A 57671-nucleotide genomic window follows, 5' to 3' on the forward strand; every position below is an offset into this window, starting at 1 on the left:
CATCAGGCTCGGATCCATACCATCAGGCTCGGATCCATACCATCAGGCTCGGATCCATACCATCAGGCTCGGATCAGGCCTTCACGCCCGCGCCTTCGAACTCCTCGCGCTCGGAGGCCTCGATCTGCTCCTCGGTCTCTCCCGCGTCGCGGCGGCGGGTGAAGTTGAGGACCTTGGCCAGTTCCTTCTTCACGATCGGAGCCAGGAAGTAGAGGCCGATGATGTTGAACAGGGCCGCCAGGAACAGGACCGCGTCGGACAGGTCGACCAGGGTGCCGAGCGAGAGCAGGGCGCCGAGGACGATGATCGCCGAGAAGGAGATCCGGTACGTGATCGCCGAGGCCTGGCTCTTGCCGAAGAGGTGGGTCCAGCAGCGCTCGCCGTAGTAGCCCCACGTGATGATCGTGGAGAAGGCGAACAGGATCACCGCGAAGGTGAGGATGTACGGGAACCAGGGCAGTGCGGTCTCGAAGGCGTCCGAGGTGATGGAGATACCCATCGTGGTCCCGCCGACCTCGTCACCCTTGCCGCTGGCAACCAGGTCACGGGCCTCCAGGTACTTCGGGCCGCCGGCAATGATGATCGTCAGGGCGGTCATGGTGCAGATGACCACGGTGTCGATGAACGGCTCGATCATCGCGACCAGGCCTTCGGTGGCGGGGCGCTTGGTCTTCACCGCGGAGTGCGCGATCGGGGCGGAGCCGATACCGGCCTCGTTGGAGAACGCGGCGCGCTGGAAGCCGACGATCAGGGCACCGATGAGACCACCGGCGACACCCGTGGGGGCGAAGGCGCCCTCGAAGATCGCGCCGATCGCCGCCGGGACCGCGGTGACGTTGAAGCCGATGACCAGGAGGCAGGCGATGATGTAGAGGATCGCCATGGAGGGGACCAGGCGGCTGGTGACCCGGCCGACCGAGCGCATACCGCCGATGAGGACCAGGGCGACGGCCGCGGCGATCAGCAGGCCGTAGAAGATGGCGCCGCCGGAGGTGGCGAAGAAGCTGTCCTCCTTGCCGGTGACGGTGGTCAGCTGCTCCAGGGACTGGTTGACCTGGAAGAGGTTGCCGCCGAAGAAGGTGAAGAAGAGGATCATCGCCGCGGAGAGCGTGGCGAGGACCTTGCCCAGGCCGGGGCGGCCGAGTTCGGTCAGACCCTTGCGCAGGTAGAGCATGGGCCCGCCGGTGACCTTCCCGTCCGGGCCGACCTCGCGGTACTTCACGCCGAGGGTGCACTCGACGAACTTGGTGGCCATGCCGAGCAGGCCGCAGAGGATCATCCAGAAGGTGGCGCCGGGGCCGCCGATGGCGATGGCGATGGCCACACCGGCGATGTTGCCGAGGCCGACGGTGCCGGAGACCGCGGAGGTCAGGGCCTGGAAGTGGCTGACCTCACCGGGGGCGTCCTTCTGTTCGTACTTTCCGCGGACGAGCCGCACCGCGGTTTTGATGTGCCGCACCTGGGCCAGGCCGAAGTACGCCGAGAAGAAGGCGCCCGCGACGACCAGCCAGCCGACGATCAGGGGGAAATCGGCGCCGAAGACCGGGACGGAGAAGAAGACCACGTCACCGAGGACGTCGGCGACCGGCTTGAACCAGCCGTTGACGGTTTCGTCGACTGTTTGCGTGATGGATTCGAGAGACATCGAACTACCTCATGTACGTGCGCGGCACAGCAGATGGGTGCGACGGGCACGCGGTGCGGCGGCATCCGGAGCGGATGCGGACGGGCAAGTGGGGGCACGGTTGAGCGAACGCCGTTGTCCGGTCGGCGACTTGCCTGGCGTCCGGTCCGCGGACTCGGACCATTCGGCAGGGTCGTACTGGTTCGTGCTGGGTCGTGCGGGCGATATCTCTGGCGGTGCGCCAGGTCCCCGGGAGCGGCGGGGGGTGGTGCCGCAGCGGAGTTGGGAAGTTCTACCACGGCTTTATGACCCCCCTACGTGATGCACGTCACGGCCGAATCGGCCTAAACCCCCTCACCAGGCCTAAAGTCCCTGGCCTGTGACGCGATCGTTATTCGGACATCATGATCCGAATAACGGATGTCAGCACCGTGACCAAGCAGGGCACCTTACGGCGGCCACCTTTGACGGCGAGGCGGTCGGCACACCCGCCCGCCTCACGGCAGCAGCGTCTCGACCAGGGTCTCCTGCAGCCCGCCCAGCCACAGATAGGCCATCACCATCGGCTTGCGCTCGTCGGTGTCCGGGAGCCGGTAGAGGAGTTCGGTGTCCTCGTCGCTGATGACGTCGAGGCGGGAGGCGATCGCCAGACGCAGGTCGTTGAGCGCGCCGAGCCACTGCTTGGAGTCCTCGGCGGTCAGCTTGAGGACCGCGCCGCCCTTGCCCTCACCCTTACTCTCGCTCTCGCTCTCGCCCCCGCTCCCGCTCCCGCTCCCGCTCTCCAGGGTGAGCTCGTCGAGGCTGCGGATCACGGCGAGGGCGTTCTCGCGCTTGCCGGCGCGCAGATCGTTCTCGGTGAAGCGGCGGAATTCGGCGGAGTACGCCTTGAGCTGGTCGTCCGGCACGGATTCCGGGTCGCCGTACGCATCGGGGAAAAGCCGCTGCAGCACCGGGTCCGTCGGGGGTTCGCTCGGACCCTCGGCGAAGAGTTCGGCCAGCGGGTCGGCGCCGTCCTCGCCGGCGGGGCCCGGGCCGATCAGCTCCAGGAGCTGCACGGCGAGGGAGCGCAGAATGGAGACCTCGACCTCGTCGAGCGGCACGGCCGCGCCGCCTCCGGGTACGGGCTCGAACATGCCGGCCATCAGTTCCTGTCCTGACTCAGCGTGGCCCACAGGCCGTATCCGTGCATCGCCTGTACGTCGCGTTCCATCTCCTCGCGGGTGCCGCTGGAGACGACGGCTCGGCCCTTGTGGTGGACGTCCATCATCAGCTTGTGGGCCTTGTCCTTGGAGTAGCCGAAATAGGCCTGGAAGACATAGGTCACGTAGCTCATCAGGTTGACCGGGTCGTTGTGCACGATCGTGACCCAGGGGACGTCGGGCTCGACGACCGCACGCACGTCCTGTGCGGGTTGGATCTGCCCGGTCTCTGCGGGGGTTACGTCTGGAGCGACACTCACTCACCCCATGCTGCCACGTCTGCGTTTGTCGCGCGGGACGCCCCGGGGGGCGTTGCGGGTGCCCCGGGCGCGGGGAGCGCGGCTGGACGTATCCGGCGGGGCGTGTCGGGAAATCGTCAAGGTGACGAGATGGGGGTACGATCCTTCATATGAACACAGCGGACCTTGGGCTGCCGGTGGATGTTCCCTCTACGGCGCTCTTCACCGACCAGTACGAGCTGACGATGCTGCAGGCCGCCCTGAAGGCCGGTACGGCCGGGCGGCGCTCGGTCTTCGAGACCTTCACGCGGCGGCTGCCCGAGGGGCGGCGCTATGGCGTCGTCGCCGGGACCGGGCGGGTGCTCGACGCCGTGGAGAACTTCCGCTTCGACGAGGGCGTGCTGGGCTTCCTGCGTGAACACGCCGTCGTCGACGAGCCCACGCTTCAGTGGCTCGCGGAGTATCGGTTCAGCGGCGACATCTGGGGCTACCCCGAGGGCGAGGTGTACTTCCCGGGCTCCCCCGTCCTGCGCGTCGAGGGCTCCTTCGCCGAGTGCGTGCTCCTCGAGACCGTGATCCTGTCGATCCTCAACCACGACTCGGCGATCGCGGCGGCCGCCTCCAGGATGTCCGCGGCCGCAGGCGACCGCGGGCTGATCGAGATGGGTGCGCGCCGCACCCACGAGCTCGCGGCCGTCGCCGCCTCGCGCGCCGCTTACGTCGGCGGCTTCGGCACGACCTCCGATCTGGCCGCAGGTTTCCGCTACCAGATCCCCACCGTCGGCACCTCCGCGCACGCCTTCACGCTGCTGCACGACAGCGAGCGCGACGCGTTCACCGCCCAGGTGGACTCGTTGGGCCGCGGCACGACGCTGCTCGTCGACACCTACGACGTGAGCGAGGCCGTACGCCTCGCGGTCGAGATCGCCGGGCCCGAGCTGGGCGCGGTGCGCATCGACTCCGGTGACCTGCTGCTCGTCGCCCACCGGGTGCGCAAGGAACTCGACGAGCTGGGCGCGAGGCACACGAAGATCGTCGTGACCAGTGATCTCGACGAGTACGCCATCGCCTCGCTCGCGGCCGCCCCCGTGGACGCGTACGGCGTGGGGACCCAGCTGGTCTCCGGCTCGGGGCACCCCACCTGCTCGATGGTCTACAAGCTGGTCGCCCGCGCCGGGTCCGGCGACCCGGGCGCTCCGCTGGTACCCGTGGCCAAGAAGTCGCTCGGCGGGAAGACCTCGGTCGGCGGCCGCAAGTGGGCCGCGCGCCGCGTCGACCGGGACGGGGTCGCCGAGGCCGAGGTGATCGGCACCGGCCCCCTGCCCGAGGAGCTCGCCGACCTGCAGCTTCAGGTCGAGCTGGTCCGGGGCGGCAAGATCCTGGGCCGCGAGCCGCTCGATGTCGTACGGGACCGGCATACCGCCGCCCGCGCCTCGCTGCCCCTGTCGGCGACCCAGCTCTCACGCGGCGAGGCCGTCATTCCCACCGAGTACGTGTGAGCCGACTGAGAAGCGCGGGGGGAGAGGGGAGGAAGCGCGGAGGAACATGGATGAAGGCCCCTCTGCGGGGGAAACGTGTGGACGGGCGCGACCACCCGGTACCGCGGCCCCGCCGACCCCTCCCGCAACGGACGTGAAGTCTCTAGGCTCGGACGGTACGGCCGAGCTCCGACCACCCACCGCTCCAAAGGACCGAAGGACTAGCCTCATGCGCCGCGCCCTGATCGTCGTGGATGTGCAGAACGACTTCTGCGAGGGCGGCAGCCTCGCCGTGGCAGGAGGCGCGGACGTGGCCGCCGCGATCACCGAACTGATCGGCCAGACCGGCGGCCCCTGCTACCAGCACATCGTCGCCACCCGCGATCACCACATCGACCCGGGGGACCACTTCTCCGAGCACCCCGACTTCCGTGAGTCCTGGCCCGCACACTGCGTGGCCGGCACCGAGGGCGTCGGCTTCCACCCGAACTTCGCCCCCGCCATCGCCTCCGGCGCGGTCGACACCGTCTTCGACAAGGGCGCGCACGACGCCGCGTACAGCGGTTTCGAGGGCACCGACGAGAACGGGCTGCCGCTCGCCGACTGGCTGCGCGCCCGCGAGGTCACCGAGGTGGACGTCGTCGGTATCGCCACCGACCACTGCGTCCGGGCCACCGCCCTGGACGCGGCCCGTGAGGGCTTCCGTACGCAGGTGCTGCTCGATCTGACCGCCGGGGTCGCCGAGGACAGCACGGAGCGGGCCCTGGAGGAGCTGCGGGCGGCGGGCGTGGAGCTCACGGGCAAACCGGTCGTGTAGGCCGCAGCAGCGCCCTGATCGGCTGCCACAGCTCCTGGGCAGCGCCTGGTGCGTCCGGTATGTCCGGTCTCCCGCGCCATATCAGGCCGTCCGGATGGTGCAGGACGGCCGTGATCTCGTCCGGGGTCGGCGGCGCCGAGTTCCCCCGCAGGTAGACGGCGCGCAGCCCGAGGTTCCGCAGCCTGGTCAGGGCCCGGGCGCGGTTCGCCGCGTGGACGACGACGCGCACCCTCTCGCAACCGTCGGGCCAGGGGTTCTGCAGGTTCAGGGCCACGACCACATCGCCGCCCGGCAGCCTGCTGAAACCTCCACATGCCATTGCGTTCCACTCCCCCGTGAGACGTCGCGTCAATAAGAGAACCACAGCACGCACATAAGCACGTTCGGCCGCCGCCCCGCTAGGGGGCGACGGCCGAACACGTTCTGACCTGCGGCTTAACCCATTACTTCCAGGAGGGGCCAACCATCAGGGTCATCGTCTTGCCGCTCCACGGCTGGCTGACGATGGTGATCCGGGTGTTGGTGTCAGTGATCTTGACACCGCCGGTCGGGTTGTCCTCGTCGTAGTAGTCGCTCAGACCGTCGTCGAAGACCGGGTTGCCGAGCTTCCAGTTCACCCGAGCCTCGACACCGTCACGGTGCAGGTTGAAGCCCTGGGTCGGGTACCAGCTGAACGTGGAGTCGTAGGACTGGATGCGGTTGCGCATGATGTCCTTGCCGCCCTTGCCGTCCAGGTCCTGGCTCCAGCGCTCCGCCTTCGGGTGCGCGTCGACCGGAAGGACCAGGCCCTTGCCCGGGTGCGTCGAGGTGCTGTTGTCCGGCTGCGAGGTGTCCCACTTCCAGATCAGCAGACCCTTCTGGTACGGGAAGTGCTCGACCCAGTCAGGACGGGTGCTCGCCCAGCCGAAGTTGTACGGACCCGTCTTGAGGGTCGTGTCGTACGAGACGTACTGGCGGTTCTCGGCGATGTAGAACTGCTCGTAGTCCTTGGTGATGGCCCCGCCGATGCGCGAGAAGCCGTTCTTGGTCCAGCCCGCGTCATCGGCCTCGGCGCCGTCCGTGAACAGGGCGGTGCCGTCGGCCACGACGGAGATGTCGTCGGCGGTGAAGCCGGTCATGTTGACGCCGCCGTCCGTCTGGTAACGGAAGCGCAGCTCGACCTGCTGGCCCGCGTAGGCGTCCAGCGAGTACACCAGCTTCTTGTAGCCGTCCGAGTTGCCGTGCAGCGCGGGGGCGTCGGAGCCGTCACGCGGGATCGCGGCGCCGTCGGCGGTGCCGTCGAGCGGCGTGAAGTTGGCGCCGCCGTCCGTGGAGACCTCGGCGTACAGGTAGTCGTACCCGGCCTCGATCTCCCACCAGCCCGTGAGCTCCAGGGAGGCCGCGGACTTGCCGGTCAGGTCGACAGAACGGGTCAGGGTGTTCTTGAGGTCGTCACCACGACCCGACCACCACTGCTTCTCACCCGCAGCCGGCTCCACGACCGGGGTCGTGACCGTCTTCTTCGGCAGCTCGACGACGAGCGCCTGGGCGTTCTTGGTGTTGTACTCCGCGACACCCAGCTTGTGCAGGGAGCGCTCGCCCGCCTTGGCCGTCTCGTAGTTGAGCCAGCCGAGCTGCAGCTTGTCCCAGGCGGTCATGTCGCCGGGCATGCCGCCGATCGAGTCCTTGCCGTCACCCAGCCAGGAACCCGAGGACATCAGCGTCCAGTAACCGGTGGAGTTGTCGCCGCCGGCCGTGTCGTAGAGGTCCGGCAGGCCCAGGTCGTGGCCGTACTCGTGGGCGAAGACACCGAGGCCGCCGTTCTCCGGCTGGATGGTGTAGTCGCCGACCCACATGCCGGTGTCACCGATCTCGGTGCCGCCGGCCTTGTTCTCGACCGGGCCGGTGCGGCCGTAGTCCGAGCCGTAGGCGTACCAGCGGTGCGCCCAGATCGCGTCGCCGCCCTGGGCGCCGCCGCCCGCGGACTCGTCCTCGCCCGCGTGGACGATCTGGAAGTGGTCGATGTAGCCGTCGGACTCGTTGAAGTCGCCGTCGCCGTCGAAGTCGTAGCGGTCCCACTGGTCGTACTCGGCCAGCATCGCCTTGATCTCGGCGTCGGTCTTGCCGGCGGCCTTCTGGTCCTCGGCCCACTGCTGCGTGCCGTCCCGGACCAGGTCCCAGACGCTCGCGCAGGTGCTGTCGCCGCAGTAGTTCGAGCCGTAGCGGGCCTCGTTGTACTCGACCTTGACCCAGTCGGAGACGTCACCGTCGACCGAGTAGCGGCCCGAGGACTGCTTCTCGTAGTACTTCTTGACGGAGTTGCCGCCCTCGCCGAAGTACAGGTCCTGGAAGTGCTCCCGGTTGAAGTCGGGCTGCCAGGCCGTCGAGTTGTCCTTGCTGCGGTCGGGCTCCGCGATCTGGTTGTGCTGCGGGCCCGGCGTGCCGCCGAACTTCTTCTCCGGCGGCTTCGGTCCGTCGCCGTCCGGGTCGTACATCGTGGTGTCGTCGACCTTGTCGCCGAACTCCACGAGGATCGTGAAGATCTTGTCGGTCTTCTCGCGGCCCAGCTCGACGTACTTGCCCTTGTCGAGCTGAACGACCTGCGAGGCGCCGCGCTTCTCGGCCTTGGCCTTGCCGGAGACGACCTCCTTGAGCGCGGTCTCGCGCGCGGCGGCCTGCTGCTCGCTCAGCGGGCCCTCGAGGTCGTGGTCGACTTCGCCCTTGTTGCCGGGCGCCGGGTCCTGGCGCTCGATCGTGGACGGGTCGACCGGCGCGGAGCCGTCGGCGGCCTGAGCGACGCCGTACGACATCGCTCCGGTCACGGCCATGACGACGCCAACCGACAGCGCACGTATGGAACGGCGCCTGCCTGTCTGATTGTTCACGTGAATGTAGTCCTCCCCCGCGACAGCGCAAACGGATGGGGGATCCCAGGAGATGGTGCGATCCGCGCGTCTGTCGCGTCACAAGTGACGACATTCGATCGGAGTTTCGGCAGAAAAGACAGACCTTGACTTCGGGCGGCCAAGTACGTTAGTTGCAGCGCGAGTTGCACTATCCGGACACTCACGGAGAGCCCGAGGCGCGTCCTGCCCGGGGGATGAGAGCCGATATGACCCTGTGCGCCCCCTGTGCTCCGGCACCGTGGGTTAGGTCACGCTTACTAGGCGTTCCGCTTGGGAATTCAGCGAAATAGAGTCAGTTGACGGTGATTTTGCCCAAGCAGCCCGACCGATCGAGCAGCTCGACCGACCTGCACCCCCGCACCCTCTCCAGAGGACGGTTCGCCATGCCGCGCCCGACAGTCGCACAGCTCGCCTACGGAAGCCTCACGGTCGTGACCGCCACGGTCGCCATGCTGCTGCTCTCCCGGACCAGCACGGGACCGGGGATCGGCGTGATCACCGTCGCGGCGCTCGGGCTCGGACTCCTCGTCGCGGTGACGGTGCCGTCGCCGGCCGCGCGGAAGTCCTCCGCAGCCGCGCCCGCACGGAAGTCCGCCGCGCCCGCCCCGATGCCCGCCCCTGCCGGAGCACGTGAAGTCCCGGGTTCAGGCGCGGAGTTGGCGCGTACGGGGCGGGCGGACGGGGCGCGGGTCGGGTCCGGGAGGGCCTGAACCGGGCTTCCGCACACGACAGTGGGGCCGTGTCCGCGCACGGCCCCACCGGTCTGTTCCCACCGCCCCGTCCTCACCTCGGGGCGTGCTGACCACCTCGCCTCAGGGCGTGCTGACCACCTCGCCTCAGGGCGTGCTGACCACCACCGTCTTGGCGGCCTTGTCGTGCAGGGCCTGGCGGTAGGGCTTGTCGGCCGCGGCCGACAGCACGAGGATGAACCACCAGACGCAGTAGCAGCAGAGCAGCGCGGGCAGCCAGAGCACCGAGGCGCGCAGGAGTGCCGTACTGGAGTCCGGGGTGGATCCGTCCTTCAGCATCGCGACCCGCAGCTTCATCAGCTTCTTGCCGACGGTCTGGCCGTTCGCCCTGACCATCAGCCACTCGTAGGCGACATAGGCCGCGCAGGAGACGAGCGTCCAGAAGAGGCCGGAGCCGCCGTACGACTGGGAGATCACGTCACCGAAGTCGTCGGTCTCCGTCTCCACCCTGCGGAACGGCAGCTGGATCAGGGTCAGCGGGATGCCGATGAGCAGGAGGTCGATGAAGAAGGCGCCGATGCGGCGGCCCATGTCGGCAAGCGGCGGCATGCCCTGGAGGGGGTCGGGACCGCCGTAGCCGCCGCCTCCGCCGCCGTAGGGGTCGCCTCCGCCACCGCCCGGAGGCGGGGTGTTGTACGGGTTGCCGCCCCCTCCGTACGGCGAGCCGCTGCCCGGAGGCGGCGATGCGCCGAAGCCGCCGCCGTCCGGGGGCGGCGGGGGCGGCGTGCCGCCGTACGGATCGCTCGGCGGCCCTGCAGCGCCCTGCGGACTGTCGTACGGCGAGCCGCCGCCGGTCGGCGGCGGCTTGTGGAACGGGTCGTCATCCGGCTGGCCTGAGCCCGGGGGCGGCGGGTTGGTGGTCATGGCCCGAGTCGATCGCGCGGGCCCGCGGGGCGCATCCGGGTGTGGGCCGTACGGGTGCGCCCACACCGGCCGGGTGGGCCGACACGCCCTCAGCCCGCCACGAAGGTGCGAGCGGCCTTGTCGTGCCAGCACTGGCGCCAGGGGCGGTCGAAGAGGCACCAGAGGACGCCGACCACTCCGATCAGCAGCAGGCCCGGGAACGTGTAGACGAACCAGCGTTTCAGGGCGGCACCGAAGGACGGGGCATCGTGTTCCTCGATGTCGCGGACCTCGATGCCGAGCAGCTTCTTGCCGAGGGTGCGGCCCCACTTCGCGGTCGGCAGCGCCTCGTAGAGCAGTCCGGCGATCAGGAGGACGCCGAGGACGATCCCCGCGTACAGCGCCGTCGTGCCGTCAAGCAGCCAGACCGTGGTCTTCAGGCCCGACATCTTCGCCTCGTCGATCTTGCCCTCGACGTGGTCGAGCGCCTTCGGCACGAGCGGCACCGCTGCGGCCGCGGTGAGACCGCCGACGACCAGCGTGTCGAGGAGCCGGGCCGCGAGCCGTTTGCCGAGCCCGGCGGGCCGCGCCGCGGCCTGCGCCTGGGCGGCGGCGAGGAACGGGTCCTCGGCCACCGGTTTGAACGGCATCACCGGCTGCCCGTCGCCCCCGGGCGACTGGGCGAGCTGATGCACCTGCTGGGCCCACGAGGCGCTGCCGCCGCCGGGCCCGGGGGTCACCGGGGAGCCCGCCGCGTTCGGCGCCGCGGAGGGTGCGGCGCCCTGGGGGTAGCCGTAGCCCGTGGTGGGCGTGGTGGGCGCCTGGGGTGCGGAGGCGGCCGGTGGTGCGGGCTGCGAGGGCGTGGCGGCCGGAGCGGGGGCGGCCGGAGCGGCGGATGTCCGGGGTGGCGCGGGGGCCGGCTTGGTGGCCTCGGGGGCGGCGGCCGTCGGGTCGACGCGGCGGATCGCCATCGTGCCGTCGGTGCGGTGCGAGGGGCCCTGCGGCCCCGTGCCCGCGGATTCGCCCGTACGGGGGCGTACGGCGCGCATCGCCATGGTGCCGTCGGCCGGGGCGTCGCCCGGTGCGGGGGCGGCGGAGGCCGCGGAGGCCGCCGCGGTGGGCTCCGCGGGGGCGGAGGGCGCGGGGCTCGGCTGTGCGGGGCTCGGCTGTGCGGGGCCTTGCTGTGCGGGAGAGGCCTGTGGCGCGACACGCGGGTCCGGGGTGGAACCCGTGGGGGCACCCCAGGAGACGCGCCGGTCGTGTTCGCCGCCGAAGCCTGCCTGCCGGCCTGCGTCCGCCTGCCAGGCGGAGGCGGGTTCGGGGCGCGCGTCCTGTGCGCCCTGTGCGCCCTGCGGGGCGGAGGTCCCAAAGGAGGCCGAAGGGGCTGAAGGGACCGAAGGGGCCGAAGGGGCCGAGGTGGAGCGGCCGGAGCTGCCCCCCGGTTCCTCGTCGAAGAACATCGGCCCCGTCTCGTCCGCGGGCGCCATGTTCTGGGCCGGGACCGAGGTCAGGGAAGATCCGCCGGGCGGTGCGGTGCCTCCGGGTGGGGCGGTGCCCCCGGGCGGTGCGGGCATGGATTCGCCCTCGGACGGAGCGGGGCGGCTGGTGCCCGGGACCCAGGCGACGCCGTTCCAGTACCGGACATATCCGGGAATGGACGGATCGGGGTAGTAGCCCGCGCGCGGGCTGGTGTCGCCTGGTGCCGGGGTGGGCGCGCTCATGGTCCGCAGTCCCGTATCTGCTCGGGGGTCTAGGTGTGGGCTCCACATCTATCAGACCCCGGCCCGCAGCTGGGCCCGTCCGGGGCCAACGGCCCCTTTCGTGGGCCCCGGGACCGCCTCCCCGGGACTGCGGCCGCGGCCCACGGGAAGCACCCGAAAAAAATCTGCGAAAGTCGCGTAAGCAACCCGCCCCACCCCGCTCTCTCCCTGCGTGGGCCGCTCAGGAGCCCGCACAGGAGAAGGAAAGGGCAAGCAGATGCGTATCCAGAGCATGGTGGAGCGGGAGCTGGAGCTGAGGCTGGTTCTGTCGCCGGAGCGGAGCATTCCCGTGCCGGCCCGGCTGACCTACCGCACGGATGACCCGTATGCCGTGCACGTCACCTTCCACGTCAACACCGACCAGCCCGTCAACTGGACCTTCGCGCGCGAGCTCCTCGTCGAGGGCGTCTTCCGGCCGTGCGGGCACGGCGATGTGCGGATCTGGCCGACGAAGGTCGAGGGCCGGAGCGTGGTGCTCATGGCGCTCAGCTCGCCGGACGGGGACGCGCTCCTTGAGGCGCCCTCCACCGCCGTCTCCGCCTGGCTCGAACGCACGCTGCGGGTGGTGCCGCCGGGCGCGGAGACGGATCAGCTCGGTATCGACGAGGGCCTGGCCGAGCTGCTCGCCCCCGCCCCGCGCGGCCATGACGACCTGTGGCTGAGCGACCCGTGGCCCTCGGACGAGTCCAAGGACGGTGAATGAGGACGAGGACGACGGGTGCCCTCCATAGATCCCGTACACCGCACAGAGCGCGCAGAGGAGTTGGTCCGGAAGGATCGGGACAGCCGACGGAGCCGGAAAGGCCGGAACATTCAGAAGAGTTTGCCCGGGTTGAGGAGTCCCAGCGGGTCGAAGGTCTGCTTGATGCCCCGCTGCAGTTCGACTCCCACCGGGCCGATCTCGCGTGCCAGCCACTCCTTCTTGAGGACGCCCACGCCGTGCTCGCCGGTGATCGTGCCGCCGAGTGCGAGGCCGAGGGCCATGATCTCGTCGAAGGATTCGCGGGCGCGCCGGGATTCGTCGGGGTCCTGTGCGTCGAAGCAGACCGTGGGGTGCGTATTGCCGTCCCCCGCGTGCGCGCAGACCCCGATGGTCAGGTCGTGTTTCTCCGCGATGCGGGCGGTGCCTTCGAGCAGGGCGGCGAGCCGGGAGCGCGGTACGCAGACGTCGTCGATCATGGTGGTGCCCTTGATCGCTTCGAGTGCGGTGAGGGACAGGCGCCGGGCGGCGAGGAGGAGTTCGGATTCCGCGTGGTCCTCGGCGGGGACCACCCCGGTCGCGCCCGCGGCCGTGCACAGTTCCGCTACGGCGGCGAGGTCGGCGGCCGGGTCCGGGGTGTCGAAGGCGGCGAGGAGCAGGGCCTCGGTGGTCTCGGGGAGGCCCATCCGGGCCATGGCGTTGACGGCGCGTACCGTCGTGCGGTCCATGAGTTCGAGGAGCGAGGGCACATGGCCGCCCTCCATGATCCGGCAGACGGCTTCGCAGGCGGCGCCGGTCGAGGCGAACTCGGCGGCGAGGGCGAGCTGCCGGGGCGGCTCCGGTCTGAGGGCGAGTACGGCGCGTACGACGACGCCGAGGCTGCCCTCGGAGCCGACGAAGAGGCGGGTCAGGTCATAGCCCGCGACGCCCTTGGCCGTACGGCGTCCGGTGCGGAGCAGCCGGCCGTCGGCGAGGACGACGTCGAGGCCGAGCACGTACTCGGCGGTGACCCCGTACTTCACACAGCACAGGCCTCCGGAGCCCGTGCCGATGTTGCCGCCGATGGTGCACGTCTCCCAGCTGGAGGGGTCCGGCGGGTAGGCGAGGCCGTGTTCGGCCACCGCGTGGGACAGGTTGGCGTTGATGACGCCGGGTTCGACGACGGCGATCCGGTCCACCGGGTCGATCTCCAGGATGCGGTCCATCCTGAACAGCGAGAGCACGATGCAGCCCTCGGCGGCGTTCGCCGCACCCGAGAGGCCGGTGCGTGCGCCCTGGGGGACGACCGGCACCCGTAGTTCGGTCGCGGTGCGCATGATGTGCTGCACCTCCTCGACGGTGCGTGGGAGCGCCACCACCGCGGGTACGCCCGCCTCGCAGAAGCTCGCCATGTCATGGGCGTACGAGGCGGTGACGTCCGGATCGGTGAGGAGCGCCTCGGCGGGCAGGCCCGTGCGCAGGCGCCCGATGAGGTCCGGTGCGTCGGCGGCCGACGCGGCGGGGTCCGGTACGGCCGGGTCCGGTACGGCCGGGTCCGGTACGGCGGTCATGATCCCCAGACTGGCACCCGGGGCCATCGGTGTGAACCCGTCGGCGCGCGGCTCGCCACACGCCGGTGCGATCTTCACACTGACGCACAGTGGCGCCATGGAGAACGAGAAGTTCGAGGACAGCGCCCGGTCCCTGCGGCGGACCATGGTCACCGCGGTCGTGGGCTCGTTCGCCCTCTCCTGCACGGTCTTCGCACTCCCTTCGCTCGTCGGCGAGGAGCCGCCGCCCGCGCCCGGGCCGGTCGGCCGGGCGATGGAGGCGGTGGGTGCGGGTGCACCCGCCTCGCTCGCGGACCTCGGCGCGCTGATCGCCGACCGTGAGGCGCATCTGGCCGCGCACCCCGGGGACGAGGAGTCCTGGGCCGTGCTCGGCGGCGCGTACGTGGAGCACGGGCGGCGGACCGCGGACCACATGCTCTACACCCGGGCGGAACGGGCGCTGAAGCGTTCCGTCGAGCTGCGGCCCGCCGAGGAGGGCAATGTCGAGGCGCTGACCGGGATGGCCGCGCTGGCCCACGCCCGGCACGACTACCGGGCCGCGAAGCGGTGGGGCGAGCAGGCGGCCGAGCAGGCCCCGAAGCGGTGGACGGTCTATCCGGTGCTCATCGACGCGTACGACCGGATCGGCCACTACAAGGCGGCCGACAAGGCACTCGACACCCTCCAGGAGCTGCGCTCCGACGCGGCGGTCAGGGCGCGCGCCGCGCGGCTGTACGCGGCGCGCGGCTGGCTGGAGATGGCGGACGCGGCGGTCGCGGATGCCGCCGCGCTGGCCGAAGGGCCCGCCGAACGGGCCGCGCACCAGCACGCCGTCGGCGAGCTCGCCTGGGAGCGCGGCGAGACGAGGAAGTCGCTGCGCTGGTTCGAGGCGGCGCTGCGCACCGATCCGGAGCACCATCCGGCGCTCGCCGGGCGGGCGCGCGCGCTGGCGGCGCTCGGGCGGACCGAAAACGCGCTGGCCGCGTACCGGGACGTGCTGCGCAGGCTGCCGCTGCCGCGTTACGCGGTGGAGCTCGGCGAGCTGTACGACTCGCTCGAGATGCAGCCGGAGGCGGAGCAGCAGTACGAGTCGGTGCGGCGGCGGCTGAGGGAGGCGGGCCACGACCAGGTGGTGCTCGGCTTGTTCGAGGCCGACCACGGGGAGCCGGAGGAGGCGGTGCGGCGGCTGGCGGCCGAGTACAGGAGGCATCCGGGCCGGCGGGTCACGGACGCGCTGGGCTGGGCGTACTTCCGGGCCGGGGACGGCGCGAAGGCACTGCGGTTCGCGAAGAAGGCGATGGCCAAGGAGGCTCCGCGCAGTGCGCTGTTCGCGTATCACCGCGGGCAGATCGAACGCGGCCTGGACAACCCGGGGGCAGCCCGGCGCTTCCTGACCGAGGCGCTGAAGCTCAACCCGCACTTCTCGCCGCTGCACGCCCCGGCCGCCGAGCAGGCCCTGGAGGCGCTGGGCGAGCCGCCGCCGGGCGGCCCGGTGAACGTCACCGGCGAGAAGCCGCGGCCGCCGTCCCCGGGGAAGCCGGGCGGGGCGCAGGCCGAGCCCGCAAAGCCGGGCAAGCCCCGAAAGACGTCCGAACCCCGCAAGCAGGGCGGGCCTTCGGGCCGGGACAAGCCGCGGAAGCAGGCCGAGCCATCCGCCCGGGCCGAGCCCTCGACTCGGGGCGAGGATGCGGCGCAGGGCGAGGGCGAGACGCAGGGCGAAGGCGAGGACACGGCGCGCGGCGGCGGCAGTTCCGCCTCGGCCGAGACGAAGCAGACCAGCCCGGCACCCACCCGCTAGACAGGCGCCCACGCACAGGCAGACACACACCAGGCATACGGCCGGGGGCCGGAGCAGTCCGCCCCGGCCCCCGCCCCCCGTAGGAACCTCCAGGAACCTCCAGGAACCTCAGAGATTCCCGCGCTTCTCCTGCTCGCGCTCGATCGCCTCGAAGAGGGCCTTGAAGTTGCCCTTGCCGAAGCCCATCGAGCCGTGCCGCTCGATCATCTCGAAGAAGACGGTCGGACGGTCCTGGACCGGCTTGGTGAAGATCTGCAGCAGGTAGCCGTCCTCGTCGCGGTCGGCGAGGATCTTCAGCTCCCGCAGGGTGTCGATCGGGACGCGGGTGTCGCCGACCCACTCGCCGAGCGTGTCGTAGTAGGAGTCGGGCACGTCGAGGAACTGGACACCGGCGGCGCGCATCGTCCGTACCGTCTCGACGATGTCGTTCGTCGCGAGGGCCATGTGCTGGACGCCCGGGCCGTTGTAGAACTCCAGGTACTCGTCGATCTGCGACTTCTTCTTCGCGATCGCCGGCTCGTTGATCGGGAACTTGACCTTCTTGGTGCCGTCCGCGACGACCTTCGACATCAGCGCCGAGTACTCGGTGGCGATGTCGTCACCCACGAACTCCTTCATGTTCGTGAAGCCCATGACCTTGTTGTAGAAGGCCACCCACTCGTTCATCTTGCCGAGCTCGACGTTGCCGACGCAGTGGTCGATGGCCTGGAAGGTGCGCTTGGCCGGCGGCTCGACGATCGGGGCGGCGGCGACGAAGCCCGGCAGGTAGGGGCCGTCGTAGCCGCTGCGCTCGACGAGGGTGTGCCGGACCTGCCCGTACGTGGCGATGCTGGCGCGTACGACCGTGCCGTGCTCGTCCTTCGTCTCGTACGGCTCCTCGAGGCCGGTGGCGCCGTGCTCGACGGCGTGCGCGTACGCGGCGCGGGCGTCGGGGACCTCGATGGCGAGGTCGACCACGCCGTCGCCGTGCTCGGCGACATGGGCCTGGAGGAAGCGGCCCCAGTCGGTGGAGGCCTTGATGACGGAGGTGAGGACGAAACGGGCGGAGCCGTTGGTGAGCACGTAACTGGCGGTCTCGCGGCTGCCGTTCTCCGGTCCGGAGTAGGCGACCAGCTTCATGCCGAAGGCCGTCGAGTAGTAGTGCGCGGCCTGCTTGGCGTTGCCCACGGCGAAGACGACCGCGTCCATTCCCTTCACCGGGAAGGGGTCGGCCTGCCGGGCGGTTTCGGGGGTGGAGTGAGCGTGCTCAGTCGATGCAGTCATGGCCGTAGCGTCTCTCCGGCTTGCAAGCTGCGCAATAGTTGGCTGATTCACTGGGCAATCTGCACAGTGATACGCGAGGATGGCCGGACGATCTGTACATGATGACCAGTCGGAGTGTGACCCACGCCATGCCCGCCTCCTCCTCCGCTCCCTCCCCCGCTTCCCCCTCCCCGTCCGGTGCGACCGCGGGCGTGCCCGGGATCGACGAGCTGGACGGACGGCTCATCGTGCTGCTGGCCCGCGAACCGCGGATCGGCGTCCTGGAGGCCTCGCGCCGCCTCGGGGTGGCGCGCGGGACGGTGCAGGCGCGGATGGACCGGCTCCAGTCGAACGGGGTCATCCGAGGTTTCGGCCCGCAGGTCGATCCGGCGGCGCTCGGCTACCCGGTGACGGCCTTCGCGACGCTGGAGATCAAACAGGGCCAGGGCGCCGAGGTACGGGGGCATCTGAGCGGTGTGCCGGAGGTCCTGGAACTGCACACCACGACCGGACACGGCGACATGCTGTGCCGTCTGGTGGCCCGCTCCAACGCGGATCTTCAACGTGTGATCGACCGGGTCGTGGGCTTCGAGGGCATCGTCCGGGCCTCCACGGCGATCGTCATGGAGAACCCGGTTCCGCTGCGGATCATCCCGCTGGTGGAGCAGGCGGCGATCCGGGACCGGCGCAGGACGTAGGCGCGGGACGTGGGCACAGGGCGTGGGCAGGGGGCGCGGGCAGGGGCGCGGGCGCGGGACGTGGGACGTGGGCACAGGACGTCATCACCTCGATTCCGCCTCGACGCCCGCAGAGGTCGGATGACAACAGCCGCTCAGGCTCAGCAGCTCGGGACGTTCCCGCCCTTGTTCAGGGACCGCAGGGACTCGATGGTCTGGTCGAGGCTCGTGACCGGGATGAGGCGGAGGCCGGAGGGGAGTTCGGCCTTGGCGTCCGCGCACTCCGCCTTCGGGACGAGGAAGACGGTCGCGCCGTCCCGGTGCGCGGCCTGGGTCTTGAGGGAGACGCCGCCGACCGGGCCCACCTTGCCGTCCGCGTCGATCGTCCCCGTACCCGCGATGCTGCGGCCGCCGGTCAGATCGCCGCCCGCGCCGTCGCCGTCGAGCTTGTCGACGATGCCGAGCGAGAAGAGCAGGCCCGCGCTCGGGCCGCCGACCCCGGCCAGCTCCAGATCGACCTTCACCTGGTCCGGGTCCGCGTCCAGGTAGTTCAGGGCCGCCGCGACCGCGTCGTCCTGCGACTGGATCATCTGGGCCTCGTTGTGCGCCTCGATCTCCTCGACGCTGCCGCCCGAGGGGTACACGGCCTCACGCGGCAGCACCGCGCGGTCGGTACGGAACCAGCCGTCGACCACATCACCGAGGTCGACGTCCGCATCGGGGCCCGTCGCCAGGATCGTGGTCATCCGCAGCTCGCCGCTGGTGTCCAGGGTGCGCGCTCCCTCGATGGTGATCACCGGCTTCCCGTCGTGCTCCCCGAGCACGTCCGCGGTCCCGCCGGGCTGCGCCACGGTGAAGGGCAGCGGCGCGAGCGCGGCGACGGCGAGGAGCGCGATCACGGGGATCGCGCTCAGGAGGACGGCGGTGCGGCGGGTAAGACGGGTGAGAGGGGTGAGCACGGGGTCAATCTAGCGCGGTGAGTGGAGCGGGCTCCGTCGCGGGGCACGGCGGGCGCCTCGGGAGCGCGGCGAAGGGGCACCTCCAGGGGCGCGGCGGAGCCGGCGCCTTCGGGGGTGGGGAACTTCGCGAGAAGCGGCCACCGGGCCGAGGCCGCGAACGAATCCGCAGCCGTCCACGGCGCGTAGGCCCCCACCCCCTACCTCAGCGCGTCGGCGACCTCTCGCGCCGCGTCAAGCACACGCGGTCCGACCCGATCCGGGATCGAATCGGACAGCATCACGACCCCCACGCTCCCCTCGATCCCCGTCACGCCGTGCAGCGGCGCCGCCGCCCCGCTCGCGCCGGCCTCCAGCTCGCCGTGGGTGAGCGTGAAGCCGGGGTCGTCGACGAGGCCCTGGCGGGCGATGAGGATCGCCTTGCCCGCGGCACCGCGGTCGAGCGGGTGACGGAAGCCGGTGCGGTAGGCGACGTGGTAGTCGGTCCAGGTCGGCTCGACGACGGCGACCGCGAGGGCCTCCGAGCCGTCGGCGAGCGTCAGGTGCGCGGTGGCTCCTATGTCCTCGGCCAGCGAACGCAGCGCCGGCAGCGCGGCCTCGCGCACCAGCGGATGCACCTGGCGGCCCAGGCTGAGCACGCCGAGGCCGACGCGGGCACGGCCGCCCAAGTCGCGGCGTACGAGGGCGTGCTGTTCGAGCGTGGCGAGCAGGCGGTACACGACGGTGCGGTTGACCCCGAGCTTCGTGGAGAGCTCGGTGACCGTCAGTCCGTGGTCCGTATCGGCGAGCAGCTTGAGGACACGTAGTCCTCTGTCGAGGGTCTGGGAGGTCTCCGCGGTCACGACGCCCTCTCCTTGAGGTGAGTTGCGACGGCTCCGCGCACGGCAGAGGCCGCCGGTCATCAGTCAGGCGGAGGCTGGAGACCCCCGCTGGGCTCAGAGGCGGACGGGCCTCTCGCACCGGCTGCGCTCCGCGGCGGCGCTGCCACGGGGCGTGTGTTTTGCCGGGACATTAGCGAGCGGGTCCGCTGAGCGGAAGACTCCGTCCAGAATCCGGGCACTGGGAGATCGTTTACGCGGCGGTACGCGCCGTATGTCCCCGCGCACGGCGCGCGCCGCGCCCTCACTTCGGCGGGTGCGCGCCCCACACGTCACTGGCCCGCGCCTCTCGCCTCGGCCGGAGGCGCTCACCGCATCCGGGTCGCCCACTCCTGCACCTTGGCGATCCGCTGCTTCAGCTGCCCGGCGGTGGCCTCCGCGCTCGGCGGGCCGCCGCAGACCCGGCGCAGCTCGGTGTGGATCACGCCGTGCGGTTTGCCGGACTGGTGGACGTACGCCCCGACCATCGTGTTGAGCTGCTTGCGCAGTTCGAGCATCTCCTTGTGGGAGACGACCGGCCGCCGCTCGGCGGGCACCTCGAGCAGATCGGCCTCTTCGGCGGGCTTCTTGCGGCTGTGCGCGATCTGCCGCTGCTGGCGCTTGTGCAGCAGCATCTGCACCTGGTCGGGTTCGAGGAGCCCGGGGATGCCGAGGTAGTCCTGCTCCTCCTCGCTGCCGGGGTGGGCCTGCATGCCGAACTCGGCGCCGTTGTACATCACCCGGTCGAAGACGGCATCGGATTCGAGGGCCTCGAACGGGAGCATGTCCTGCTCCCCCGTGTCCTCGTCCTGCTCCTTGTTCGCCTCGTCCATCTCCTTCTCGGACTCGGCGTACGGGTCCTCCTCGCCGTCCTTCTTCGGCTTGTCGAGGACGTGGTCGCGCTCGACCTCCATCTCGTTCGCGAAGCCGAGCAGGTCGGGGATGGTGGGCAGGAAGACGGAGGCGGTCTCGCCGCGCCGCCGGGAACGTACGAAACGGCCGACGGCCTGCGCGAAGAACAGCGGTGTGGAGATCGTCGTCGCATACACACCGACCGCGAGACGCGGCACGTCGACGCCTTCGGACACCATGCGGACGGCGACCATCCAGCGGTCGGTGCCCGCGCTGAAGTCGTCGATCCGCTTCGAGGCGCCCGTGTCGTCGGAGAGGACGACGGTCGCCTTGGTGCCGGTGATCTCGCGGATCAGCTTTGCATACGCACGCGCCGAATCCTGATCGGAGGCGATCACCAGGCCGCCCGCGTCCGGGATGGACTTGCGGACCTCGCTGAGGCGCTGGTCGGCGGCGCGCAGCACGTTCGGCATCCATTCGCCGCGCGGGTCGAGTGCGGTGCGCCAGGCCTGGCTGACCGCGTCCTTCGTCATCGGCTCGCCGAGCCGGGCGGCGATCTCGTCGCCCGCCTTCGTGCGCCAGCGCATGTTGCCGCTGTACGAGAGGAAGATGACGGGCCGCACGACGTTGTCGGCGAGTGCGTTGCCGTAGCCGTAGGTGTAGTCGGCGGAGGAGCGCCGGATCCCGTCGTTGCCCTCCTCGTACTGGACGAAGGGGATCGGGTTGGTGTCCGAGCGGAACGGGGTGCCGGTCAGGGCGAGGCGGCGGGTGGCCGGCTCGAAGGCCTCCAGACAGGCCTCGCCCCAGGACTTGGAGTCACCGGCGTGGTGGATCTCGTCGAGGATGACGAGGGTCTTGCGCTGCTCGACGCGGTTGCGGTGCAGCATCGGGCGCACGCCCACGCCCGCGTAGGTCACGGCGACGCCGTGGTACTCCTTGCTCAGCGGGCCCGCGCTGTACTCCGGGTCCAGCTTGATCCCTATCCGCGCCGCGGCCTCGGCCCACTGCTTCTTCAGATGCTCGGTCGGCGCGACGACGGTCACCTGCTGCACCACATGGTGATGCAGCAGCCAGGAGGCAAGGGTCAGCGCGAAGGTCGTCTTGCCGGCGCCGGGGGTGGCGACGGCGAGGAAGTCCCTCGGCTGCTCCTGCACATACCGGTCGAGAGCGCCCTGCTGCCAGGCACGCAGCTTGCCCGCCGTGCCCCAGGGGGCGCGGCCGGGGAAGGCGGGTGAGAGGTGGTGCGAGCTGCTGGTGGCGGTGGTAGACACGGTCTCCGGTTCGGCGGTTCGACTGCGGCGGGCACACGGAGTCGGCGGCCGCCCGCCGACTCCGTTATGACAACCGGGCCACCTTACCGGTGCGGCGGCCCGGGGAGCTGTGAAGCTCGCTCTGCGAGCAGCTCGTCGATCGCCTGCGAGACGATCGCTTCCGGCGTCAGGCCGCGCGCCTCCGCGAGCAGGCGCACGGCTTCTTCCTGCTCGGGCCGTAGCCGCACCTCGATCTCGGGCATGACACGCCTCTCATTCGTCCAGAGGGTGGATCCAGCGCAGGCCGGGGAAGCGGGCGAAGCCGCGGTCGGCCGAGTACAGCGTCGCGCCCGCCTCGATGGCCAGGGCGGCGATGTAGGCGTCCGGGACGAGATTGCCCCGCGCGCTCGCATCGCCGCACAGCCGCTCGAAGATCTCCCAGTGACGCGCACCCACGTCGATGGGTGCCGCGTTCGCCGCGCCACGGATGTCCCGCAGGAACTGGAAGGCGAGCTCCGGGTCACTCGGCGGCTGGAAGATACGCTGATGCGTGACGATCCGGATGAATCCGCTGTCGATCACGCCGTGATGGCAGACCGGCTCCTCACCGTTCAGCTTGCCAAGGAGCCAGTCCTTGTACAGCTCGTGGTCCTTGGCGTCCTCGCGGAACGCGTTCACCAGGACGTTGACATCGCAAAGGATCACGCGAGGCCGTCCATGAGGTCACGCACGGATGCGTTGTCGTCGAGGTGGACACCAGGGCGAAGTCCGCTCCCCCCGGGGTCGGTGGTCAGCTTCGCGATGCGCTGCGCAGCCACCGCGTCCCGCGCGAACGACGCCCTGATCGCATCCTCTATCACCGCACTCACGGATACCTTGCGCCGGGCGGCGCGGAGCTTCGCCTGCTGCAGCACGCCCTCTGACAGGTCGACTGTGGTCCTCATGCACACAAGCATACGCCGACCACATCATGATGCTCAAGGTGATGCACGGTGATGCGGTAACGGACTCACCAGAACTCACTCACCGTCGTACGCACTCCTGAGCGCCGCCACGTCGATCTTCTGCATCCCGAGCATGGCCTGCATGGCACGCCCGGCCTTCTCGGGGTCGGGGTCGGAGAGGAGGCGCGGGAGTTCCTTCGGGATGATCTGCCAGGACAGGCCCCAGCGGTCCTTGAGCCAGCCGCACTGGCTCTCCTGGCCGCCGTCGGCGGTCAGCGCGGTCCACAGGCGGTCGACTTCCTCCTGGTCCTCGCAGTCCACGTAGAGGGAGACCGCCTCGGTGAAGGAGAACTCCGGGCCGCCGTTGAGCGCGCTGAACCGCTGGCCGGCCAGTTGGAAGGCGACGAGCATCGCGGTGCCGGGCGTGCCGGGTCCGGCCTCCCCGTACCGCTGCACTTCGATGATCTTCGAGTCCGGGAAGAGCGTGGTGTAGAACTCCGCGGCCTGTTCGGCCTGCGTGTCGAACCAGAGGAACGTGGTGATCTTCTGTGGTGCGGCCATGACGCCTCCTGGGAGAACGGGGGCCGGTCGGCGCCCCTGGAGGGTGGACCGGCGGCGCGCCGGAAACTCATCGCCCGCCCCGTGACCGGCTGCGTCAGGGCTCCCCGGTCCGCGTCACGACACCCTGGTCCGCGTCACGGCTCCCGGGGCAGGTCGAGACGCCACACGGTCTCCCCGTCGTGCCGCACATCCGTGGCGGCGAGCCCGGCCGCCGCCGCGACGGCCGCGGAGGCGTGATGGTCGGGGTGTACATGGGCGATGACCGCGGCGATGCTCCCCGGCGGCTCCTGCGCGAGCGCGACGACCAGCGCGCGGGCCGCCTCCCGCGCGTATCCCCGCCCCTGCCAGGGCGTGCCGACGGTCCAGGCGATCTCCGCGAGGCGGGCGGACCCGCCGTGTTCGGGGAGATGGTCCGGTGCGGGCCCGAGCGTGGCTTGTACGGTTCCGATCAGCCGGCACTCCTCGCGCAGCCCGACGACCCAGTTGCACCAGGTCACCCGCGGGTCCGGCGCACCGGCCGCCCACCTCTCGTAGCGCGCCAGCAGCTGTTCCTCGGTCTCCGGCTCGCCCCCGATGAAGGTGTGCAGCGCGGGATCGCCGAGCACCTGCGCCATCTCGCCGGCGTGCTCGGGTCTCAGCGGCACCAGACGAAGGCGCGGCGTCCGCAGCTCGCGGAGGATCCGGGGGCTGCGGGAAACGCCCGGGCCACCGGGGCCGCCGGGGCCACCGGGACGGCCGAAGCCGCCGGGGTCACCGGTCGGTCCGGGTGTCACCCCGGCCCCTCGTGCAGCCAGCTGGTGAGCAGCACTCGCCGCCCCTTGGCCTCGATCCACTCGCTCTCTTCCTCGACCTGCCGGTAGCCGCAGGCCCGTGCGACGGCCTGGCTTGCGATGTTGTCCGCGTCGATCTGCAGCCGCAGCTCGCGCAGGCCGAGCTCCTCGTGGGCATACGCGGTGAGCAGCAGCGTGGCCCGTACGGCGAGGCCCTGGCCGCGGTGCTCGGGGGCGATGGCGTAGCCGAGGGTGCCGGCCTCCCTGTTCACCATGGACTCGCCCAGCGGCTGCTCGCCGTCGGTGGTCACGGCGAACCGCAGATGCGTGCCGGCCGCCTGCTGCTCGCGGGACCTCGCGAGGTGGGCCTCCGCCTCGGCCTGTCCGAAGGGGGTCGGCAGCGGGGTATGGACGGCGACCTGTTCGTTGTCGAATATCGCGATCATGGCGTCGAGGTCCTCGTCCCGCCACTCCCGCAGCACGAGCCCATCACCCTTGAGGATTGCTTCGGCCACAAGGGCCCCCTATCAATTGTCAGCTTGCTGCGTGCTGCGTGCTGCGTGTCGCATCGATTCGATGCGACACATCGATCCGGCGCATCGATCGACTACACGGACGGCACCACGACCGCCTGCTGCGGCCGGATCGGCAGCCGGTTGACCGGGCGGCCCGTCGCCGCACGCACCGCGCCCGCCACGGCGGCCGGGGCGGTGACGACCGGGACGGCCGAGGCGGCCTTCGCGCCGAAGGGCGCCACCACGTCCCGCTCCTCCACCAGCTTGACGATCCGGATGTCCGGGGCGTCGAGCGCGGTGGGCAGCGCGTAGCCGGTGAGGTCGGGGTGGCGGACGACGCCGCGCGGGGTGCGCAGGTTCTCGGTGAGCGCCGCGCCGACGCCCTGCGTGACGCCCGCCTCGATCCGGGCCGCGAGCTGGGCCGGGTTCAGGATGCGGCCGACGTCCTGGGCTACGGCGAGTTCGACGACGCGTACCGAGCCGAGCTCCACGTCGACGTCGACGACCGCGCGGATCGCGCAGAAGGCGAGGCCCACGAAGGCGTCGCCCTGGCCGGTCTCGTCGAGTGGTTCGGTCGGATGCGGGCGGCACTGGGCGGTGGCCCAGAGTTCCTTGCCGTCCATGGCCTCGGTGACGGTCGTGGAGAGCACACCGTCGTACGAGGTGATCTTGCCGTCGGCGATCTGCAGCAGCTCCGTGGACATGCCGAACTTGTGGGCGAGCGGCTGGAGGAGTTGGGTGCGGACCATTTTCGCGGCGCGTTCCACGGCTCCGCCCGACACCCACGTATGCCTGCTGCGGCAGCCCGGTCCGGCCGGCGGCTGGTCGGTGTCGACGGCCGCGACGTGGACCTCCTCGACACCGAGGGTCTCCTGGACGATCTGCCGGGCGAGCGTGGAGAAGCCCTGACCGGTCTCGACGGCCGCGCAGAGCACGGTCGCCACACCGTCCTGGATCTTCACGGTCGCGGTGGAGACCTCGTCCGCGCCTTCCGCGCCGAGCATGTGCACCATGCCGAGCGCGTAGCCGACACCGCGCCGCACGGCGCCCGGTTCGCCCGCGCCCTCCGGGCCGCCGGGGAGGATCCACTCCTCCTCGGGGGTGTCCTTGGGCAGCGGCGGCAGGTCGACATCGCGTACGGCGCGCAGAAGTTCCGCGACCGGGGCGGGGCAGGTGACGGTCTGGCCGGTGGGCAGGATGTCGCCGGTCGCGAGCACGTTGCGCATCCGCAGCTCGGCCGGGTCCACCTCCAGCTTCGCGGCCAGCTTGTCCATCTGGGCCTCGTAGGCGGCGCAGACCTGGAGCGCGCCCTCGCCGCGTACGTGCCCGGAGGGCGGGTTGTTGGTGCGCACGGCCCAGCCCTCGACGAAGGCGTGCGGGACGACATACGGGCCGCAGGCGAAGGAGACCGCGGCGGCGAGGGACTCCGAGGAGGCGTCCGCGTAGGCACCCGCGTCGAGGAGGATCTGCGCCTCCACCTTCACCAGGCGGCCCTCGGCGTCCGCGTGGTGGCGGTAGCGCAGGAGCGTGGGATGGCGGTGGGCGTGGCCGAGGAAGGACTCCTCGCGGGTCGCGGTCAGCTTGACCGGGCAGCCGGTGCGCAGGGCCAGGAGGCCGAGCGGGAGCTGGAAACCGGGGTCCTCGCGGTCGGCGGTCGCCCCGGGCACACCGGTGACGACGACCTTCACGCGCTCGGGTTCCAGGCCGTAGCAGGCGGCGGCCAGATCGCGGTCCGCGTGCGGGTCCGTGGAGGCCACGTACAGCTCGACGCCGCCGTCGGGGCGCGGCACGGCGAGGCCCGCCTCGGCGCCGATCGGGGCGGGGTCCTGGCGGCCGATGCGGTACAGGCCCTCCACGATCACCTCGCCGGTGGCCTCCTCGTCCCCGTAGCGCAGCGGGATGTGCCGGATCAGATTGCCGTCCGGGTGCAGGGGTTCGGCGGCGAAGGCCTGTTCGGGGTCGGTGACCGGTTCGAGCACCTCGTACTCGACGACGATCGCCGCCGCCGCCATCCGCGCCGTGTCCGGATGGTCCGCGGCGACCGCGGCGATCGGCTCGCCGTGGTGCCGTACGAGCTCGGCGGCGAAGACCGGGCGGTCCGCGATGCGGCGGCCGTGCGCGGCGTCCCCCGGCACGTCCCGGTGCGTGATGACGGCGTGCACGCCCGGCATCTGCTCGGCGCCGGTGGTGTCGATGGAGGTGATGCGCGCGTGCGGGTGCGGGGAGCGCAGGAGCGCCGCCCACAGCAGACCCTCGGCCCACAGGTCGGAGGCGTACGGGAAGGTGCCCTCGGTCTTCGCACGGGCGTCGGCGGGCGGCAGCGAGGTGCCGAGCCCGTGCTGCTTCTCCTCGGCGGCGACGGTCTCGGTGCTCACGCGTGGCCTCCGTCCTGCGGGTGGGTGACGCCTCCGGCGCCGGGGGGTGCCTGGTGCGGGACGCGGGCAGCCGGGTCGTTTTCGGGCGCGTGGGCGTGGGCCTGTCCGTGCCCGTGGGCGTGTCCGTGCGCGTGTGCGGGTCCGTGCCCGTGTACGGGTCCGTGCGCGGAACCGTCCGCCGGCGCGTCCGTGTGCTCGCTCTGACCCTCGCCCTGGTCCTCGGCCTCGGCCGTACCGGCCGCCTGGCGTTCGGCGACGACGTCCTTCACGGCTTCGAGTACGCCCTTGTAGCCGGTGCAGCGGCACAGGTTGCCGCAGAGCGCCTGGCGGGCGTCGCGCTCGGTCGGGCGCGGGTTGCCCTCGAGCAGATCGTGCACGGTCATCGCCATGCCCGGCACGCAGAAGCCACACTGCACGGCGCAGCTCGCGGCGAGGGCCCGCTGCACGTCGGAGGGCTGCCCGTCCCGGGCGAGGCCCTCGACCGTACGGACCTCGCTGCTCGCGGCCGTCGCGGCGGGCACGAGGCAGGAGGCCACGAGACGGCCGTCGACCTGCACCGCGCACGCACCGCACTCGCCCTGCGAGCAGCCGTCCTTGGCCCCCGCGAGGCCGAGGCGCTCGCGCAGCACGTAGAGCAGCGACTCCCCGATCCAGGCATCGGTGACGGGCCGGTCGGAGCCGTTCACCTTGAGGACGTAGGAGACGAGGGGGTGCTCGTCGCCGAAGGCGGGGGGTGGAGTGGGGTGACCGGCGTCGGTGGACTGCTCGGGCTCGGTCGCGGTGGTGTGGTCGGTCTCGGCGGGGTGACCGGCCTCGGAGAGGTCGCCGGACGGGGCCGGGTGGTCCGGTGAGTCCGGCTTCGGGGATGGATCGGGCTCGGGCTCGTGAGACGCCTCGCGCTCGTGAGACGCCTCGGGCTCGCGGGACGCCTCGGGCTCGCGGGAAGACTCGGGCTGGTCCGGCAGCTCGGAGTGCGAGGCTTCTCCGGTGGCCTGCGCCTGCGCATCGGCGGCCTCGGCAGGGCCGGCTTCCGCAGCGGCAGCTGCAACGGAGGAGGGCCCCGCAGAGGCGGCCTGCACCTCCCCGGCCGGCTCCTCGGCGCCGGGCGCGACCAGGACAACCGGCTCCTCCGGCGCGACCGGCTCGGCGGGTGCCCACGGTGCTGTCGCCCCGCCCGGGAGGGTCGCCGGGGCGCGGTCAGCCCACTGGTCGATCAGCGAGGACTGGGTGAACTCGCCCGATTCATCCGGCAGATCCCCCTGCGCCAGCGGAATCGACCACTGCCCGGTGGCGTGCGCCTGCGCGGCGCCCTGCTCCCCTGCCGCGTCCTGCACGGCCGCGTCCTGTACTGCTGCGTCCTGCGCATCGGTGAACGACCACTGCCCGGTCATCCCCGCCTCATGCTGCTGCGGGGCCGGCTGCTGCGGCGCGTTGGGCTCGGGCCACTGGACCTGCTCGGGCGCGGCCTGGGCGGGCGCGGCCTGGGCGGGTGCGGCCTGGGCGGTCTCCGGTCTCATCTGCGGGACGAGCGAGGGCAGGACGAACGTCCCCGTCGCCGCCGGATCGGCCGCCGCTCCGGGCACGACAGAGATCTGCGGCGGTACGAAGCTGCCGCCGGGCGCCGCGAGCGGGGTGTCCGCATACCCGTCGGGCAGCGCGACGAAGGCGGTCGCGTCGCCGTCGTAGTCGCCCTGGCTGGTGGGCTGCCAGCCGCCTTGCCCGTAGACGCCGTCTCCGTACGAACCATCGCCGTACGAACCATCGCCGTACGCACCGTTTCCGTACGCACCGTCCCCGTACGAGCCCTCGCCGTACGAACCGTCCTGCGCGCCGTCCCCGTACAAGCCGTCGTGCGCACCCTCGCCGTACGTGCCGTCGCCGTACGAGCCGTCGTACGCCCCGTCCCCGTACGCCCCCTCGCCCGTCTGCCCGTTCCCCACGTCTCCGCCGCTCCCGTACGCGTCCCCCGCCCCGTAGCCGGGACCGGGAGCGCCGTTGCCACCGTCCGTACCCCTGTCGCTCACGCCAGTGCCCTCCCCAGTGCCCGCCGGGCGAGCACGGCGACCGTGCGCCGCAGCTGCTGTACGGCGGGCGGCAGTTCCTGCGGGGTGCCGTCCGGGTCCTGGTCGGGGATGCAGGCCGCGGCCACGTAGTCGCCGAAGGCGTGCAGCGCCTCCGGGGCGAGGACGCGGCCGGCGTCCCAGTCGATGTGGGCGGCGATCCAGCGCTCCGCCTCGAGCGGCCGCAGCGGCATCGGCGCGACGGCGCCGACCGCGCAGCGGACCCCGCGGTGGGCGGGGTCGAGCACGAGGGCGACGGAGGCGAGGGCGCGGCCGGGTCCGGTGCGCCCGGTCGCCTTCAGGAAGACCTGCGGGGCGTGCAGCAGCGGAACCCGGACGAATCCGATGAGTTCGCCGCCGCGCAGCCGCTCCATTCCGGCAAGCAGATGCGAGACGGGCACTTCGCGGCGCGCGCCTTCGCGCCCCGCGACGACCAGCGTGGCTTCGAGGGCGGCGAGCACGGGCAGCGAGTCGCCGGTGGGCGCGGCGGTGGCGATGTTGCCGCCGAGCGTTCCGGCGTTGCGGATCGTGGGCGGCCCGGCCGCACGCGCGGCGGCGGCGAGGGCGGGGATCAGGGCGGCGAAGTCGGGGCGGCCCATGCGGGCGTGGGTGAGACCGGCGCCGAGCAGTGCGTGGCCGTCCTGGTATTGCCAGCCGCGGATTTCGGCGATCTTCCCGAGGCCGACCAGACCGGCGGGCCGCAGCTGCCCTTTGTTCACGGCGGCCATCAGATCGGTGCCGCCGGCCACGGGCACGGCGGCGGGCATGGCGGAGAGCGCCGCGACCGCCTCGTCGAGCGAGGTCGGCAACGTCACGGACTGCGCTGTGTGCGCTACCTGCGGTGCCTGCGTGGTCAAGACCGGCTACCCCTTCCCGTGCCCGACTCGTGAGCCCTCGCGAGCCAAGGTGTGCCTACTGCGCCGTACGGTACGTGCTCACAGGCCGGACGTGGCAACTCTGGCACATGTTCCGGGTCCGCCGACGAGGGGGTCCACTAGGACCCTTTCGCCAGGGAATTCACGTAATGCCCGCATTTCTTATGGCATGGCAGGCCAAGTTTCCTACGGCATGGCAGGTCAAGCTCCAGGCGCACCTCCCCCTCCCAGGGCCGCCCCCGCGCGGGAGACGGCCGAGTGGGCGCCTCACACGTTCGGGGGCGCCCCGTCGATCGGGCGTCCGAGCACGCCGGGCCGCCGCTGCCAGGGCAACGGGCCGCCGGGCGGGCGGAATTCGACACCGAGAGCCTCAAGCCGCCGGTAGTGCGCGGTCATCCGCCGCTCGAAGTCCGCGAAGTCCCGCTCCCCCGCCGCCGGCATCTCACTCCACGCCACCTCCGCGAAGGCGGCCAGCCGCGGGAACGCCTGGTAGTCGACGCGGGCCCGGCTCTCCATCACCTCGGTCCACAGATTCGCCTGCGTACCGAGGACGTGCGCGGCCTCCTCGGCGGTCAGCTGCGGCGGAACAGGCTCGAACCGGTACACGTCCTCAAGGCTGCGTACGTACCCGATCGGCACCGGCTCGTCCGCTCCTCCGTCCTGCCGGTGATCCAAGTACACCTGCTGCTCGGGACACATGACGACATCGTGGCCCGCGCGGGCCGCGGCGATCCCACCCGCGTACCCGCGCCAGCTCGACACCGCCGCACCCTCCGCAAGCCCGCCTTCGAGGATCTCGTCCCAGCCGATGAGGCGCCGCCCGCGCTCACCCAGCCAGCGGTCGAAGTGCCGGATGAACCAGGACTGCAGCTCGTCCTCGTCATTCAGCCCGAGCTCCCGCATCCGCCCCTGCGCGAACTCCGATTCCTTCCACTGCTCCTTGGGGCATTCATCGCCGCCGATATGCACGAACGGCGAGACGTCTGCCGGGAACAGGTCGAGCACCTCCTCCAGAACACCCTCGTAGAAGCGGAGCACGTCCTCGGACGGCGCGAGCACGTTCGGATTGACACCCCAGTCGTCCCAGACCCCGAGTGCCTCCGTATCCACGACATCGCGGTTGCCGAGCTCGGGATACGCGGCGATCGCGGCCTGCGAGTGGCCCGGGATGTCGATCTCGGGCACGACCCTGATATGCCGTTCCCGCGCGTACGCGACGATCTCCCGGATGTCGTCCTGGGTGTAGCAGCCGCCGTGCGGCTTCTCCTCCCACAGTGGCGAGGCACCATGCCCGTACCTACTCCTCGCCCGCCACGCACCCACCTCGGTCAGCCGCGGATACCGCTCGATCTCGATCCGCCAGCCCTGATCGTCGGTCAGGTGGAAGTGGAAGACGTTGAGCTTGTGCGCGGCCATCAGATCGAGATAGCGCAGCACCCCGTCCTTGGGCATGAAATGCCGCGCGACATCCAGCATCATCCCGCGCCACCCGAACCGGGGTTCGTCCTCGACGGTGACCACGGGAACCCGCCACTCGGCCCGCTGCACGACAGGCGCCCGACGGAACGCCTCCGGTCCGAGCAACTGCCGGAAGGTCTGCGCCCCCCAGAACACACCGGCGGCACTGCCGCCCTCGATCCGGACACCGCTGTCCGCCTCGACGGAGAGACGGTACGCCTCGGGAGCCAGCCTCCCGTCGACGCGCAGCGTGACGCCGAAGTCGCCGCCGGACCCTGACTCCAGCGGCAGCCCGGTCGCGGCACCGACCGTACCCCTGAGCCAGCGCGCGACGCCCTCGGTGCCGGGTCCGGCACCGAGCGCGGTGTCGACGGCGATCCTGCACCACTCACCCCCGCCCCAGCGGCAGCGGCGCGGCTGCGGTACGAGGGCCGCGAGTTCCACTTCAGTCGTCATACCGACGACCCTGCCATGCGGACGGCATACACAACGAGCCTCAATAATCCGAGCGCTTCCGCCCCTCCCGGTTCACGGCGAGCCTCCCGGTTCACGACGAGCCGCCCCCGCACTCGGCCCACAGGTACTTCCCCGGCCCGCCCAGCGGGTACCACCCGAACCGGTCCGCACAATCCCGCACGAGCAGCAGCCCACGCCCGGTTTCACGCGCGCCGCCGGGAACCACCGCCACCCCTTCGAAAGGCGGCGGAACCTCCGGATCCGCATCCCACACCCCGACCCGCAGCCGCCCCTGGGGCCGCTGCCCGATCCTCAGGGCGTACGGACCCGAGGTATGCACTTGCGCATTGGTGACGAGCTCGGACGCCAACAACTCGGCAGTGACCGCCAGTTCACCCATCCCGTGCCGATCGAGCACCGCCCGCAGCGCGGCGCGGGCGACGCCGGGGGCGCGGGGGTCATGGGGCAACTGGAGGGTGTACGCCCACGGGGGCGGGGTTAACGTTGCCATGGAAGTCTCCTTCGGTTGAGGGGAGTTGATGTGGACCGGTGGCTTCGCCGGGTCGTCGGCACCCGGTGCTCTTCCGATGACTTCACGGTAGCGGCGGGGACTATATTCTTCATCCCTGCTGGAGCGAGTTCTAGGGCAACCACTCGTGTGAGTGACAGGAGCGCAACGCATGGCCGTCCGGACCAACCCGACGGGTCGCCAACTCCGATTCGGCATGGAACTGCGCAAACTGCGCGAGCGGGCTGGCCTCAGCTCCACAGCCGCGGCCCAACTCCTGGGTATCAAGCAGGCCCAGGTCAGCAACATGGAAACGGGCCGCCTCGCGGTCAGCGCCGACCGCGTTCGCACCCTCGCGTGCCACTACGACTGCTCCGACAAGGAGTTGATCGAGGCCCTCGCCGCCATGACCGGTGCACGCAAGCGTGGCTGGTGGGAGGCGTACCGCGACAGCCTGTCGAGCAGCCTGATCGACCTCGCAGAGATGGAACACCACGCGACGCGCCTGCGCGCGGGAATCACGGCACACATCCCAGGGATGCTGCAGATCCACGACCACGCACGTGAGGTGTTCCGCCAGGTCGTCCCCGAGCTGTCCCCGCCGGAGATCGAGCACCGCCTGATGTTCCGCATCAAGCGTCAGGAAGTCCTCTTCAACGATCACTCGACGCCATACGACGCAACGATTCACGAAGCCGCCCTGCGCATGCAGTTCGGCGGTACCGCGGTCACGAAGCGTCAGCTACAGCACATCCTCGACCTGACCGAGCGGGACCCCATCACGATCCGGGTCATCCCGTTCACGGCCGGCGCCTACCCGGGCTCGGGCCAGTCGATCCTTTACGCGCACGGCCCCGTACCCGGCCTTGACACAGTCCATCTGGACCAGTCCCACGGCGCGCTTCTCCTGGACGCAGAGGCCCAACTCTGCAAGTACCGGGTGCTCATGAGGCGAATGGAATCCACGGCGCTCACTCCGCACGCGTCACGCGACCTGATCCACACCATCATCAACGACCTTTGAGGACCGCCATGACCACGCACCGCTGGCAGAAGTCGTCCTACTGCGGCGAGGGAGAGGCCTGCATACATGTCGCGGCAGACGGCCCCACCATCCTCCTCACGGAATCCGCCGACCCGACCGGCGCTATACTCCGCCTCCCCCGCCCCGACTTCACCACCCTCCTCACCAGCATCAAGTCCGGCACGCACCCCCTGAACACCACCCCAGACGGAACGATCCACCTAGGCCCGGTCACCACGACCCTCCCCAAGTGGCAGGCCTTCACCCAAGGCATCCACTCCGGCGAATTCGACCACTTCACCGCGCCATAATTCGAGCACGCCCCACGTCAGACTCCGCCTTCAACGCACACCATCGACGCCCTGGACGCTCGCTCATCAGTCGGGAGACCACCGAGAGGGCAGGCACGGACGGTGAAGTGGACCCAAGACAGCGATAGCCGCCGACGGATCGAGGACAACAACCCAGAACCCAGAACGTTTCGGCTCATCATCTCCCCACCCGCAAGCTCTGCCACTACCAGACTTCTGGCTCCTTCCAGCGAACGCAGGTAGGCCGCGCTCCTCCGGATGACAGAAACTCCTTCACGGCATCACGCACAAGCCGAATGGAAATCTCGGATCGCCCAGGGAAGTCAGTTGGATTACCGACTGCGAAATATGTCACATCACCCGCATTGCCTGACGGGTTATGAGACACAAAATTCCCCCGCTCATCCATGAAACCAAGGACTCCGACTTGCCGGACACTGTCAACACCGACGAGCAACTCGTGATCAGGGAACCCGGACTCCATGACCGGCCTGGCGAGGCTATGCACTTCGGCCAGATTTCCGTAAGCCACTTTTGTCGCCCAGAATCACTCCCAGAAAACTATCGCACCCCAGCCGCTGGCGACACGGACCACCTGAATCAGGCCCCACGACCCGACCTTCAAAAAATTTCCACAAAGGGGGCGACCTCCCGCCCCTGATGTTCGCCGCAGCTGCCGCAGCCTCAAGCGTGCCAGAAGCCCCGCCGAGAAGATCTCAGTGGGGCTTCCACTCGAACACGTACTTGCCATTTTCAAGTGCAATGCAATTGCGCTTGAATCACTCTGCACTGTCGATGTATTCAGCGAGCCTTTTCAGTGTTGCCGCCGAGGTTGAAAGGGTGGGGTGAGGCATAGCTGAATATTCGGGGCAGACGACGTGCCATGGCCACTGACGCGAACGGCGGACGCGCAATCTTGCCGGAACGAGTGGCCAGCCGACCTCCCGCTGCCGCTACAGGGAGGTCATCGCCTCCTCCTCATTGAGACTTTAGCCAGTAGTCACGAGCCGCATCAACGATTGAATCGTAATCAGCCTTTACAACACTCCCGACGAGAACTGGCCCGACCCCAGCTGGCATGATTTCCCGAGCTAGAAGGAAGAAGCGACCCGTATGGATGAAACCATACAGTGTCCATCCGTCCAGCGACTCGACGCTCGAAATTATCGCAGCGTCATGGAGGAACTCATCTACAGCAAACCGATCCATGAGCCCTGAAGGATCGAATCCGATATCGACCTTTGCATCATCGAGTTGCGGACGATCCTTGAGTTGCGCCATGACCGATCCAAGAATACACCCCTCCCGATCACCAAGCAAAGCTCCGCCGATAATTATTTGGAAACGGAACATGCGATGGCCGGGGAGTGGGCTGACGAGTAGACCGAACTGGCCAGCGTCATCAAGGAATCTCATCTAACTAGCCTCGCCGTACTTGAATTGGAATGTGCTCCATCGGAATCTCAACCGGATTACCCCGGTTATCACGGCCATTCGAGCTCCCGCTCCAATGCCATTGCCCGTGACCGTTATCGGAGTATCTATAGTAGACCGCCTTCTTTCCGGTGCCGATCTTAGTCCAGCGCACACCATTGACTAGCACGCTGTTCTGAAACTGCTCCTCAGCATCGGCTGGAAGGACACCCTTTTTAGGGTTGTACGCGTTCGGCCCGTCATGAGGGTCATGGTGACCAGGGTTCTCGTATCCAGTTGGGCATCGTTCCGAGTTTGCATTGTGAACGAGTACCGGCGTCTCGCCCGCAAGCACATAGTACGTGTGCAGGTCATCGACGGTGAGGTTGTAGGTACGGGCGTGCTGCGTGAAGGGCCTGTTAGCTGTGACCAGGACCGTGTCGCCGTCATCGGTGAGCAGGGTCATGCCGGGGGTAAGGTCACCGGCTTCGATCCAGCTCTTCTGGGATGGCGACCAGAACGGGTGCTCGTACGTTGCCGTGACTTCGTCCACACCGTCCGCAGATGCGATAGAGAGTGTGTTGAAGTACTTGTCGTCTTCGGTGCGGATGAGGCGGGTCACTTCACGGGGTTGCCGCTCGCCCGTTTCCGGGTCGGCCGCCAGGACCTTGTCACCGAGTTCGACCTTCTCGATGTCCTTGGTGGTGCCGTCTGCCATGAGGACGTCGGTGCCTGCTACGAAGCATGTGCACGGTACTTCTTTGGCCTTCTTGCTGAGCTTGAACAGCTTGCGGGCCCATCCGATGGCTTTCATCGGTGTCGGGAGGTCTGTTGCCGCCCAGCCGCAATGCGAGTTTATTCCGAAGTCGTCCCAGCAAGCTTTCCACTCTTCAGTGTCTGGGAGGACCAAGGCCTTACCGATTTCCCACAAGCCCATATCGGCCACGGCACCCATGCCGTCTAGCACCTTCTCCGCGATCGTCGGCTCAAAGTATGGGGCAGCGGCGGATAGTTCATCGTCGACGCTAGGGCCGAAACCGCTGGTGATGATCTTGCCGCAGTCCCCGCGATACTGTGCCGCAGCAGTACATCCGCCGTTATCGCCTCCGTTGTGTGTGCCTCCTCCACTTCCGGAGGAACCTGTGGCAACAGCGTGGCCGACGCCGCCCGTGATGGCGCCGATGGGCGTGCTGCAGGAGACGGTGTAGGAGCCGCAGATCGGTGCGAGGCCGGTGGGGTCGGTGAGGGTGACGGGGCTGTTGTTGGCGTAGCTGTAGCCGTTGAGGGATTGGGGCTGGTTGGGGACGAGGAGGGGGTCGACGCTGATGAATTGGCCGATGGCGGGGTCGTATTCGCGGGCGCCGATGTGGGTGAGGCCGGTGGTTTTGTCTTCGGTTTTTCCGAGGAAGCCCTTGTCGTCGGGCCAGGTGGTGCCGGTCGGTTTGCCGCGTTCGGCGCCGAACGGGGTCATGTAGCGCTTGGTGAGGGTTTGGGTGGCGTCGGCGTTGATGGCCAGGGACATCGTGCCGTGATGGTCGCCGGCGAGGTAGGTGAGTTTGTTGCTGCCGTTCTCGTTGGAGCGCATGGCGACGGTCTGGCCGCCTGCGGTGTAGTAGCGCTGGGCCCAGGTGGTGCCGTCGGCGCGGAGGTGGAGTTCGGTGGCTCCGGCGTACAGGACGCGTTCGCCGTCTTCGGTGTTGCGGATGAGGAGTTCACCGGCTGCGTCGTACAGGTAGTCGGTGCTCTTGCCGTTCTCGGTGAGTTTGGCGAGCTTGCCGGTCTCGGACCAGGTCAGGTCCTGGGAGCCCGAGGTACCCGGGCGTTTGGTGGTGTTGCCGGTGGTGTCCGCGGTGTAGGTCTTCTGCGGGGCCGCGCAGTCACCACTGGTGGTGGTGCCGGTGAGGAAGTGCGGCTGGTCGGTGTCGGTGTAGCAGTAGGTGGTCTTGGTGGTGCCGGCGGCCTTGTGACTGGTCTCCGAGGTGCGCTGGCCTGCCGTGTTGTAGGTGTAGGAGGTCCAGTACGGGGCCGGGCCTGACAGGCTGTCTGCGCTGCGGGGGTCTGTGCAGTTCTGGGAGGCGGGGGTCCAGGCTTCGGTGAGGCGGCGGTGGCCGTCGTAGGCGAAGCACTGGGTTTCCGGGCTGCTGGTGCCGCCGAGGTTGGTGGGGTCGGAGATGGAGGTGACGTTTCCGGCCTGGTCGTAGGTGTAGTTGAGGTCCTGCAGCTGGTAGCCGTGGGTGTCGGTGTTGACGTAGCTACGCTTCAGGCGACCGGTGCCTTCTTCGAACGTGTTGTTGATGTAGCTCTTCTTGTGCTCGGCTGTGCCGCCTGTGCCGACCGTGAGCTGGAGGGGCTGGCCGAGTGGCGAGTAGTCGGTGTCGAGGAGGTAGCCGCCGGCTTGGGTGACCTGGCCGAGGTCGTTGTACTTGTAGCCGATGATTTCGGAGGGCAGGCCCCCAGGGCGGGTTCTTCGGTGTTCTGGAGAGTGCCGTCGAGGTTGTAGTAGCGGGAGTACTCCAGGGTGGCCGGTTCACCTGCCTTGACGAACGGGTCGTCCGCGGGGAGTTCGAGTTTGCTGGCGACGGGCCGGGACAGGGTGTCGTATTCGGTGACGGTGTCGGTGTACGCCTGGCCGTTCTTGCCGCCCACGTAGCGGGTGCTGCTGGTGGGCAGGCCCTTGAGCAGTGTGTCGTAAGTGTGGCCGGTCAGCTGGTTGGCGTCCGTCTGAGAGCCCGACCACGTACCGGTGGAGCGGCCGAGTTCGTCGTAGGCCGTCAGGATCGACGTACCGCGCGAGTCCGTGGACTTCACGGGCCGGTCGAGGACGTCGTACGTGGTCGTGGACGTGCCCTTGTCCGGGTCGTCCGCCTTGGTCTGGCGGCCGAACAGGTCGTAGGTGTACGACCACTCCGCGCCGTCCGGGCCGGTGATCTGCGTCTGCAGGCCATCCCGGGCGTAGGCGAACTTCGTCGGTGCATACGGTGTGCCCAGGCCGCCGCCGAAGTCGGTGTCGGAGGGGGAGGTGCCCGCGTATTCGCGGGTCTCGGTGGTGCGGCCGCGGATGTCCGTGATCGTCCGGGTCGCGGTGCCGCCGTCGACGGCGGTGGTGGCGGTGGAATCACCGGTGTAGGTCGCGGTGGTCGTCCACTTCTTGACCCCGAACACGTGCAGACTGCTGGTCGTGGCGCGGCCCGCACCGTCGAAGGTGGTCATGGTCTGGACGGGTGCTTCGCCGTATTCGGCCCGGGTGTAGGTGCCGTTCGGCGTGCTGGTCGTATCGAAGATGTCGGCCTGCGACTCATACGCCAGACCACGGGTGTCGTAGCGGGTGTCCGTGAGGAGCCGGCCACCGTCGGGTGTGGGTGCCTGGGTCTGCAGCGGACGCAGCAGCGCATCGAAGATCGCGTAGGTGGTGTTGTAGGTCTCGCCGTCCTTCTTCAGCGTCGATGTGGACACCCAGGACTGCTTGGTGTTGTCGACGTGGTACGCGAACTTCATGGTGGGGCCGTAAGTACCGCTGGAGCGGTTCGGCGTCCAGACCTTGGTGAGTCGGCCGAGCGCGTCGTAGGCGGTTTCGGTCTTCTTCAGGTTCGCGTCATAGGTACGCAGCGGCTGTCCGCGGCGTGGGTCGAGGAAGCTGACCGTGCGGTGGCCCAGCGGGTTGGTGACATCCGTGCGGGTCAGTGGTCCGGAGGTGGCGGGCCGGTACGCGGTGGAAGAGGACCGGTTGTCCGCGTTGGTGACCTTGGTGGGGCGGCCGAGCGTGTCGTACTCGGTGCTCGCCACGCGCTGCCACGTCGGCACGCCACTGCTGGTGTACCCCTTGGCGCGGCCGGACCAGGTGGGCAGGCCCTTGGTGGGCTTCATCGACGCCGACCACGTGGTGGCCCCGTCGTAAGCGACCGCCGTATCCGCAAGCACGTCTCCACGCCAGGTGGAGTCGGCAGGCAGATCGAGGTCGGCATCGGCGACGGAACATTGCTTGCCGACGGTGCGGGTGCGGGAGACGAGGCTGTTGATGCCCGCATCCGGGTTGCGGGCGTACCAGGTGCGGGTGCAGATTTCGTCGCCACCCACACCGCGCTGGCCGTAGTCGTCGACCTCACGGACCATGCCCAGCTCGTCGTAGCGGGTGGTGGCCACATGGGTACGCCAGGACTTCGGAACGGTCAGATAGGTGCTGGTGTACGCGGTGCTGGGCCGAGTCCAGCGTGCGACGTGGTCCGCGGCGTCCGGGACCGACTGGGTGGCGGTGGTCTTGGAGGTGAACGTCCTGAATGTGCTGCCGATCGGCTGGCTGCCGTTGTAGGTGACCTGCTGGCGCAACTGTCCCGCATAGTGGTCGTGATCGGTCAGGGCCGCGAAGTCGACGTCCGTGTCCAGGAGCGGGGCCGCGGACACCGTCTTGGTGGTGCCGTCCTTGTTCTTGTCTCCGTTCATGCCCTGCAGGTAGCGGGAGACGGTCTTGGAGCGTGTGGTGCCGAGCGCGCCCGAATATGCGGTCACGTCGCGGTAGCCACGCCACTCGGACCAGGTCCGTTCGTCCTTCGGCGTGAACGGGTCGTCCGCGTGGTGCCAGGCCGGGCCGCTGTAGGAGTAGGCGTGCTCGACCGTGTCGTTCTGCCCGGTCGGATCGGACACCGACACGGCGAGGACGCGGTACTTGTGGAACCAGTCCACCGAGGCTTCCTCGGCACCGTTGATGTTCCAGAACTGCGGGTAGCAGGAGCGGGTGTTGGAGTCCTGCGCAGCGCCGAGGACTTCGGAGCGCTTGCACTCCGGGCCGGACAGGGTCACGGTCGTGATCGCCCCGGTCTCCGAGGTGATCGTGTGGATGCGGTGCCGCTTGAGCGGCACGATGTCGTCGGTGGCGTCGACACGGTTCTCGCGCAGCTGGTACGTGAACGTGACCGGGTTGACGTCGATCGCGGTACCGGTCTTGCCGGTCCGCTTGATCGATTTCAGGACCAGGACGTGGTCCGTGGTGTCCCCGATGTCACCCGCGTCGTAGTAGTCCTGCGTCAGCGCCCACGAGTCGACCGGGTCGTACTTGGAGCCGGAGGCGTTCCACGACCAGGTGTGGATGTTCGTGACGCGCTTGCGGGAGAAGAACGACGGACCGGCCGCGTTGCAGTCGCTGTCGTCCTTGCTGCAGATCGCGTCGAACGGGACATCGGGCCAGTGCTTGGCGGTGTCCTTGGTCAGCGTGGTGCAGTCGCCGACCGTGCAGCGTTCCTTGTGCGAGAGCGTGACCTTCGCGTCGGCGTCATCCGTGAACAGGGCGCCCGTGCGCAGCCCGTACTTGATCTCCTTCAGATAGCCGCCCCGCGTGTAGGACGAGTTCGCGGTGGTGGCTTTGTTCTTCTTGTAGTAGTTGGACTCCTTCGCGTACCAGTAGGTGGAGGCGTTGCCGCGGGTGTCCTCGACCAGGTCGAGGTTCCACCGCCACGCCTGCACCACGGCACGGTCCGCGAAGGTGCTGCCCTTGGTGTAGCCGGGCTCGCCGGAGTCGTCGCCGAACACCGGCACGGTCCACGTGGAGTTGGTGCGCTGAGCGTCGGCGCCCGGCAGCTTGTTCAGACCGAACGTGTACCGGGTGCCGTCGCCGGTGGTGACGGTCCAGTACTCGCCGTTGTCGTCGCCGTTGGCCGCACCGGTCGACCGCTTCACCGTCGAGGCGTCGTCGTTCTCCAGATGCCACTTACCGGTGGTCTTGTCCTTGATCAGGCGGCTGGACCTGCCGTTCAGAACCAGACGGGCATTGTCGTACTTCCAGCACCGGTCGAAGACGTCCGCGTGGCCGTCGTCGTCGCAGGAGCCGTAGGTGCGTTCGATGTAGGACTCGGTGAGCGTGAAACCTTCGCCGACCGCGCTGCCCTGGTTGTTGGTGGTCGCGGTGCGGCCGTCGATGCTGCCCGAGTCATACGACAAGCCGATGCTCGGCGCGGGCCCGGCCGCGGCCGGAGGCAGCGCGAAGCCGTAACTCCAGGTGAACGAACCGGAGCTGCCACCCGCCTCCCACGATGAGGACGCCGACAGCTCGGTGGCCGAATAGTCACCACTGCCGTTCGCGGCCTCACCGCCACCGGCAGCCGCAGCCGTCACCGCGAACACCGACACACCCGATGCCGCAGCATCCGAAGCCAGCTGGGACGAAAGCCCGGCAGGCGTAGCCTTGGCCAGCTGCACCTGCGCCGACACCGACTGAGCCTTCGGATCATTCTCCGAGCGCAGCGGCGTCTGCTTACGGCACTCCGCCTTCTCCGGCGTGGAAAGCGCACAGGCCGGCAGCTGAACCATCCGCAGCCGCTGCGACCAGCCACCACCGAACTTCGCCGCAAACCGCTCATAGTCCACACGGACCTCGGCCGCACCCGGCGTATCCGCCGACGCCGTCAGCAGCACACCCGTCACGCCCGCCTTCTCAGCGGCCTTCTGCCCCAGCACCGCGACCCGCGCCTGGCCCGAGGCCGCGGCCGTCCGGCTACGCCCCTCAGCCCGCACTGCGACCGGTGCGCCGCCCAGATCGGCCTTGGCCGCCTTGGACGTGGACAGCTTCAGCGTGCCCTGGTCCGGCTTCGGCCAGGCAGCCTCCTGCTCCTGCCTCGCCCGCCGCGCCTGCGCAGCCCCCGCCTTCTTCCCCTCCGCGACACGCTCCCGGGCCTTCTTCGCCCCCTGCCCGGTGACCGCCTTGACCTTGCTGACCCGCGGCGCAGGCACATCCGGGCGCCCCAACCCGCTGCCGCTGTCCTCAGCGACCGCGACTGGCAGCTGACCCACCGGAGCCAGCAGCGCCAGCGCCAGACCGGGGACCAGCAGCCGCCGCCCCCAACCCCTCACACCTCTACGTGAAGTGCCCCTGCCAAACACCATCGGAATTCCGTCCCCACCCAGTCCACAAGATTCAAAAGGGTCAGCCGCACCACAGCAGCGGCCTGCGGTCTCAGTCCAATGCGGGATCGGGAGGGCGGGCGGCGTAGCCGCGCGCCCTCCCGATCCCCGGATCAGTCGCCGACGCGGTAGGCGATCTGCTTGTCGCTGGCCATGGCCCCTGCCCACAGGCGCACCTCGTGGATCCGTCCGGGCAGGTGATGCTTCCACTCACCGCCGGTCAGGCCCTTGCCGATCGCGAAGTCACCACTGCCCAGCCTGACCGTGAACGCCTTCGCCCCACCGTTCTGCGTATGACCGAGGTACAGGCTGATCGTGCCGTCAAGCGAGTTGTAGATCCCCGTCAGGCGCACCGGCGCGTCCATCGCCGCCGTCTCGTCGGACACCACCGACGAGAACGTGCCATCCGCCTCAAGCCGCCCGAAATGCCACTGGCCAACCGGCACCGTGCGCTCCTCCAGAGTGTCCTCGTCAAGCACGGACTTCTTCTCCGTCAGCTCGAACCAGAACCCCCAGGCCGAACCATCCGCCGTCCGCTGCCCCAGCACCTGCCCGGTATAGCCGACATCCCGGGACAACAACTTGGCGCTGTCCAACTGGGCCAGCGTCGTCACCGTGAACGACCCATGCTCATTGACCAGCGGACCAGGCGCAGTCGCAGCATCATCCACACCATCCAGCACGATCGCCTCACCATCGAGGGAGGCCCCGCCCGTCAGCGTGAGATCACGACCATAGCCGGACGTAGTGTCCGCGATCGTCGTGCCGCTGCCCCGGTCAGCCGACCAGTCAGCCACCAGCTCCGCCGCCGCGAACTCCTGCGAAACCAGCAACTGCGCCTCCGCAGCAATCTCCTGCTCGGTCAAAGCACGCTGCCACACCGCGACCTCGTCAATCGAGCCAGGGAAGTACGAGCCTGGACCGTTGCTGTACTGGTGCCGTCCGAACTCCAGCGGCGCTGTCGCAGGCCATGAGCCCTCGACCACGGCCGTACTGCCCTGCTTTCTGCCATCGACGTAGAAGTTCAACTCCTTCGTCGCGGGGTCAAAGGTGCCAGCAAGGTGCGTCCAGACACCGGTCTGAGCCGGATACACGGCGTACTTGCCGAAGTACCAGTCATTCTCGCCAGGCTTCCTGACCCCGAAGTACCAGGTCTTCTCGGTGGTCGTGTAGTAGAAGAGGAAGGGGCTACTGACCCCGTCCTTTGACGACAACACCCCGGCCTTGTTCTCCAGACTGTCCAAGCGCACCCACGCGGACAAGGTGTAGGCGGAACGTGTCTCCAGCACCGGCCCCTCGGTGGCCGCGTAGCCGGTCGTGCCGTTAAGTGACAGCCCCTTGTCCGTGATCGGTGTCCCCAGTGGCTGGCCTGCCGAGTCATGGGTGATCAGGCCCCGGCGACCGCGGTCATCCCGCACCGCACCGCCGCCCAGTGTCGCGTCGTCCGCGCCGTCCCCGGTCGCGGCGTCCTTCGCGACACCGTCCGTTTCGTCGAAGTGCCAGCGCCCCACGGGGCCGTCACCGGCCTTGACCAGAAAGTCGACCGAGTTCCACGCCCCATACCGGCCCACAGTGTCCTTCGCCCTGACCAACAGGGAGTGGGTACCAGCCCGCTCCGGGGTCAGCGGAACACTCACCGTCGAACCATTGACCGTCGGATACGTCGTCATCCCCGACAACTGGTACTGGTACGACACGACCCCGCTGTCACCGGCTGCCGGAGCGAAACCGAACGTGGCCTCCTGCCCCGGACCGCCCGACGCCTGACAGGCATTGGCTGTGCACTCCGTGTACGGACTCCCGATTGTGATCTGCGGTGCCTTCGGTGCCGTCGGATCCACCATGAAGTAACACGACGCCGTGTAGCCGGTGTTGAGCCGGTTCGTACCGCCCTCGTAGTACGACATCGTCAGCGACCTCAGCCGGTACTTCACGCCCTCCTGCAACGTCGGCAGGCTCCGCGACTGCTTGACCAGATGCCCCACATAGCCGGTACTGGGACCGTCCAGATCGCTGTGCGCCCGGACCCACGACGAGCCGTCCCACTTGTCCGTACGCCACCGGATGCGCAACAGTGCATCCGCCGTGGCGCCGGAGGCGGCCTTCGGGCGGCCGGTCACCAACGGGGTCGGATCGGAGACGACGGTCGGGGCGCTGGAGTCGGTCGAGCACACCCGGCCCGACCCGGCAACCAGACCGACCTCCGTGGGATAAGCCGGCTTCGCCACATACTTGACCTCAAGCACCGCGTCGTTGCGGAACCGCTTCCACGCCGACGTGTCCGACTCGTCATTCGCGCGCAACTCCAGCGTGAGACGGGAGAACTTGCCCGCCGCGAAGTCCTTCACCGTCGGGGTGAGGTTCTCGTTCGACTCGTTCGGGTTGTCGTTGAACTCAATCGTCGCATTCGGCTGCGATGGGTCGCACTTCGAGCCGCGTCCGGCCGACACCGTACGGTCGACCATCCAGTCCAGTTCCTTGGGCTTCGACGACCACGTCGTGGACGAGGAGATGTTGTTCGTCCGCACCAGATCCACCTTGCGCGCCGTGCAGGTGAACGACCACGTCTCCGTCACCCGGAACGTCGCGTCCAGGACGTGCTTGCCCTTCAGGCTGGCCGGGGAGAACTCGAAGTACAGGCGCTGCACATAGCCCTTGTCACTGCACTTGTAGCCGTTCCAGTAGCCGCACTTGCCCATCCCCTTGCCCTCGTTGTCGCTGCCATTGCCCCAGCCATACGACTCATAGCCGTCCGAACGCAGCAGCGTGCGCTCCGACTCACCCCATGAGACGGAAGGGTCGATGAACAGCGGAAACTCCGACTCGGGGGTCTCGGCCAGCATTTCGGCGTCCGGCACCAACGCCAGCTGCCCCTTGCCGACGTTGACGTCCATCGTGGCCACCGCATCGCCTTGGCCCGGCTCCCGGCCCGTTCCCGACGGCGCGACCTCCGCCGGGTCACCGGCCGCGGCCTCCGCCCCGTCGGCCGACACCGCACCAGAGGCCTTCGCCGTTTTCGCCAGCTGGCCGGCCTGCGCCTGGCCCGCCGAGTCCCACATCCGCGCCGGCGGCGCCTTGAACACCGTGTTGCCGTCGTCATCGACCGCAGCCAGATTGCCCGCCGCGCCCTCACGCACCGTCAGCCCGTCGGTGCGCAGACCGAAGGTCAGCTTCTCCAGCTCCGCACTCTGCGCCGCCTCAGGCGTCTTCACAACGAGTACATGCTGGAAGCTCTCGACCGTCGCGGTCACCTTCAGGTCCACGCCCCGGAATCACTTCGCGGTACAAGGCGCTATCCCCATCCAGCGTCGGCTCGGGCAGCGTCCCGGGCCACGTGAACTCCAACGACCTGCCTCGCTCGGCAATCCGGGCCATCGGATCATCCGCACCACCACCGGAGAAGCTGATCTGCGCGGCAGCGGCCTTCGGCCCCACCGAACCGTCCGCCCGCTTCTCCAACGTCGCATCCGGCGCCTGCCAGCCCCCACCCGGCTTCGAAACCCGCACCGGAACCGACGACTCCACCAACGAAAACGTCGAACCATCCGGGTTGGCGTAGACCGTCGTCCGCTCCGAGCGCCGGCCGGTCACCTCAACCCGCTCACCCGACGCCTCGGCTTCCGCAAGCGCCTTCCGCCCCTCCGACAACTCCGTGCTGTCAGCAGTGCGCACCGCTGCCTGCGCGGTCGGCACCTGCACCAGAAGCGTGGACAGCAGCCCCGCAAGCGTCGCCCCCGCCAACGCCGCCCTGGACCGGCCCGCCCTGCCGCGTCTCGCCACGGCAGAACGCCGCCTCCCCCTCAACCCCACGGTCCCCACCCCAGAATCACCAGAACTTCACAGGTCGAGCCGGGAGTCAACGCGCCATCAGCGCCGCCGGTCAAGGAACAACGGCCGCAATCCGCACCCGCCACACCTTCACGATCTGCGCGTTTGCGTGACTCGTCCGAATCTGAACCCCCTCAGGAAGTTACACATGATGCTCACCTCACATCACTCCCCGTGATCAGCTCAACGTGATCACGCTCCATCCGCCGCAACAGCTCGCGCACCACCCAACTCCCCTATTCACCAAGGGCGTTCGGAGGAACGCGCAGCAGCTCGCCCGCCAGCAGCACCCCAGCACGCCTCGGACACGCCGCCGAGGCCGGACCGGCCGAGACCACCCTGGGTAGCCGAACGCATCCCGCTGGTGAGGAAAATTCGAGGCGCGGGGGTGCGTCTCAAATGGAGGAAAGCAGCGTTTCGGGTTCTGAGACGCGCGCGGCCCCCGGCGGGCACGTGTTGTGCTCGCCGGGGGCCGTACGGGGTGGGTTGTGCGGAGCGGTTGACGTGGCCCGGGGGCTACCTGCCCAGGGGGCTACTTGCCCAGGGGGCTACTTCTTGCCGCCGCCCTTGCCGTCCTTGCCCTTGTCGCCGCCGCTGTCCCCCATGGACTCGTAGATCTCCTTGCACAGGGGGCAGACCGGGTACTTCTTCGGGTCGCGGCCCGGGACCCAGACCTTGCCGCAGAGCGCGACGACGGGGGTGCCGTCGAGGGCGCTCGCCATGATCTTGTCCTTCTGGACGTAGTGGGCGTAGCGCTCGTGGTCGCCGTCGCCGTGCGACACCTGGGGTGTCGGCTCTACGAGGGTCCCCGTACCTGCGCCGCGCTCGGGCTCAAGAGTGCTCATACCTTGAGGCTACCGAAGCCGTGCGGCAAACACCCCCGCGCGTCAACCCGCGGGGTGCCCCTCCGCAGCCGCACCTTCAGTTGAGGGAGGGGTCGTCCGGATATGTCGCTATCACCGCGAGTTTGCTGCGCTGGCGGCGGAGGACGGCACGCCACAGCCCCTCGGGGGAGGGCGAGGAGATGTCGCCCGGCTCGGACTCGACGACGTACCAGGCGCCGTCGGACAGCTCGTCGTCCAGCTGGCCGGGGCCCCAGCCCGAGTAGCCGGCGAAGATGCGGAGTGAGCCGAGTGCCGCGGCGAGGAGTTCCGGTGGGGCCTCCAGGTCCACGAGGCCGATCGCGCCGTGGACGCGGCGCCAGCCGAGGGGGCCTTCCTCGCCCGGGATGACGGCGACTCCGAGGGCGGAGTCGAGGGAGACGGGGCCGCCCTGGAAGACGACGCCCGGCTCACCGGTCAGTTCCGCCCAGCCTTCGAGGATGTCGCCGACGCCGACGGGTGTGGGCCGGTTGAGGACCACGCCGAGCGAGCCCTCCTGGTCGTGGTCGAGCAGGAGGACGACGGCGCGGTCGAAGTTCGGGTCCGCCAGGGCGGGGGTGGCCACGAGCAGCCGCCCTGTGAGGGAGGACACCTCGGTCATGCTCGACATGATCCCGCATCTTCGGCCCAGAGGGGTGGAGAAGGGGCGAAGAAGCGGACACTCGGGGGTCTGTCCGCCCATATCCGGTGGTGAGCCGGTTGTCAGCCGGTTGTCAGCCGGTTGTCAGCCGGTTGCGGCGGGCCCCGGCGCGTGGTGTGGGAGGGGCGGTGCGAACGGTGACCGTACGCGACTGCGAAGCAACGGCTCGTGTTGTGGCGAATCCATGACGTTCCAAGGCGCCCGCAGGCTTAGGGAGCAGGGGTATACGGCCATTACGCTTGCATCTTCGGTCCCCCAGCCAGGGCCTCGGCCCGACTCCCCCCTGCCCGACCTCATCGGAACGCGAGATACATGACCGTCAAAGGCACCGACGACGTCCTCCTTGTCCATGGCGGAACGCCCCTGGAGGGTGAGATCCGGGTCCGCGGGGCGAAGAACCTCGTGCCCAAGGCGATGGTCGCCGCGCTGCTCGGCCACGAGCCGAGCCGGCTGCGCAATGTGCCCGACATCCGCGACGTACGTGTCGTACGGGGGCTGCTGCAGCTGCACGGTGTGACCGTCCGCCCCGGCGACGAGCCGGGCGAGCTCGTGATGGACCCCTCTCACGTCGAGAGCGCGAACGTCGCGGACATCGACGCGCACGCGGGCTCGTCCCGTATCCCGATCCTGCTGTGCGGCCCGCTGCTGCACCGGATCGGGCACGCCTTCATCCCGGGCCTGGGCGGCTGCGACATCGGCGGCCGGCCCATCGACTTCCACTTCGAGGTGCTGCGGCAGTTCGGCGCGACCATCGAGAAGCGCGCCGACGGCCAGTATCTGGAGGCCCCGCAGCGGCTGCGCGGCTGCAAGATCCGGCTGCCGTACCCGTCCGTGGGCGCGACCGAGCAGGTGCTGCTCACGGCCGTGCTCGCGGAGGGCGTCACCGAGCTGTCCAACGCGGCGGTCGAGCCGGAGATCGAGGACCTCATCTGCGTGCTGCAGAAGATGGGCGCGATCATCGCGATGGACACCGACCGGACCATCCGGATCACCGGTGTGGACCGGCTCGGCGGCTACAACCACCAGGCGCTCTCGGACCGCCTGGAGGCGGCTTCCTGGGCCTCGGCCGCGCTCGCCACCGAGGGCAACATCTACGTGCGCGGCGCCCAGCAGCGCACGATGATGACCTTCCTCAACACCTACCGGAAGGTCGGCGGCGCCTTCGAGATCGACGACGAGGGCATCCGCTTCTGGCACCCGGGCGGCGCGCTCAAGGCCATAGCGCTGGAGACGGACGTCCACCCCGGCTTCCAGACCGACTGGCAGCAGCCGCTCGTCGTCGCGCTCACGCAGGCCTCCGGGCTCTCCATCGTGCACGAGACGGTGTACGAGTCGCGGCTCGGCTTCACCTCCGCACTGAACCAGATGGGCGCGCACATCCAGCTGTACAACGAGTGCCTCGGCGGCTCCGACTGCCGTTTCGGGCAGCGCAACTTCCAGCACTCCGCGGTGGTCTCGGGCCCGACGAAGCTCCAGGGCGCGGATCTGGTCATCCCCGACCTGCGCGGCGGTTTCTCGTACCTGATCGCGGCGCTCGCGGCGCAGGGCACGTCGCGCGTGCACGGCATCGACCTGATCAACCGCGGCTACGAGAACTTCATGGAGAAGCTCGTCGAGCTCGGCGCGAAGGTCGAGCTGCCGGGCGGTGCGCTGGTCTAGCAGCGCTGGGTTCTCCGCGTACGAAAGGGGGGCGGGCCGCTGTGGCCCGCCCCCCTCCGTATGCCGTGCTCAGTCCCGTACGGCGACGAGTACGGGCGTGTCCTGCGGGGTGACCGTGCAGCGCGCGCCCGGCGTCAGACCGGTCGCCTCCCAGCTGGGCAGGTCGGCCTTCAGCTCGACCCCGGACTCGGTGGCGAGCAGCAGCCGGGTGGTGGCGCCCAGGAACGTCGCGACCTTGACGGTGGCGGGGGTGCCCTCGGCATCGGCGGCGCCGACCGCGAGACCCTCGGGCCGCAGCAGGACGTCGACGTCGGTGCCCGCGGCCGGGGCCTCGCCGTGGATGGGCAGCCTGCGGCCGAACAGCTCGGCCAGCGAACCGTCCCGTACCGTGCCGGGCAGCCGGTTCATGGTGCCGACGAACTCGGCGACGAACGGGGTCGCCGGGCGCTCGTACAGCTCCGAGGGCGCCGCGCACTGTTCGAGCCGCCCGTCCTTCATCACGGCGACGCGGTCCGCCATGGACAGCGCCTCCTCCTGGTCGTGCGTGACGAAGACCGTGGTGATGCCGAGCTCCAGCTGGATGCGGCGGATCTCCTCGCGCAGCGTGAGCCGCACCTTGGCGTCGAGCGCGGACAGCGGTTCGTCCAGGAGCAGCACCTTGGGCCGTACGGCCAGGGCGCGGGCGAGCGCGACGCGCTGCTGCTGGCCGCCGGAGAGCTGGTGCGGGTAGTGGCCCTCGCGGCCCGGCAGGCCGACGAGGTCGAGCAGCTCCTGGGCGCGCTCGCCGCGTTCGGCCTTGCTCTTGCCGCGTACCCGAAGGCCGTAGCCGACGTTCTCGGCGGCCGTCATGTTCGGGAAGAGGCTGTACGACTGGAAGACCATGCCGATGTCGCGGCGGTTGGCGGGCGTCCCGGTGATGTCCTGGCCGTCCATCAGGAGTTCGCCGCTGTCCACGGTCTCGAAGCCCGCGATGATCCGCAGCGCGGTGGTCTTGCCGCAGCCGGACGGGCCGAGCAGGGCGATCATCTCGCCCGGCGCGATGTCCAGGTCGAGGCCGTCGAGGGCCACGGTCCGGTCGAACTCCCGGCGCAGCTGCTTGAGTTGCACGGCGACGGTCATGACGTGGGGTTCCTTCGGTTCGTACGGCGGCGGGTGCGGCCGCCGGCCAGGGTGGTGAGCAGAAGCAGCAGGCCCCAGGTGATCAGCAGGCTGAGCATCGCGGAGGCGGCGGACAGCTGGGGTTCGGCATCGCGGATGTCCACCATCCACACCGAGAACGGCCGGTACGAGAGCACCGCGGCGACGGTGTACTCGCCGAGCACCATGGCCAGGCTGAGCACGGCGCCGCCCATCACGGCGGTGCGCAGATTGGGCACGACGACCTGCCACAGGGTCTGCAGCCGCGAGGCGCCGAGGCTGCGGGCGGCCTCCACGAGGACCCTGAGGTCGATGGCGCGCAGTCCGGCGTCCAGGGAGCGGTAGAGGAAGGGCAGCGACATCACCGTGTAGACGAGGACCAGGATCAGCGGGAAGTTCTCGTCCCGCAGGACCTTGAAGGTCATGTACAGCGGGGTGTCCGCGAAGTCCTGCTCCCAGGAGAGCACCGTGGAGACACCGGCGACCAGCGCGATCGGCGGCACCACGAGCGGCAGCATGCACAGGATCTCGACGAGTCTGCGCAGCTTCGGGAGATAGAGCGCGACGGCGACCAGTGTCGGGACCATGAGCAGCAGTCCGAGCGTGACCGTGGCGAGTCCGAGGCCGATGGAGAGCGTCAGGCTTTCGGTGAGGCCGTCGGAGCCGATGCCCCGCTCGTACACCTCGAAGCTGATGCCGCCGGTGTTGTCGATCGTGTACCAGAGGGTGGCCGCGATCGGGACCAGGAAGTAGAGGGCCGCGAGGCCGAGCACGGGCCCCCGTGAGGTCAGCCGAGCCATCGTGCACTCCTGCGCTGCAGCGGTATCTGTACGAGCATCACGAGCAACGCGATCACGACCATGTTGAGGCTCATCGCGAGCGCGAGGTTCTCCTGGCCGACCAGGACGTTGCCGTTGAGGGCGTTGGCGATCTGGATGGTGATCAGCGGCACCGAGGAGCCGACCATCACGGCCGCGGTGGCGTGCGAGGCGAAGGCGGTGCCGAACATCAGGACCGCGCCGCCGAGCAGCGAGGGCGTGAGGACGGGGATGCCCACGTGCCGCCAGTACTGGGCGCGGCTCGCGCCGCAGGAGGCGGCGGCCTCCTGCCACTGGGTGCGCAGCCCGTCGAGCGCGGGCAGTACGGCGACCACCATCAGCGGGATCATGAAGTAGAGGTAGGCGAGGACCAGGCCGGTGAAGCTGTAGAGGCTGAAGCCGGTGGACTGCAGCGAGAGCAGCCTGGTCACGGTGCCGGTGGTGCCGAGGGTCGCGATGAACGCGAAGGCGAGCGGGGCGCCGGAGAAGTTGGCGAGCACACCGCTGGCCGAGACGACGATCTGGCGCAGTCCGGGCCGCTTGGAGGAGACCACAGCCTGGGCGATCAGGGCGCCGATGATCGTGGCGAACAGGGCGGAGACCATGGACAGCTCGACGCTGCCGGTGAGGCCGGTGGCGTAGGCGCCGGAGAGGGAGCCGCTGACGTTCTCCAGCGAGAAGCTGCTCTGCCCGGTGACCGGGTCGGCGACCGTGAACGCCCCGTAGGCCATGGTGCCCGCGGGCAGCCCGAAGCACAGGGCGAGGAAGACGAAGAAGGGCACCACGGCGGGCCAGCGGCCCAGGCGCCGGCGGCGTTTGGCGGGGGCGGACGGCTTGGCGTCCGCCGCCTGCGGGCCGGCGCCGGGGCCGGCCGCCGCCGCGACCGGCTGGGGGGCCGGTGCGGCGGCGGCCGGCGCGGCGGCCGTACGCGGAGCGACGGTCTTGTCGGGCATGCTCAGCTGACCGCCTTGCCCCAGCCCTGCACGACCGTCTCCTTGGCCTTGGCCTCCTGCTCCGCGGACGGGAACTCGGGGGTGCCCTCGACCTCGGGGATCTTGGCGAGGGCGGCCTCGTCGGCGGTGCCGTCCTGCTTCATCTTGTCGAGCAGCGCGGGGCGCGAGTAGCCCTTGAGCCAGATGTTCTGGCCCTCGGGGCTGTAGATGAACTCCAGCCACAGGCGGGCGGCCGCCGGGTGCGGGGCGTACTTGTTGACGCCCTGGTTGTAGTAACGCGAGTACTTGCCGTCGGCGGGCACGGTGACCTGCCAGTCGACGCCCTTGGGCTCGAGCTTCTCGCCGTAGCCGAGGTTGAGGTAGTCCCAGTCGATGGAGATCGGGGTCTCGCCCTTCTCGATCGTGGCGAGGGTGGACTCGGCGGGGACGTAGTTGCCCTTGTCCTTCAGCTCGGCGAAGAAGTCCAGGCCGGGCTGGATGTCGTCGAAGGAGCCGCCGTTGGCGAGCGCCGCGGCGTAGACCGTGGCGAGCGCGGAGCCGGACTCGGTCGGGTTGCCGTTGAGGGCGACCTTGTTCTTGTACTCGGGCTTCAGGAGGTCCTTGAAGGTCTCCGGGCAGGTCTTGACGGCCTTGGCGTCGCAGCCGATGGAGATGTAGCCGCCGTAGTTGTTCATGAAGGAGGCGTCGGCCTCCTTCTGCGAGTCCGGGATCGACTCCCAGCCCTGGACCTTGTACGGCGCGAGCAGGTCCTTGGCCTTGGCGTCCTGCATGTACGCGGTGCCCAGGTCCAGCGCGTCCACGGCGCGGTCCTGGCCCTTGCGCTTGGCGGCGGCGTTCAGGGCGCCCTGGCTGGAGCCGCCCGGGTCCTCGTTGTTGACCTCGATGCCGTACTTCTTCTCGAAGGTCTCGATCATCTCGCCGTAGTTCGCCCAGTCCGGGGCGAGGGCGTAGACGTTGAGCTTGCCTTCCTTCTTCGCCGCCTCGACGAGCTTGTCCATACCGCCGAGGTCGGCGGCCGACGTGGCCTTCGCGGCCGCGCTGTCCTGGCCGCCGTCGTCGGGGGCCGAGCCACAGCCCGTGACCACGACGGCGGAGACGGCCGCGATGGCTGCGGCGGTCAGGAAGCGACGGGGTTGCGGTGCCTTCACGATGCATTACTCCTAGGTCTTCGGCGAGCCACCTGTCTGGACAAGCCATCGTCAGTAAGCCAGCCGAAGCTAACCAGGAAGTTGCCCGCGGGTAAAGTTCTGTCTCGATAAAAACCGCAGGTCAAAAGCGTTATCAGGTCGAAGGTTTACCGGCCGGTAAAGCGGTTATGAGCAAGGCTCGCGCTCGCGGCATGCAAGGATCTGCGCACTCGGCTGCGCACAGGGGGAGATGCATACGGCGACCTGGGATGACATGATCCCGGCGGGGCAGGCGCCCCCGTGAGCCGCACCACAAGAGAGCCCCCGAGGAGTGAAGTGACCCGACGGCACGAGCAGATCGCGGAGCAACTGCGCCGCGCCATCGCCGAAGGCACCTATCCGGTGGGGTCCGCGCTGCCCTCGGAGTCCGAGCTCACCCTCGAACACGGTGTGTCCCGCGGCACACTGCGGCAGGCCTTCGGCACGCTCCAGGCGGAGGGCCTCATCGGCTCGCGACAGGGAGCCCGCCGTGTCGTGCTCGCCACCACACCCAGCCAGAGCTTCACCGAACTGCGCAGCTTCGCCCAGTGGGCGAGGGCCAGCGGGCGTACGCCCGGCGGTCTTGTGCTGAGCTCGGCGCGCGGCAAGGCGGACGAGGCGGAGGCCGCGCAGCTGCACCTCGCGCCCGGCGACGAGGTACTGCACGTGCTGCGCATCCGCACCCTCGACGGCGAACCGACCCTCCTGGAACGCACCGCCTACGCGGGCTGGGCCGCGGATGCCGCCGAACTGCTGCCGCCCGACTGCGAGTCGGTCACACAGAGCCTGTACGAGGCCGTCGGACTGGTCATGTACCACGGCGAACACCACCTGGACGCGGTCGCCGCCGGGACCACGGAGGCCAGGGAGCTCGGCGTGCGCCGCGGCTCCCCGCTCCTGCGGGTGCGCCGCACCACGACCACGGCCGAAGGCCGTCCCGTGGAGACCTCCGACGACCGCTACAGGCCAGGATCGGTCGTCTTCACGGTCCGCAACTCCCTCCAGGCCAACCCACTGGCCCGAACGGCCCCTGCGTGAGGCAGGGTTCGGGCCGCGCGCACCCCTGAACGCCCGGCGCGGCCTGCCGCCGCCCCCTCTCCCTTCCCGCTTCCCGCTTCCCCTTCCCCTCTCCTTTTCCCCTCCCCTTCTCTCCCCTCAACCGAAAGAAGCACCACACCGCATGACACTCCTGCCCCGCCCCGCGGCCCTGCTGTGCGACATGGACGGCACGCTGGTCGACACCGAGCACGCCTGGCTCGACGTCGTACGGGAATTCCTCGCCGCGGAAGGGAGATCGGCCTTGGCCTCGGATCTCGAACCGTTCGCGGGTGCGACGATCGGCGGGGCGGCGGAGCTGCTCATACGCGGGCAACTCACCGCACGCCCGCGGGAGGAGGCCGTCCGGGCGCTGGACGAGGCGTTCACCGCGGCGGTGGCGAAGGGGGTGACGATCCAGCCGGGGGCTCTGGAGCTCCTGGACCGCGCGCGGGAACTGGGCGTTCCCACGGCCCTGGTGACGTCCTCGGAACGCCACGTGGCGGATCTCGTCCTCGGGGCGCTGGGCCGCCACCGCTTCGACGTCTCCTTCGCGGAGGGCGAATCGGAGCGCGGCAAGCCGCATCCGGACCCGTACCTGAACGCGGCGGCGGCGCTGGGTGTCTCCCCGTCCGCCTGCCTGGCGGTCGAGGACACGCCCACGGGCGCGGAGGCGGCCCTTTCGGCTTCCTGCACCCTCCTCGCCGTCCCCTCGGTCCCGGGAATCCTCCCGGGACCACGCACGACGATCGTGAAGTCCCTGACCGAAGTGACGTTCTGAGGGCGCGGGTTCGTGGGCCAGCCCGGGGTGCACAGGTTCGTGGGCCAGCCCGGACCAGCCCAGGGTGCACGGGCCCGTGCGGCGCGCCCTCTGCGTGGGCGGACCACCCGGGGGCTCCGCCCCCTGGACCCCCGTTTGGGGCTGCGCCCCTTGCCCCCAATCGCGCTGAACGCGCTCGTCCTCAAACGCCGGACGGGCTGAAAGTTGCCCCCAGCGGGGTGCAGGAACCGAGGTCCCACCGAAAGCGCGGGAGGCAGATCCCCACTGGGGTGGGACCCACGGGGGTGGGACCCGCGAGAGTGCAGCCCCGCGGCAGGGTCCGGGGCATCAGCCCCGTATCAGCACCCCCGTCGCGGAGCCGGCTGAGCACCACCCGGGAGTGGAGGGCACAGCCCCCGTGAAGCGGGCCCAGGGTGCGAGCCCCATACCAACACCCTGTCGGGGAGTGGCGGAGCACCACGGGGCGCAGGGGGCGGAGCGCCGTCGGCAGGGGCCCGCGGCGTCAGCACCACCCCGGGACTACAGGGGGCAGAGCCCCGTCGGCAGGGGCCCGCGGCGTCAGCCCCGTACCAGCACCCCCCGCCGCGGAGCGACGGAGCGGCCCGGCGGAACGCCGGAGGGGGCACCCGGAACGTTCCGGGTGCCCCCTCCGCAAACGAAAAGGCTTACTTGCCCTTCGCCGCTTCCTTGAGCTTCGAGCCCGCGGAAACCTTCACGCTGTAGCCGGCGGGGATGTTGATCGGCTCGCCGGTCTGCGGGTTGCGGGCGGTGCGAGCGGCACGGTGGGTGCGCTCGAAGGTGAGGAAGCCGGGGATGGTGACCTTCTCGTCGCCCTTGGCGACGATCTCGCCGACGGTCTCGGCGAACGCGGCCAGCACGGCGTCGGCGTCCTTGCGGGTCACCTCGGCGCGGTCGGCCAGCGCGGCCACCAGCTCACTGCGGTTCATGTTGTTACTCCCGTGTTCATCTTGCTGTTGAGGCGGTGCCACGCGGCAGAGCCTGTCGGGCACAGCGAAGCCGATGCTGCCAGGGTCCTCGGCGGCCGGGTGACCCGGGTCCGCCGGCCGGACCCTCGCGCCCGTGGGTGGTGCCCCTCGGACTAAGCCCTTGGGGAAGCATCCTGCCCCCACCTCTGGCGGGAAAGCCAATCCGGCACCCCGTCAGAGGAACAGTAGTCACACGAAAAGCGCCCATCACCGGCAACGTACCCCGAAATGGTGACGCTCCGTCGGCCTCCGGTGAGGCACCGCAGCCGCGAGGGCGTGGTTTCCGCCCGCAACCCTAGAGCCCCGGGCGGCGCACCGCGTTCCACGACGCGCCGCCGATCAGGGCGTGGTTCCCGTCACAGACGGAGGGGAACCTGCGAAGCTCCGGTCAGGCCGTCGCGCCCGCCGCCTTCGCCGCGTTGCGGACCGCGCCCGCGACCGCGCCCGCGACCTTGTCGTTGAAGACGCTGGGGATGATGTAGTTAGGGTTGAGCTCGTCCTCTGTGACCACGCCCGCGAGCGCCGTCGCCGCCGCGAGCATCATCTCGGTGTTGACGGTGCGCGACTGCGCGTCGAGCAGACCGCGGAACACACCGGGGAAGACAAGCACGTTGTTGATCTGGTTCGGGAAGTCCGAGCGCCCGGTGGCGACAACTCCCGCGGTCCTGCGGGCGATCGCCGGGTCGACCTCGGGGTCGGGGTTCGCGAGCGCGAAGACGATCGCGTCGTCGGCCATGGCGGCCACATCGCCGCCGTCGAGGACGTTCGGCGCGGAGACGCCGATGAACACGTCCGCGTCGACGACCGCTTCCTTGAGCGTGCCGGTGACGCCCTCGGGGTTGGTGTTGTCGGCGATCCAGCGCAGCGGCGAGTCCTCGGCCGCGTCGACGAGGTCGGCGCGGTCCGCGTGCACGACGCCGTGGATGTCGGCGACGACGGCGTGCTTGACGCCGGCGGCGATGAGCAGCTTGAGGATCGCGGTACCGGCCGCGCCCGCGCCCGACATGACGACGCGTACGTCACCGATCGACTTGCCGACCACCCGCAGCGCGTTGGTCAGCGCGGCGAGCACGACGATCGCGGTGCCGTGCTGGTCGTCGTGGAAGACGGGGATGTCGAGGGCCTCGCGCAGGCGCGCCTCGATCTCGAAGCAGCGGGGCGCCGAGATGTCCTCCAGGTTGATGCCCGCGAAGCCGGGTGCGATGGCCTTGACGATCTCGACGATCGCGTCGGTGTCCTGGGTGTCGAGGCAGATCGGCCAGGCGTCGATGTCGGCGAAACGCTTGAACAGGGCCGCCTTGCCCTCCATGACCGGCATGGCCGCCATGGGGCCGATGTTGCCGAGGCCGAGCACGGCGGAGCCGTCGGTCACCACGGCGACGGTGTTGCGCTTGATGGTGAGGCGGCGGGCGTCCTCGGGGTTCTCGGCGATCGCCATGCAAACGCGGGCCACACCCGGCGTGTAGACCATGGAGAGGTCGTCACGGTTGCGGATGGGGTGCTTCGAGGCCATCTCGATCTTGCCGCCGAGGTGCATCAGGAACGTACGGTCGGAGACCTTGCCGAGGACCACACCGTCGATCCCGCGCAGCTCCTCGACGATCTCGTCCGCGTGCGCCGTGGAGGTGGCGGCGATGGTGACGTCGATACGGAGCTTCTCGTGGCCGGATGCGGTGACGTCGAGGCCGGTGACGTGGCCGCCGGAGGACTCCACGGCCGTGGTGAGCTGGGAGACGGCGGTGCCGCTCGCGGGCACTTCAAGACGGACCGTCATCGAGTAGGAGACGCTGGGCGCCGTTGCCATGCCGACTTCTCTCTTTCACCTGTTACATCGCGTGCGTCATCCGATCGTCGCACCTACCTGCCGGTACGAGGTAGCCGTCCCGGGTTTAGAACGTTTTGCTCGTGGAGACAGGTCGATTTCGGAAAACTACTTCCACCATACGAGAAACATGGGTCGCGGCGGAAGCCCGTTCAGGGGGCACGCACCGAGTCTGTGGCTACATACAAAAAGAGGTCCACGCCCCGAGGGGCGTGGACCTCTGCTGAAGCTCAGTGACACCGGCCCGCCATGCTCGCCTCGCGGCAAGTGGTCGCTCGTAGCGACGAAGGTTGGGCCCGGGGGCTTGGATCGAGCCGGTGCCAGAACAACGGTAACAAACGAACCCCGTCCC

46 protein-coding genes and 1 pseudogene are annotated in these 57671 nt (G+C 69.6%); 11 read left to right on the forward strand and 36 right to left on the reverse strand.

The features are described 5' to 3' along the window. Positions 1-73 precede the first annotated feature (73 nt). From ACLF6P_RS20565 to clpS, 3 genes are all read right to left on the reverse strand, one after another. Entirely contained in the window at positions 74-1645 is a 1572-nt protein-coding gene (locus ACLF6P_RS20565; RefSeq protein ID WP_415952050.1) for an alanine/glycine:cation symporter family protein, read from the reverse strand. Positions 1646-2121: 476 nt separating this feature from the next. Next, positions 2122-2766 carry a DUF2017 domain-containing protein gene (locus ACLF6P_RS20570; protein WP_415952051.1) on the reverse strand — a complete coding sequence of 215 codons (645 nt, stop codon included), beginning with the start codon at positions 2764-2766 and terminating at the stop codon, positions 2122-2124. After that, entirely contained in the window at positions 2766-3041 is a 276-nt protein-coding gene (clpS, locus tag ACLF6P_RS20575) for an ATP-dependent Clp protease adapter ClpS (protein ID WP_415952117.1), read from the reverse strand. Before clpS ends, ACLF6P_RS20570 begins: the two co-directional genes overlap by 1 nt. A 191-nt stretch (positions 3042-3232) precedes the next feature. Between clpS and ACLF6P_RS20580 the strand changes: the two genes are divergently transcribed. Both ACLF6P_RS20580 and ACLF6P_RS20585 read left to right on the forward strand, forming a co-directional pair. Then, a complete protein-coding gene (locus ACLF6P_RS20580) occupies positions 3233-4561 on the forward strand; it encodes a nicotinate phosphoribosyltransferase (RefSeq protein WP_415952052.1) in 1329 nt (442 codons plus the stop codon). Positions 4562-4769: 208 nt separating this feature from the next. Then, positions 4770-5357 (forward strand): isochorismatase family protein, encoded by a 588-nt coding sequence (locus tag ACLF6P_RS20585; protein ID WP_415952053.1) that lies wholly within the window; start codon positions 4770-4772, stop codon positions 5355-5357. Here the strand turns inward: ACLF6P_RS20585 and ACLF6P_RS20590 are convergent. Both ACLF6P_RS20590 and ACLF6P_RS20595 read right to left on the reverse strand, forming a co-directional pair. Then, a complete protein-coding gene (locus ACLF6P_RS20590; RefSeq protein WP_415952054.1) occupies positions 5335-5676 on the reverse strand; it encodes a hypothetical protein in 342 nt (113 codons plus the stop codon). The genes ACLF6P_RS20585 and ACLF6P_RS20590 overlap by 23 nt on opposite strands. 124 nt (positions 5677-5800) lie before the next feature. Then, a complete protein-coding gene (locus tag ACLF6P_RS20595; protein WP_415952118.1) occupies positions 5801-8164 on the reverse strand; it encodes an immune inhibitor A domain-containing protein in 2364 nt (787 codons plus the stop codon). A gap of 461 nt (positions 8165-8625) precedes the next feature. On the opposite strand from ACLF6P_RS20595, the gene ACLF6P_RS20600 reads away from it, so the two are divergent. Then, positions 8626-8952, forward strand: a complete 327-nt coding sequence (locus ACLF6P_RS20600) for a hypothetical protein (RefSeq protein ID WP_415952055.1) — start codon at positions 8626-8628, stop codon at positions 8950-8952. A 126-nt stretch (positions 8953-9078) separates the two neighbouring features. On the opposite strand, the gene ACLF6P_RS20605 is transcribed toward ACLF6P_RS20600, so the two are convergent. Both ACLF6P_RS20605 and ACLF6P_RS20610 read right to left on the reverse strand, forming a co-directional pair. Continuing rightward, entirely contained in the window at positions 9079-9855 is a 777-nt protein-coding gene (locus tag ACLF6P_RS20605; RefSeq protein WP_415952056.1) for an RDD family protein, read from the reverse strand. 89 nt (positions 9856-9944) lie between these two features. Further along, positions 9945-11555 (reverse strand): RDD family protein, encoded by a 1611-nt coding sequence (locus ACLF6P_RS20610; protein WP_415952057.1) that lies wholly within the window; start codon positions 11553-11555, stop codon positions 9945-9947. A 256-nt stretch (positions 11556-11811) separates the two neighbouring features. On the opposite strand from ACLF6P_RS20610, the gene ACLF6P_RS20615 reads away from it, so the two are divergent. Beyond that, a complete protein-coding gene (locus tag ACLF6P_RS20615) occupies positions 11812-12297 on the forward strand; it encodes an SsgA family sporulation/cell division regulator (RefSeq protein WP_415952058.1) in 486 nt (161 codons plus the stop codon). A gap of 110 nt (positions 12298-12407) precedes the next feature. Here ACLF6P_RS20615 and ACLF6P_RS20620 read toward each other — a convergent pair whose 3' ends face one another. Beyond that, the gene (locus ACLF6P_RS20620) at positions 12408-13844 is read right to left on the reverse strand and encodes an FAD-binding oxidoreductase (RefSeq protein WP_415952059.1); all 1437 of its coding nucleotides are present in this window, start codon (positions 13842-13844) and stop codon (positions 12408-12410) included. A 97-nt stretch (positions 13845-13941) separates the two neighbouring features. Here ACLF6P_RS20620 and ACLF6P_RS20625 point away from each other — a divergent pair, with 97 nt between their 5' ends. Further along, positions 13942-15621: a tetratricopeptide repeat protein gene (locus ACLF6P_RS20625; protein WP_415952060.1), complete on the forward strand. Its 1680-nt coding sequence runs from the start codon at positions 13942-13944 to the stop codon at positions 15619-15621. A 108-nt stretch (positions 15622-15729) separates the two neighbouring features. On the opposite strand, the gene hppD is transcribed toward ACLF6P_RS20625, so the two are convergent. Next, complete coding sequence (hppD, locus tag ACLF6P_RS20630) at positions 15730-16884, reverse strand: 4-hydroxyphenylpyruvate dioxygenase (protein ID WP_415952061.1); 1155 nt, start codon at positions 16882-16884, stop codon at positions 15730-15732. Between the two features lie 128 nt (positions 16885-17012). Between hppD and ACLF6P_RS20635 the strand changes: the two genes are divergently transcribed. Beyond that, positions 17013-17561, forward strand: coding sequence for an Lrp/AsnC family transcriptional regulator (locus ACLF6P_RS20635; protein WP_415952119.1), 549 nt, complete (start codon positions 17013-17015; stop codon positions 17559-17561). Positions 17562-17701: 140 nt separating this feature from the next. On the opposite strand, the gene ACLF6P_RS20640 is transcribed toward ACLF6P_RS20635, so the two are convergent. The 14 genes from ACLF6P_RS20640 to ACLF6P_RS20705 all read right to left on the reverse strand — a co-directional run bounded on the left by ACLF6P_RS20640 (position 17702) and on the right by ACLF6P_RS20705 (position 31980). Continuing rightward, a complete protein-coding gene (locus tag ACLF6P_RS20640) occupies positions 17702-18499 on the reverse strand; it encodes a S16 family serine protease (RefSeq protein ID WP_415952062.1) in 798 nt (265 codons plus the stop codon). A gap of 197 nt (positions 18500-18696) precedes the next feature. Continuing rightward, positions 18697-19338, reverse strand: a complete 642-nt coding sequence (locus tag ACLF6P_RS20645) for an IclR family transcriptional regulator (RefSeq protein WP_415952063.1) — start codon at positions 19336-19338, stop codon at positions 18697-18699. A 344-nt stretch (positions 19339-19682) separates the two neighbouring features. Further along, complete coding sequence (locus ACLF6P_RS20650; protein ID WP_415952065.1) at positions 19683-21476, reverse strand: DEAD/DEAH box helicase; 1794 nt, start codon at positions 21474-21476, stop codon at positions 19683-19685. Positions 21477-21559: 83 nt separating this feature from the next. Continuing rightward, positions 21560-21718, reverse strand: coding sequence for a hypothetical protein (locus ACLF6P_RS20655; protein WP_415952067.1), 159 nt, complete (start codon positions 21716-21718; stop codon positions 21560-21562). A gap of 10 nt (positions 21719-21728) precedes the next feature. Then, the gene (locus ACLF6P_RS20660; protein ID WP_415952068.1) at positions 21729-22160 is read right to left on the reverse strand and encodes a type II toxin-antitoxin system VapC family toxin; all 432 of its coding nucleotides are present in this window, start codon (positions 22158-22160) and stop codon (positions 21729-21731) included. Beyond that, on the reverse strand, positions 22157-22399 hold the full coding sequence (locus ACLF6P_RS20665) for a hypothetical protein (RefSeq protein ID WP_415952070.1): 243 nt from the start codon (positions 22397-22399) through the stop codon (positions 22157-22159). The genes ACLF6P_RS20660 and ACLF6P_RS20665 overlap by 4 nt, the downstream gene beginning before the upstream one ends. Positions 22400-22474: 75 nt before the next feature. Further along, positions 22475-22960 carry a VOC family protein gene (locus ACLF6P_RS20670; protein ID WP_415952071.1) on the reverse strand — a complete coding sequence of 162 codons (486 nt, stop codon included), beginning with the start codon at positions 22958-22960 and terminating at the stop codon, positions 22475-22477. A 134-nt stretch (positions 22961-23094) separates the two neighbouring features. After that, on the reverse strand, positions 23095-23640 hold the full coding sequence (locus tag ACLF6P_RS20675; RefSeq protein WP_415952121.1) for a GNAT family N-acetyltransferase: 546 nt from the start codon (positions 23638-23640) through the stop codon (positions 23095-23097). An 89-nt stretch (positions 23641-23729) separates the two neighbouring features. Continuing rightward, a complete protein-coding gene (locus ACLF6P_RS20680) occupies positions 23730-24245 on the reverse strand; it encodes a GNAT family N-acetyltransferase (RefSeq protein WP_415952072.1) in 516 nt (171 codons plus the stop codon). 92 nt (positions 24246-24337) lie between these two features. Next, positions 24338-26620, reverse strand: a complete 2283-nt coding sequence (locus tag ACLF6P_RS20685) for a xanthine dehydrogenase family protein molybdopterin-binding subunit (RefSeq protein WP_415952073.1) — start codon at positions 26618-26620, stop codon at positions 24338-24340. Then, on the reverse strand, positions 26617-28644 hold the full coding sequence (locus ACLF6P_RS20690) for a (2Fe-2S)-binding protein (protein ID WP_415952075.1): 2028 nt from the start codon (positions 28642-28644) through the stop codon (positions 26617-26619). Before ACLF6P_RS20690 ends, ACLF6P_RS20685 begins: the two co-directional genes overlap by 4 nt. Continuing rightward, positions 28641-29537, reverse strand: coding sequence for an FAD binding domain-containing protein (locus tag ACLF6P_RS20695; RefSeq protein ID WP_415952076.1), 897 nt, complete (start codon positions 29535-29537; stop codon positions 28641-28643). Before ACLF6P_RS20695 ends, ACLF6P_RS20690 begins: the two co-directional genes overlap by 4 nt. Positions 29538-29822: 285 nt before the next feature. Then, positions 29823-31469 carry a beta-N-acetylhexosaminidase gene (locus tag ACLF6P_RS20700; RefSeq protein WP_415952078.1) on the reverse strand — a complete coding sequence of 549 codons (1647 nt, stop codon included), beginning with the start codon at positions 31467-31469 and terminating at the stop codon, positions 29823-29825. 91 nt (positions 31470-31560) lie between these two features. Continuing rightward, positions 31561-31980 carry an ATP-binding protein gene (locus ACLF6P_RS20705; RefSeq protein ID WP_415952080.1) on the reverse strand — a complete coding sequence of 140 codons (420 nt, stop codon included), beginning with the start codon at positions 31978-31980 and terminating at the stop codon, positions 31561-31563. Positions 31981-32149: 169 nt separating this feature from the next. Between ACLF6P_RS20705 and ACLF6P_RS20710 the strand changes: the two genes are divergently transcribed. Together ACLF6P_RS20710 and ACLF6P_RS20715 are read left to right on the forward strand one after the other, a co-directional pair. Further along, positions 32150-33001: a helix-turn-helix domain-containing protein gene (locus ACLF6P_RS20710; RefSeq protein ID WP_415952082.1), complete on the forward strand. Its 852-nt coding sequence runs from the start codon at positions 32150-32152 to the stop codon at positions 32999-33001. A gap of 8 nt (positions 33002-33009) precedes the next feature. Then, positions 33010-33312: a DUF397 domain-containing protein gene (locus tag ACLF6P_RS20715; RefSeq protein ID WP_415952083.1), complete on the forward strand. Its 303-nt coding sequence runs from the start codon at positions 33010-33012 to the stop codon at positions 33310-33312. Between the two features lie 205 nt (positions 33313-33517). Here ACLF6P_RS20715 and ACLF6P_RS20720 read toward each other — a convergent pair whose 3' ends face one another. The 7 genes and pseudogenes from ACLF6P_RS20720 to ACLF6P_RS20745 form a co-directional block, all read right to left on the reverse strand. Beyond that, entirely contained in the window at positions 33518-33796 is a 279-nt protein-coding gene (locus ACLF6P_RS20720; RefSeq protein ID WP_415952084.1) for an Imm1 family immunity protein, read from the reverse strand. Positions 33797-34290: 494 nt separating this feature from the next. Next, positions 34291-34728, reverse strand: a complete 438-nt coding sequence (locus ACLF6P_RS20725) for a hypothetical protein (RefSeq protein ID WP_415952086.1) — start codon at positions 34726-34728, stop codon at positions 34291-34293. 4 nt (positions 34729-34732) lie between these two features. Next, positions 34733-36310 (reverse strand): polymorphic toxin-type HINT domain-containing protein, encoded by a 1578-nt coding sequence (locus tag ACLF6P_RS30240; protein WP_463315322.1) that lies wholly within the window; start codon positions 36308-36310, stop codon positions 34733-34735. A 674-nt stretch (positions 36311-36984) separates the two neighbouring features. Continuing rightward, positions 36985-41562, reverse strand: a complete 4578-nt coding sequence (locus ACLF6P_RS20730; RefSeq protein WP_463315323.1) for an RHS repeat domain-containing protein — start codon at positions 41560-41562, stop codon at positions 36985-36987. A gap of 164 nt (positions 41563-41726) precedes the next feature. Continuing rightward, a pseudogene (locus ACLF6P_RS20735) lies at positions 41727-45354 on the reverse strand (LamG-like jellyroll fold domain-containing protein). Positions 45355-45989: 635 nt separating this feature from the next. After that, positions 45990-46286, reverse strand: coding sequence for a DUF3039 domain-containing protein (locus tag ACLF6P_RS20740; RefSeq protein ID WP_415952087.1), 297 nt, complete (start codon positions 46284-46286; stop codon positions 45990-45992). A 76-nt stretch (positions 46287-46362) separates the two neighbouring features. Beyond that, positions 46363-46923, reverse strand: a complete 561-nt coding sequence (locus tag ACLF6P_RS20745; protein WP_415952088.1) for a YqgE/AlgH family protein — start codon at positions 46921-46923, stop codon at positions 46363-46365. Between the two features lie 351 nt (positions 46924-47274). On the opposite strand from ACLF6P_RS20745, the gene murA reads away from it, so the two are divergent. Continuing rightward, positions 47275-48621 carry a UDP-N-acetylglucosamine 1-carboxyvinyltransferase gene (gene murA / locus ACLF6P_RS20750; protein ID WP_415952089.1) on the forward strand — a complete coding sequence of 449 codons (1347 nt, stop codon included), beginning with the start codon at positions 47275-47277 and terminating at the stop codon, positions 48619-48621. A 69-nt stretch (positions 48622-48690) separates the two neighbouring features. Here murA and ACLF6P_RS20755 read toward each other — a convergent pair whose 3' ends face one another. From ACLF6P_RS20755 to ACLF6P_RS20770, 4 genes are read right to left on the reverse strand one after another with little or no spacing between them, the layout of a single operon-like run. Beyond that, positions 48691-49740, reverse strand: coding sequence for an ABC transporter ATP-binding protein (locus ACLF6P_RS20755; RefSeq protein WP_415952090.1), 1050 nt, complete (start codon positions 49738-49740; stop codon positions 48691-48693). Continuing rightward, positions 49737-50558, reverse strand: a complete 822-nt coding sequence (locus tag ACLF6P_RS20760) for an ABC transporter permease (RefSeq protein ID WP_415952091.1) — start codon at positions 50556-50558, stop codon at positions 49737-49739. Before ACLF6P_RS20760 ends, ACLF6P_RS20755 begins: the two co-directional genes overlap by 4 nt. Continuing rightward, positions 50546-51529: an ABC transporter permease gene (locus ACLF6P_RS20765; RefSeq protein WP_415952092.1), complete on the reverse strand. Its 984-nt coding sequence runs from the start codon at positions 51527-51529 to the stop codon at positions 50546-50548. The genes ACLF6P_RS20760 and ACLF6P_RS20765 overlap by 13 nt, the downstream gene beginning before the upstream one ends. 2 nt (positions 51530-51531) lie before the next feature. Further along, on the reverse strand, positions 51532-52677 hold the full coding sequence (locus ACLF6P_RS20770) for an ABC transporter substrate-binding protein (protein WP_415952094.1): 1146 nt from the start codon (positions 52675-52677) through the stop codon (positions 51532-51534). 315 nt (positions 52678-52992) lie between these two features. On the opposite strand from ACLF6P_RS20770, the gene ACLF6P_RS20775 reads away from it, so the two are divergent. Further along, positions 52993-53733 (forward strand): GntR family transcriptional regulator, encoded by a 741-nt coding sequence (locus ACLF6P_RS20775; protein WP_415952095.1) that lies wholly within the window; start codon positions 52993-52995, stop codon positions 53731-53733. 142 nt (positions 53734-53875) lie between these two features. Further along, positions 53876-54511 carry an HAD family hydrolase gene (locus tag ACLF6P_RS20780; RefSeq protein ID WP_415952096.1) on the forward strand — a complete coding sequence of 212 codons (636 nt, stop codon included), beginning with the start codon at positions 53876-53878 and terminating at the stop codon, positions 54509-54511. Between the two features lie 665 nt (positions 54512-55176). Here ACLF6P_RS20780 and ACLF6P_RS20785 read toward each other — a convergent pair. Beyond that, positions 55177-55458: an HU family DNA-binding protein gene (locus ACLF6P_RS20785; RefSeq protein WP_016645140.1), complete on the reverse strand. Its 282-nt coding sequence runs from the start codon at positions 55456-55458 to the stop codon at positions 55177-55179. A gap of 427 nt (positions 55459-55885) precedes the next feature. Beyond that, complete coding sequence (locus ACLF6P_RS20790; protein ID WP_415952097.1) at positions 55886-57301, reverse strand: NAD-dependent malic enzyme; 1416 nt, start codon at positions 57299-57301, stop codon at positions 55886-55888. Between the last annotated feature and the right edge of the window lie 370 nt (positions 57302-57671).

Origin of the sequence: Streptomyces lothianensis (genome assembly GCF_047779955.1) — a bacterium.
Classification (GTDB): Bacteria; Actinomycetota; Actinomycetes; order Streptomycetales; family Streptomycetaceae; genus Streptomyces.

Excerpts from the sequence above, each read along its gene's own strand:
- ACLF6P_RS20745 (WP_415952088.1), bottom strand. The coding sequence starts at position 46,923 with ATGACCGAGGTGTCCTCCCTCACAGGGCGGCTGCTCGTGGCCACCCCC.
- ACLF6P_RS20625 (WP_415952060.1), top strand. The coding sequence starts at position 13,942 with ATGGAGAACGAGAAGTTCGAGGACAGCGCCCGGTCCCTGCGGCGGACC.
- ACLF6P_RS20740 (WP_415952087.1), bottom strand. The coding sequence starts at position 46,286 with ATGAGCACTCTTGAGCCCGAGCGCGGCGCAGGTACGGGGACCCTCGTA.
- ACLF6P_RS20585 (WP_415952053.1), top strand. The coding sequence starts at position 4,770 with ATGCGCCGCGCCCTGATCGTCGTGGATGTGCAGAACGACTTCTGCGAG.
- ACLF6P_RS20705 (WP_415952080.1), bottom strand. The coding sequence starts at position 31,980 with ATGGCAACGTTAACCCCGCCCCCGTGGGCGTACACCCTCCAGTTGCCC.
- ACLF6P_RS20760 (WP_415952091.1), bottom strand. The coding sequence starts at position 50,558 with ATGGCTCGGCTGACCTCACGGGGGCCCGTGCTCGGCCTCGCGGCCCTC.
- ACLF6P_RS20595 (WP_415952118.1), bottom strand. The coding sequence starts at position 8,164 with ATGGCCGTGACCGGAGCGATGTCGTACGGCGTCGCTCAGGCCGCCGAC.
- ACLF6P_RS20655 (WP_415952067.1), bottom strand. The coding sequence starts at position 21,718 with ATGCCCGAGATCGAGGTGCGGCTACGGCCCGAGCAGGAAGAAGCCGTG.
- hppD (WP_415952061.1), bottom strand. The coding sequence starts at position 16,884 with ATGACTGCATCGACTGAGCACGCTCACTCCACCCCCGAAACCGCCCGG.
- ACLF6P_RS20580 (WP_415952052.1), top strand. The coding sequence starts at position 3,233 with ATGAACACAGCGGACCTTGGGCTGCCGGTGGATGTTCCCTCTACGGCG.
- ACLF6P_RS20620 (WP_415952059.1), bottom strand. The coding sequence starts at position 13,844 with ATGACCGCCGTACCGGACCCGGCCGTACCGGACCCGGCCGTACCGGAC.
- ACLF6P_RS20790 (WP_415952097.1), bottom strand. The coding sequence starts at position 57,301 with ATGGCAACGGCGCCCAGCGTCTCCTACTCGATGACGGTCCGTCTTGAA.
- ACLF6P_RS20670 (WP_415952071.1), bottom strand. The coding sequence starts at position 22,960 with ATGGCCGCACCACAGAAGATCACCACGTTCCTCTGGTTCGACACGCAG.
- ACLF6P_RS20565 (WP_415952050.1), bottom strand. The coding sequence starts at position 1,645 with ATGTCTCTCGAATCCATCACGCAAACAGTCGACGAAACCGTCAACGGC.
- ACLF6P_RS20700 (WP_415952078.1), bottom strand. The coding sequence starts at position 31,469 with ATGACGACTGAAGTGGAACTCGCGGCCCTCGTACCGCAGCCGCGCCGC.
- murA (WP_415952089.1), top strand. The coding sequence starts at position 47,275 with ATGACCGTCAAAGGCACCGACGACGTCCTCCTTGTCCATGGCGGAACG.
- ACLF6P_RS20710 (WP_415952082.1), top strand. The coding sequence starts at position 32,150 with ATGGCCGTCCGGACCAACCCGACGGGTCGCCAACTCCGATTCGGCATG.
- ACLF6P_RS20605 (WP_415952056.1), bottom strand. The coding sequence starts at position 9,855 with ATGACCACCAACCCGCCGCCCCCGGGCTCAGGCCAGCCGGATGACGAC.
- ACLF6P_RS20635 (WP_415952119.1), top strand. The coding sequence starts at position 17,013 with ATGCCCGCCTCCTCCTCCGCTCCCTCCCCCGCTTCCCCCTCCCCGTCC.
- ACLF6P_RS20665 (WP_415952070.1), bottom strand. The coding sequence starts at position 22,399 with ATGAGGACCACAGTCGACCTGTCAGAGGGCGTGCTGCAGCAGGCGAAG.
- ACLF6P_RS20610 (WP_415952057.1), bottom strand. The coding sequence starts at position 11,555 with ATGAGCGCGCCCACCCCGGCACCAGGCGACACCAGCCCGCGCGCGGGC.
- ACLF6P_RS20755 (WP_415952090.1), bottom strand. The coding sequence starts at position 49,740 with ATGACCGTCGCCGTGCAACTCAAGCAGCTGCGCCGGGAGTTCGACCGG.
- ACLF6P_RS20715 (WP_415952083.1), top strand. The coding sequence starts at position 33,010 with ATGACCACGCACCGCTGGCAGAAGTCGTCCTACTGCGGCGAGGGAGAG.
- ACLF6P_RS20590 (WP_415952054.1), bottom strand. The coding sequence starts at position 5,676 with ATGGCATGTGGAGGTTTCAGCAGGCTGCCGGGCGGCGATGTGGTCGTG.
- ACLF6P_RS30240 (WP_463315322.1), bottom strand. The coding sequence starts at position 36,310 with ATGCGCTCCAACGAGAACGGCAGCAACAAACTCACCTACCTCGCCGGC.
- ACLF6P_RS20780 (WP_415952096.1), top strand. The coding sequence starts at position 53,876 with ATGACACTCCTGCCCCGCCCCGCGGCCCTGCTGTGCGACATGGACGGC.
- ACLF6P_RS20765 (WP_415952092.1), bottom strand. The coding sequence starts at position 51,529 with ATGCCCGACAAGACCGTCGCTCCGCGTACGGCCGCCGCGCCGGCCGCC.
- ACLF6P_RS20615 (WP_415952058.1), top strand. The coding sequence starts at position 11,812 with ATGCGTATCCAGAGCATGGTGGAGCGGGAGCTGGAGCTGAGGCTGGTT.
- ACLF6P_RS20725 (WP_415952086.1), bottom strand. The coding sequence starts at position 34,728 with ATGAGATTCCTTGATGACGCTGGCCAGTTCGGTCTACTCGTCAGCCCA.
- ACLF6P_RS20570 (WP_415952051.1), bottom strand. The coding sequence starts at position 2,766 with ATGGCCGGCATGTTCGAGCCCGTACCCGGAGGCGGCGCGGCCGTGCCG.
- ACLF6P_RS20720 (WP_415952084.1), bottom strand. The coding sequence starts at position 33,796 with ATGGAGTCCGGGTTCCCTGATCACGAGTTGCTCGTCGGTGTTGACAGT.
- ACLF6P_RS20785 (WP_016645140.1), bottom strand. The coding sequence starts at position 55,458 with ATGAACCGCAGTGAGCTGGTGGCCGCGCTGGCCGACCGCGCCGAGGTG.
- ACLF6P_RS20600 (WP_415952055.1), top strand. The coding sequence starts at position 8,626 with ATGCCGCGCCCGACAGTCGCACAGCTCGCCTACGGAAGCCTCACGGTC.